Origin of the sequence: Mesorhizobium sp. WSM4935, from assembly GCF_029625735.1 — a bacterium.
Lineage (GTDB): Bacteria > Pseudomonadota > Alphaproteobacteria > Rhizobiales > Rhizobiaceae > Mesorhizobium.
In genome coordinates this window covers 170983-226750 of record NZ_JARTVR010000004.1, presented here as the reverse complement: position 1 = coordinate 226750, position 55768 = coordinate 170983, and the positions used below count along the sequence as shown (strand labels likewise).

General features: G+C 64.6%; 61 protein-coding genes and 1 pseudogene (2 of these 62 running past the window's edge). 42 read left to right on the top strand and 20 right to left on the bottom strand.

The features are described from left to right. From P9273_RS12735 to P9273_RS12725, 3 genes are all read right to left on the bottom strand, one after another. Positions 1 to 470, bottom strand: the beginning of a protein-coding gene (locus P9273_RS12735; RefSeq protein ID WP_278049219.1) for an ABC transporter permease. Its footprint begins 478 nt before the window's first position; the window shows 470 of its 948 coding nt (coding positions 1-470); its start codon is at positions 468 to 470; the stop codon falls past the left edge of the window. Further along, positions 470 to 1573: an ABC transporter ATP-binding protein gene (locus P9273_RS12730; protein WP_041004660.1), complete on the bottom strand. Its 1104-nt coding sequence runs from the start codon at positions 1571 to 1573 to the stop codon at positions 470 to 472. Before P9273_RS12730 ends, P9273_RS12735 begins: the two co-directional genes overlap by 1 nt. Positions 1574 to 1713: 140 nt before the next feature. Then, entirely contained in the window at positions 1714 to 3381 is a 1668-nt protein-coding gene (locus P9273_RS12725) for an amidohydrolase (RefSeq protein WP_278049217.1), read from the bottom strand. A 253-nt stretch (positions 3382 to 3634) separates the two neighbouring features. On the opposite strand from P9273_RS12725, the gene P9273_RS12720 reads away from it, so the two are divergent. From P9273_RS12720 to P9273_RS12705, 4 genes are all read left to right on the top strand, one after another. After that, a complete protein-coding gene (locus tag P9273_RS12720; RefSeq protein ID WP_040997079.1) occupies positions 3635 to 4288 on the top strand; it encodes a TetR/AcrR family transcriptional regulator in 654 nt (217 codons plus the stop codon). A 42-nt stretch (positions 4289 to 4330) separates the two neighbouring features. Beyond that, a complete protein-coding gene (locus P9273_RS12715; RefSeq protein WP_278049216.1) occupies positions 4331 to 5362 on the top strand; it encodes a histone deacetylase family protein in 1032 nt (343 codons plus the stop codon). A 431-nt stretch (positions 5363 to 5793) separates the two neighbouring features. Further along, positions 5794 to 6504 carry a helix-turn-helix transcriptional regulator gene (locus tag P9273_RS12710; protein WP_278049215.1) on the top strand — a complete coding sequence of 237 codons (711 nt, stop codon included), beginning with the start codon at positions 5794 to 5796 and terminating at the stop codon, positions 6502 to 6504. Next, positions 6501 to 7271 (top strand): helix-turn-helix transcriptional regulator, encoded by a 771-nt coding sequence (locus P9273_RS12705; RefSeq protein ID WP_278049214.1) that lies wholly within the window; start codon positions 6501 to 6503, stop codon positions 7269 to 7271. Before P9273_RS12710 ends, P9273_RS12705 begins: the two co-directional genes overlap by 4 nt. Before the next feature lie 41 nt (positions 7272 to 7312). Here P9273_RS12705 and P9273_RS12700 read toward each other — a convergent pair whose 3' ends face one another. From P9273_RS12700 to motA, 6 genes are read right to left on the bottom strand one after another with little or no spacing between them, the layout of a single operon-like run. Next, positions 7313 to 7750 carry a hypothetical protein gene (locus P9273_RS12700; RefSeq protein ID WP_040997087.1) on the bottom strand — a complete coding sequence of 146 codons (438 nt, stop codon included), beginning with the start codon at positions 7748 to 7750 and terminating at the stop codon, positions 7313 to 7315. 17 nt (positions 7751 to 7767) lie between these two features. Further along, the gene (flhB, locus tag P9273_RS12695; protein WP_278049213.1) at positions 7768 to 8850 is read right to left on the bottom strand and encodes a flagellar biosynthesis protein FlhB; all 1083 of its coding nucleotides are present in this window, start codon (positions 8848 to 8850) and stop codon (positions 7768 to 7770) included. 24 nt (positions 8851 to 8874) lie between these two features. Then, on the bottom strand, positions 8875 to 9897 hold the full coding sequence (locus P9273_RS12690) for a flagellar motor switch protein FliG (RefSeq protein WP_278049212.1): 1023 nt from the start codon (positions 9895 to 9897) through the stop codon (positions 8875 to 8877). 34 nt (positions 9898 to 9931) lie between these two features. Further along, a complete protein-coding gene (fliN, locus tag P9273_RS12685) occupies positions 9932 to 10324 on the bottom strand; it encodes a flagellar motor switch protein FliN (protein WP_278049211.1) in 393 nt (130 codons plus the stop codon). A 33-nt stretch (positions 10325 to 10357) separates the two neighbouring features. Next, positions 10358 to 11296 (bottom strand): FliM/FliN family flagellar motor switch protein, encoded by a 939-nt coding sequence (locus tag P9273_RS12680; protein ID WP_336619387.1) that lies wholly within the window; start codon positions 11294 to 11296, stop codon positions 10358 to 10360. A gap of 34 nt (positions 11297 to 11330) precedes the next feature. Beyond that, on the bottom strand, positions 11331 to 12206 hold the full coding sequence (motA, locus tag P9273_RS12675; protein ID WP_040989940.1) for a flagellar motor stator protein MotA: 876 nt from the start codon (positions 12204 to 12206) through the stop codon (positions 11331 to 11333). Between the two features lie 148 nt (positions 12207 to 12354). Here motA and P9273_RS12670 point away from each other — a divergent pair, with 148 nt between their 5' ends. From P9273_RS12670 to P9273_RS12520, 31 genes are all read left to right on the top strand, one after another. Further along, on the top strand, positions 12355 to 13476 hold the full coding sequence (locus tag P9273_RS12670) for a DUF1217 domain-containing protein (RefSeq protein ID WP_278049209.1): 1122 nt from the start codon (positions 12355 to 12357) through the stop codon (positions 13474 to 13476). A 7-nt stretch (positions 13477 to 13483) separates the two neighbouring features. Then, entirely contained in the window at positions 13484 to 14206 is a 723-nt protein-coding gene (gene flgF, locus P9273_RS12665; protein WP_140707025.1) for a flagellar basal-body rod protein FlgF, read from the top strand. A gap of 4 nt (positions 14207 to 14210) precedes the next feature. Continuing rightward, positions 14211 to 15632 (top strand): flagellar protein export ATPase FliI, encoded by a 1422-nt coding sequence (fliI, locus tag P9273_RS12660; protein ID WP_278049208.1) that lies wholly within the window; start codon positions 14211 to 14213, stop codon positions 15630 to 15632. After that, positions 15613 to 16398, top strand: coding sequence for a hypothetical protein (locus P9273_RS12655; RefSeq protein WP_278049207.1), 786 nt, complete (start codon positions 15613 to 15615; stop codon positions 16396 to 16398). The genes fliI and P9273_RS12655 overlap by 20 nt, the downstream gene beginning before the upstream one ends. 86 nt (positions 16399 to 16484) lie before the next feature. Further along, the gene (gene flgB, locus P9273_RS12650) at positions 16485 to 16865 is read left to right on the top strand and encodes a flagellar basal body rod protein FlgB (RefSeq protein WP_040997106.1); all 381 of its coding nucleotides are present in this window, start codon (positions 16485 to 16487) and stop codon (positions 16863 to 16865) included. A 2-nt stretch (positions 16866 to 16867) separates the two neighbouring features. Then, a complete protein-coding gene (gene flgC / locus P9273_RS12645; protein WP_040997108.1) occupies positions 16868 to 17284 on the top strand; it encodes a flagellar basal body rod protein FlgC in 417 nt (138 codons plus the stop codon). Next, positions 17284 to 17613, top strand: coding sequence for a flagellar hook-basal body complex protein FliE (locus P9273_RS12640; RefSeq protein WP_040997110.1), 330 nt, complete (start codon positions 17284 to 17286; stop codon positions 17611 to 17613). Before flgC ends, P9273_RS12640 begins: the two co-directional genes overlap by 1 nt. Positions 17614 to 17622: 9 nt before the next feature. Next, positions 17623 to 18411 (top strand): flagellar basal-body rod protein FlgG, encoded by a 789-nt coding sequence (flgG, locus tag P9273_RS12635; RefSeq protein WP_040997112.1) that lies wholly within the window; start codon positions 17623 to 17625, stop codon positions 18409 to 18411. A 6-nt stretch (positions 18412 to 18417) separates the two neighbouring features. After that, the gene (gene flgA, locus P9273_RS12630; protein ID WP_278049205.1) at positions 18418 to 18939 is read left to right on the top strand and encodes a flagellar basal body P-ring formation chaperone FlgA; all 522 of its coding nucleotides are present in this window, start codon (positions 18418 to 18420) and stop codon (positions 18937 to 18939) included. A 149-nt stretch (positions 18940 to 19088) separates the two neighbouring features. Then, a complete protein-coding gene (locus tag P9273_RS12625; RefSeq protein ID WP_278049519.1) occupies positions 19089 to 20177 on the top strand; it encodes a flagellar basal body P-ring protein FlgI in 1089 nt (362 codons plus the stop codon). Between the two features lie 8 nt (positions 20178 to 20185). After that, a complete protein-coding gene (locus P9273_RS12620) occupies positions 20186 to 20791 on the top strand; it encodes a MotE family protein (protein ID WP_278049204.1) in 606 nt (201 codons plus the stop codon). Then, entirely contained in the window at positions 20788 to 21492 is a 705-nt protein-coding gene (flgH, locus tag P9273_RS12615) for a flagellar basal body L-ring protein FlgH (RefSeq protein WP_278049203.1), read from the top strand. The genes P9273_RS12620 and flgH overlap by 4 nt, the downstream gene beginning before the upstream one ends. An 18-nt stretch (positions 21493 to 21510) precedes the next feature. Then, entirely contained in the window at positions 21511 to 22005 is a 495-nt protein-coding gene (locus P9273_RS12610) for a flagellar basal body-associated FliL family protein (RefSeq protein WP_278049202.1), read from the top strand. Continuing rightward, entirely contained in the window at positions 22002 to 22733 is a 732-nt protein-coding gene (gene fliP / locus P9273_RS12605; protein WP_278049201.1) for a flagellar type III secretion system pore protein FliP, read from the top strand. Before P9273_RS12610 ends, fliP begins: the two co-directional genes overlap by 4 nt. Positions 22734 to 22956: 223 nt before the next feature. Continuing rightward, complete coding sequence (locus P9273_RS12600) at positions 22957 to 23943, top strand: flagellin N-terminal helical domain-containing protein (protein ID WP_040997124.1); 987 nt, start codon at positions 22957 to 22959, stop codon at positions 23941 to 23943. Between the two features lie 264 nt (positions 23944 to 24207). After that, positions 24208 to 25278, top strand: coding sequence for a flagellin N-terminal helical domain-containing protein (locus tag P9273_RS12595; protein WP_040997125.1), 1071 nt, complete (start codon positions 24208 to 24210; stop codon positions 25276 to 25278). A 177-nt stretch (positions 25279 to 25455) separates the two neighbouring features. Next, on the top strand, positions 25456 to 27114 hold the full coding sequence (gene fliF / locus P9273_RS12590; RefSeq protein ID WP_278049200.1) for a flagellar basal-body MS-ring/collar protein FliF: 1659 nt from the start codon (positions 25456 to 25458) through the stop codon (positions 27112 to 27114). 3 nt (positions 27115 to 27117) lie between these two features. Further along, positions 27118 to 27747 (top strand): hypothetical protein, encoded by a 630-nt coding sequence (locus tag P9273_RS12585; protein WP_278049199.1) that lies wholly within the window; start codon positions 27118 to 27120, stop codon positions 27745 to 27747. Then, on the top strand, positions 27744 to 29156 hold the full coding sequence (locus P9273_RS12580) for a MotB family protein (protein ID WP_278049198.1): 1413 nt from the start codon (positions 27744 to 27746) through the stop codon (positions 29154 to 29156). Before P9273_RS12585 ends, P9273_RS12580 begins: the two co-directional genes overlap by 4 nt. Continuing rightward, positions 29153 to 30550 (top strand): chemotaxis protein MotC, encoded by a 1398-nt coding sequence (locus P9273_RS12575; protein WP_278049197.1) that lies wholly within the window; start codon positions 29153 to 29155, stop codon positions 30548 to 30550. The genes P9273_RS12580 and P9273_RS12575 overlap by 4 nt, the downstream gene beginning before the upstream one ends. Continuing rightward, a complete protein-coding gene (gene fliK, locus P9273_RS12570) occupies positions 30547 to 31911 on the top strand; it encodes a flagellar hook-length control protein FliK (RefSeq protein WP_278049196.1) in 1365 nt (454 codons plus the stop codon). Before P9273_RS12575 ends, fliK begins: the two co-directional genes overlap by 4 nt. After that, a complete protein-coding gene (locus P9273_RS12565; RefSeq protein WP_278049195.1) occupies positions 31841 to 32431 on the top strand; it encodes a transglycosylase SLT domain-containing protein in 591 nt (196 codons plus the stop codon). The genes fliK and P9273_RS12565 overlap by 71 nt, the downstream gene beginning before the upstream one ends. Positions 32432 to 32652: 221 nt before the next feature. Further along, a complete protein-coding gene (locus P9273_RS12560) occupies positions 32653 to 33321 on the top strand; it encodes a response regulator transcription factor (protein WP_040997130.1) in 669 nt (222 codons plus the stop codon). Positions 33322 to 33412: 91 nt separating this feature from the next. Next, the gene (locus P9273_RS12555) at positions 33413 to 34666 is read left to right on the top strand and encodes a flagellar hook protein FlgE (RefSeq protein WP_278049194.1); all 1254 of its coding nucleotides are present in this window, start codon (positions 33413 to 33415) and stop codon (positions 34664 to 34666) included. Between the two features lie 29 nt (positions 34667 to 34695). Next, the gene (flgK, locus tag P9273_RS12550; RefSeq protein ID WP_278049193.1) at positions 34696 to 36150 is read left to right on the top strand and encodes a flagellar hook-associated protein FlgK; all 1455 of its coding nucleotides are present in this window, start codon (positions 34696 to 34698) and stop codon (positions 36148 to 36150) included. Positions 36151 to 36153: 3 nt separating this feature from the next. Beyond that, positions 36154 to 37203, top strand: a complete 1050-nt coding sequence (locus tag P9273_RS12545; protein WP_278049192.1) for a flagellar hook-associated family protein — start codon at positions 36154 to 36156, stop codon at positions 37201 to 37203. A gap of 31 nt (positions 37204 to 37234) precedes the next feature. Then, on the top strand, positions 37235 to 37582 hold the full coding sequence (flaF, locus tag P9273_RS12540; RefSeq protein ID WP_040997134.1) for a flagellar biosynthesis regulator FlaF: 348 nt from the start codon (positions 37235 to 37237) through the stop codon (positions 37580 to 37582). Continuing rightward, positions 37579 to 38016, top strand: coding sequence for a flagellar biosynthesis repressor FlbT (gene flbT, locus P9273_RS12535; RefSeq protein WP_278049191.1), 438 nt, complete (start codon positions 37579 to 37581; stop codon positions 38014 to 38016). Before flaF ends, flbT begins: the two co-directional genes overlap by 4 nt. 1 nt (position 38017) lies before the next feature. Further along, positions 38018 to 38425: a flagellar hook assembly protein FlgD gene (gene flgD, locus P9273_RS12530; RefSeq protein WP_027165132.1), complete on the top strand. Its 408-nt coding sequence runs from the start codon at positions 38018 to 38020 to the stop codon at positions 38423 to 38425. A gap of 23 nt (positions 38426 to 38448) precedes the next feature. Beyond that, positions 38449 to 38715, top strand: coding sequence for a flagellar biosynthesis protein FliQ (gene fliQ, locus P9273_RS12525; protein ID WP_040989996.1), 267 nt, complete (start codon positions 38449 to 38451; stop codon positions 38713 to 38715). 228 nt (positions 38716 to 38943) lie between these two features. After that, the gene (locus P9273_RS12520; RefSeq protein WP_278049187.1) at positions 38944 to 40587 is read left to right on the top strand and encodes an MFS transporter; all 1644 of its coding nucleotides are present in this window, start codon (positions 38944 to 38946) and stop codon (positions 40585 to 40587) included. Between the two features lie 13 nt (positions 40588 to 40600). Here P9273_RS12520 and P9273_RS12515 read toward each other — a convergent pair whose 3' ends face one another. From P9273_RS12515 to P9273_RS12470, 10 genes are all read right to left on the bottom strand, one after another. Further along, positions 40601 to 40969 carry a cupin domain-containing protein gene (locus P9273_RS12515; protein ID WP_278049186.1) on the bottom strand — a complete coding sequence of 123 codons (369 nt, stop codon included), beginning with the start codon at positions 40967 to 40969 and terminating at the stop codon, positions 40601 to 40603. Between the two features lie 2 nt (positions 40970 to 40971). After that, on the bottom strand, positions 40972 to 42357 hold the full coding sequence (locus P9273_RS12510) for an NAD(P)/FAD-dependent oxidoreductase (RefSeq protein WP_278049185.1): 1386 nt from the start codon (positions 42355 to 42357) through the stop codon (positions 40972 to 40974). A 79-nt stretch (positions 42358 to 42436) separates the two neighbouring features. Further along, the gene (locus P9273_RS12505) at positions 42437 to 43549 is read right to left on the bottom strand and encodes an ABC transporter ATP-binding protein (RefSeq protein WP_278049184.1); all 1113 of its coding nucleotides are present in this window, start codon (positions 43547 to 43549) and stop codon (positions 42437 to 42439) included. After that, positions 43546 to 44343: an ABC transporter permease gene (locus tag P9273_RS12500; protein WP_278049183.1), complete on the bottom strand. Its 798-nt coding sequence runs from the start codon at positions 44341 to 44343 to the stop codon at positions 43546 to 43548. The genes P9273_RS12505 and P9273_RS12500 overlap by 4 nt, the downstream gene beginning before the upstream one ends. Further along, positions 44343 to 45212 carry an ABC transporter permease gene (locus P9273_RS12495; protein ID WP_278049182.1) on the bottom strand — a complete coding sequence of 290 codons (870 nt, stop codon included), beginning with the start codon at positions 45210 to 45212 and terminating at the stop codon, positions 44343 to 44345. Before P9273_RS12495 ends, P9273_RS12500 begins: the two co-directional genes overlap by 1 nt. 22 nt (positions 45213 to 45234) lie before the next feature. Beyond that, positions 45235 to 46308 carry a PotD/PotF family extracellular solute-binding protein gene (locus P9273_RS12490; RefSeq protein ID WP_278049181.1) on the bottom strand — a complete coding sequence of 358 codons (1074 nt, stop codon included), beginning with the start codon at positions 46306 to 46308 and terminating at the stop codon, positions 45235 to 45237. Positions 46309 to 46345: 37 nt separating this feature from the next. After that, positions 46346 to 47014 (bottom strand): helix-turn-helix domain-containing protein, encoded by a 669-nt coding sequence (locus tag P9273_RS12485; protein ID WP_278049180.1) that lies wholly within the window; start codon positions 47012 to 47014, stop codon positions 46346 to 46348. Between the two features lie 144 nt (positions 47015 to 47158). After that, entirely contained in the window at positions 47159 to 48940 is a 1782-nt protein-coding gene (locus P9273_RS12480; protein WP_278049179.1) for a chloride channel protein, read from the bottom strand. Between the two features lie 158 nt (positions 48941 to 49098). Next, positions 49099 to 49608 carry a cupin domain-containing protein gene (locus tag P9273_RS12475; RefSeq protein ID WP_278049178.1) on the bottom strand — a complete coding sequence of 170 codons (510 nt, stop codon included), beginning with the start codon at positions 49606 to 49608 and terminating at the stop codon, positions 49099 to 49101. A gap of 14 nt (positions 49609 to 49622) precedes the next feature. After that, positions 49623 to 50351 carry an NAD-dependent epimerase/dehydratase family protein gene (locus tag P9273_RS12470; protein ID WP_278049177.1) on the bottom strand — a complete coding sequence of 243 codons (729 nt, stop codon included), beginning with the start codon at positions 50349 to 50351 and terminating at the stop codon, positions 49623 to 49625. 62 nt (positions 50352 to 50413) lie between these two features. Between P9273_RS12470 and P9273_RS12465 the strand changes: the two genes are divergently transcribed. Next, positions 50414 to 50887: a MarR family winged helix-turn-helix transcriptional regulator gene (locus P9273_RS12465; protein ID WP_278049176.1), complete on the top strand. Its 474-nt coding sequence runs from the start codon at positions 50414 to 50416 to the stop codon at positions 50885 to 50887. A 157-nt stretch (positions 50888 to 51044) separates the two neighbouring features. Here the strand turns inward: P9273_RS12465 and P9273_RS32345 are convergent. Next, a pseudogene (locus P9273_RS32345) lies at positions 51045 to 51128 on the bottom strand (putative quinol monooxygenase); the annotation flags it as partial. Between the two features lie 196 nt (positions 51129 to 51324). Between P9273_RS32345 and flhA the strand changes: the two are divergent. From flhA to P9273_RS12430, 6 genes are all read left to right on the top strand, one after another. Beyond that, positions 51325 to 53412: a flagellar biosynthesis protein FlhA gene (flhA, locus tag P9273_RS12455; RefSeq protein WP_278049175.1), complete on the top strand. Its 2088-nt coding sequence runs from the start codon at positions 51325 to 51327 to the stop codon at positions 53410 to 53412. Next, the gene (gene fliR / locus P9273_RS12450) at positions 53409 to 54161 is read left to right on the top strand and encodes a flagellar biosynthetic protein FliR (protein ID WP_040990013.1); all 753 of its coding nucleotides are present in this window, start codon (positions 53409 to 53411) and stop codon (positions 54159 to 54161) included. Before flhA ends, fliR begins: the two co-directional genes overlap by 4 nt. Before the next feature lie 2 nt (positions 54162 to 54163). Continuing rightward, positions 54164 to 54550 (top strand): hypothetical protein, encoded by a 387-nt coding sequence (locus P9273_RS12445; RefSeq protein WP_278049174.1) that lies wholly within the window; start codon positions 54164 to 54166, stop codon positions 54548 to 54550. A 71-nt stretch (positions 54551 to 54621) separates the two neighbouring features. Then, the gene (locus P9273_RS12440; protein ID WP_278049173.1) at positions 54622 to 55191 is read left to right on the top strand and encodes a rod-binding protein; all 570 of its coding nucleotides are present in this window, start codon (positions 54622 to 54624) and stop codon (positions 55189 to 55191) included. An 8-nt stretch (positions 55192 to 55199) separates the two neighbouring features. Beyond that, positions 55200 to 55619: a hypothetical protein gene (locus tag P9273_RS12435; protein WP_278049172.1), complete on the top strand. Its 420-nt coding sequence runs from the start codon at positions 55200 to 55202 to the stop codon at positions 55617 to 55619. A 55-nt stretch (positions 55620 to 55674) separates the two neighbouring features. Further along, on the top strand, positions 55675 to 55768 hold the beginning of the coding sequence (locus tag P9273_RS12430; protein WP_278049171.1) for a hypothetical protein. The gene runs 431 nt beyond the window's last position; the window shows 94 of its 525 coding nt (coding positions 1-94); its start codon is at positions 55675 to 55677; its stop codon lies beyond the right edge, outside the window.

Below are 55768 nucleotides of genomic sequence, written 5' to 3'. Positions count from 1 at the left end.
ATGATGAACATGATCGCCAGCGTGCGGACCAAAAGGTTCGACCAGAATGGGATGGTGATCAGAAGCACCCACCAGTTGCGCTGCGCCGGCGGCCGCGTGGCCATGAAATAGGCGGTCGGGAAACCGAGCAGCAGGCAGATGATCGTCGTCACGACCGCGAACAGGAAGGAGCGCAGGTAGATGATCAGGAAATCCGGCGTGAACTGCAGCGTGTCGTCGAAGATGTCGCGCTGGAACAGGAAGTTGAGATAGGCGTCGGTCGAGAACTGCCACTGCACGCCGCCATAGGGCGCGGCGACGAGAAACGAGTAGATGCAGATGATGATCAGCGGCAGCACGCCGAAAGTGCCGATGATGATCAGTGCCGGCAGCGACAGCAGCCGGTTGCGCCGCGCACTTGTCTTCACCGCCTGGGCTTCGAACAACGCGGCCTTGGAAAGCGTGGTCGGGGAGAGCGTGGCTGTCGTCATCAGTCTTTCAGGACGCGGGCGGCGTCCTCCTCGAACTGGATTCCGACCTTGGCGCCGGTCTCGTAGGTCACTGCGCTGGAACGGCTGTTCTGATGGCGCACGATGAAATTCTCGCCGCCGCCGTCGAGCTTGACGTGATAATGCGTGTCGGTGCCGAAATAGACGATGTTGGAGAGCGTGCCGGTGATCGTACCCTTGGCCGGATCGGGAACCAGATCGGCATGCTCGGGACGCACCACCAGCGTCACCTCGCCGGTCGGATTGAAGCCTTCCGGATAGCCGGCGCTGATCGTGGCGCTGCTGGCGAATTTGACCGTCGCCACGCCGGCCTGTTTCGACACCACTGTGCCGGGCAGGAAATTCGTTTCGCCGATGAAGTCGGCGACGAAGCGTTCGGCCGGCCGGTCGTAGATGTCGCGCGGCGTGCCGACCTGCAGGATCTTGCCGGCCGACATCACCGCGATGCGATCAGACATGGTCAGCGCTTCTTCCTGGTCGTGAGTGACGAAGATGAAGGTGATGCCGGTCTCGTTCTGCAGCCGCTTCAGCTCGATCTGCATTTCCTTGCGCAGCTTGTAGTCCAGCGCCGAAAGCGGCTCGTCGAGCAAGAGCACCTTCGGCTGCGGCGCGAGCGCGCGGGCCAGCGCCACGCGCTGCTGCTGGCCGCCCGAAATCTGGCTGGTGCGGCGCGCCTTGAGCGCCTCCATCTTGACCAGCTTCAGCATCTGCGCGACGCGCGCCTCGATCTCCGCTTTCGGCTTGCCAAGCATCTCCAGCCCGAAGCCGATATTCTGCGCCACCGTCATGTGCGGGAAAAGCGCATAGCTCTGGAAGACGGTGTTGACCGGGCGTTTGTAGGGTGGGAGCGGCGCGATGTCCTGGCCGTGCAGCAGGATTTCGCCGGCGGTTGGGAAATCGAAGCCGGCAATCAATCTCAGCAGGGTCGTCTTTCCGCATCCGGAGGGGCCGAGCAGCGTGAAAAACTCATTCTCGCGGATCGACACCGACACCGTGTCGAGGGCGGCTACCTGGTTTTCGCCGGTACCAAAGACCTTGCGAACACCGCGAACTTCGATCGCGTTCTTACCCGGCTGTTCCGGCACGATTACCCCATTGAGAGAGCCTGCTCTTGTCGGCAGGTGTGTTCCTGTTTTGATTGTCACCACAAGCCGGTCGGCTTGGCAACTGCTGAGCGGTGACTCGATCCGAGCCTCTGTTCAATTAAGCAATTCCTATGCCATCGTTAGGCCTGGTAGGTGATCCTCCCCCCGCAGATGGTGGTCATCGGACGCACGGTGTGCAACGCTTCCGGCGCGGTCGCCTCGATATCCGCCGACAGGACGACGATATCGGCGAGATATCCGGTTTTCAGGCGCCCCTTGCGATGTTCGTTGAACTCCGCATAGGCGCCTTCGACCGTGTAGCCCTCTATTGCTTCCCGCAACGAGAAGCTCTGGTCCGGCATCCCTTCTGCCCAAGGCTTACGCATCACCGCCGCCTGAATGGACAGGATCGGATCGACCGGCGAGACCGGCCAGTCGGATGCGAACACCACGCGCGCGCCGGCGTTCTTCAGCGTGCGCCAGGCATAGCTTAACGGCCACTTGTCGCGGCCGATGCGCGAGATTGTCGGCTCCAGCGGGAAGTTCAGCGCGCCCGGCGGATGCGCCGGCTGCATCGAGGCAAGCACGCCGAGCTCCGCGAAGCGCGGCACGTCGGAGGCCGTGATCACCTCGATATGCTCGATGCGGTGCCGGCTGTCGCGCCGGCCGTTCTTCTTCAGCGCCGCCTGATAGCCGTCGAGCACCGCCCGCACGGCGCCGTCCCCGATCGAATGCACGGCGATCTGCAGGCCGCGTCTGTCGGCCTCGACCGCCACCTCGGCGAAATGTTCCGGCGAAAACAGCGGCTCGCCGCGCCATCCAGGCCGGTCGGCATAGTCGTCGACCATCACCGCCGTCCAGGAATCCAGCACGCCGTCATAGAAGACCTTGACCAGGCCGGAAGACAGCCATTCGGAATTGTAGGTCGCGGCCATCCGCGAGGCCTTTTCCAGCATGTCCAGCTTCATGAAATTCTTGAAGTGGAACGGGATCTTGGTGCGGCAAAGCAGCCGTCCCTCTTCTTCCAGCCCGGCCAGCAGCTCAAGCTGGTAGAGATTGCCGTCCATGTTCTGGATCGAGGTGATGCCATGCTTGGCGCACCATTGCAGCCCGCGATGCATCAGGTCGCGATCGGCTGCCAGTTCCTTCGCCGAAGGATAGGGATCCGGCTCGGCGCCCTCGAGCCCAAGCCGCGTCCGGTTTGCTCCGTAATGGTCGAGGAGCGGTCCGAAGGCCTCGCCTTCCCGCAGTTCGCCAGCGGCAAGCCCGTCGGCGCCCATGACAACCTCATTGCCCTGTCCGACCTGCTTGCCATGCAGCAGCCCGGCCTCTTCCAGCGCCTTGGTGTTCGCCCACATCGTGTGGTGGTCGGACGCCGACATGGCGAAGGGCCGGTCGGGAATGATGCGGTCGAGATCGTGGCGCGTCACGGGCTCCGGCAGGATGGCGTAGTCGACACCGGCGCCGATCAGCAGTCTGGCGTCCGGGCGCTTGGCCGCGAAATCCTGGATCGCGTCGCGCAGCGCGTCGAAGCCATGCACGCCGGCCAGATGCAGATTGTCGAGCTCGGCCGCGCCGCCGAACAGATGCATATGCGCTTCGATGAAGCCCGGCAGGACGGAGCCGCCTTGAGCGTCGACAACCTTTGTCGCCGGTCCTTTGAGCTCTTCGATGGAAGCGCGGCTGCCAATGGCGATGATGGCGCCGTCCTTGACGGCAACAGCCTCGGCGGCGGGATTGTCGTCGTCCATGGTCAGCAGACGGCCGTTGACGATCACCAGATCCGCACCACCACCCGCAACCGACATCGCGACTCCACATTTTGCTGAGGGACCGACAGCGCCCGGAGCCCAACGAGCTACCGCTCCACCGGGGCGGCGCCATGGGGCAAGAGCGATGCCGATGCGCCGTCTTCGAAATTCCCCTTGTTATCGTGGAAGACAGCGTGGATAAAGAATGCGACTGTTTATTCGCGTTTGTCAACAGCCGGAATTTGCAATGTATAGTGGACTGCACCGCGCGCCGACGGTGGGGCCGAGCGGGGAACGGGGGCAACGAGCAGTGAAGCGCAGTCTCGACCGCAAGACCAGGATAGCGCTCGAACCGCGCAAGCAGCCGCGGCAGCAGCGGTCAAGCAAGGTGGTCGACAGGATTCTCGATGCGGCCCTGATCCTGACGCGCGAGCAAGGAACCAGAGCGCCGACGACGCTCGCCATCGCGCAGCGCGCGGGCCTGTCGGTCGGTTCGGTTTATCAGTACTTTCCCAACAAGGAAGCCATTCTTCTGGACCTGGCCCGGCGCTGGCTGTCGTCTTTTCCCCAGGTGATCCAGAAGCGTATCAACGCCCCCCGGCCAACCAACCGTGATGAGTTTCGGCGCGAAGTGCGCAAGCTCTTCATCGACACATCCAGGCTCTATCTCGAAAACGCCACGCTGATGCCGGTGATCGAGGCCATATCCGGCAACGCCGACCTGAGGCCGATCCAGGACGAGTACGACAAGGACATCATCGCCCTTTACGCCGCGTGGCTGCAGCATGTGAATCCGGCTCTTGAAGACAAGATCGCCAGCCGGCTCGGCGTGCTGATGATGGAAGTCGGCCATGTCTGCCGTCTTGTCGGGTTGAAGAGGGATCGCAGGACATACGACCTCATCGAGGACGATGTGGAGGCCATGTGGCTCGCTCTGGTGAGCCCCCATCTCAATCTCGAGTGATTTGGCACTTCCAACCGATTTCGCACTTCCAGGGGAGATTTCATGAAAACTGTCTATTCGCCACTTCATGCCGGTCATGCCGACCAGATGGAGCTGGTCACATCCGCGATCGTGCCGGGTTTCGAGAAGCCGTCGCGGGCTGAATTCATCAGGGCACGCGTGGAGAGCGAGAAGCTCGGGCCGATCATCGGGCCGGCCGAGCACGACCTTGCCGCGGCCAAGCGTGTCCATGAAGCCCATTACATCGACTTCCTGCCGACGGTGTGGCCGGAATGGGTCGCCGCGGGCTTCACGGGGTCTGCCATGGGCTTCACCTGGCCGACGCGCGGCCTGCGCGGCGACGTGCCGCCGAAGCGCATCGATGCCTTGCTCGGCTACTATTCCTTCGATGCCGGCGCCACCTTCGTCGAAGGCACCTGGGCGGCGATCAAGTCCTCCTATGACGTCGCGCTGACCGCAGCCGCCTTGGTCAAGGCCGGCGAACGCAGCGCCTTCGCGCTTTGCCGCCCGCCGGGCCATCATGCGGGCGCGGCCTTCATGGGCGGCTACTGCTTCGTCAACAACGCCGCCGTCGTCGCTCAATGGTTCCGCGACCAGGGCGCAAGCCGTGTCTCCATCCTCGATGTCGACTACCATCACGGCAACGGCACGCAGGAGATCTTCTATCGCCGCGGCGACGTCCAGGTGCTCAACCTGCATGGCGATCCGATGGTCGAGTATCCCTTCTTCCTCGGCCACGCCGACGAGCGCGGCGAGGGCGAGGGCGAAGGCTTCAACATCAATTACCCGATGCCTTTCGGCACCAATTGGGACGGCTGGAACGCGTCGCTGGAGGACGCCTGCGCCAGGCTCGCCGCCTACGCTCCCGATGTCGTCGTCGTCTCGCTCGGCGTCGACACCTTCGAGAAGGACCCGATCAGCCAGTTCAAGCTGAAGAGCGTCGACTATCCCAAGATCGGCCGCCGCATCGCCAAGCTCGGTCTGCCCACGCTGTTCGTCATGGAAGGCGGCTACGCCGTGGAAGAGATTGGCATCAATGCCGTCGGCGTGCTGACGGGTTTCGAGGATCGCTGAGCCGCACCCGAACGGACATACGCCCTCGGATGCAACCGGGGGCGTATTTTTGCGCCCGCCGCGAAATCATTGGCTCAATTCAGCTTTGAATCACCGCCAAGTAACGCGAAGACCGGCTGCTGAGTCGCAATGCGAGTCCATCGGATTCGATTTTGTCAAATCGCATTTGATGTCGGATTCATCTGCGGGTAGATTAGACCCGAATCAGCCGGTCCACGGGGGGCGCGGCGACCAACCCAAAGTCTCAAGTTCCGGCGCCAGGCCGGTACCAGACGCGGACGGTTTCGCGTTCCCCTAGAGGGATTCGGCGCGATTGGGCGCCGTTCGCGCCCGTGAGTGTGTCTTCGTAAACGTGACGCGTTTCGGTCCGGCCGTTGGCTTCGCCAGCACCGGGCACAAGGATCGATTCCGGCAAGAATCCAAGAATCAAAATGAGCAGTTCCGCCGCGCTTCTTCAAACCGACGCTTCAGGCTCGCGCCTGACGTCGCGCGGCGACCTCACCACTTTCTTCATGCAGCTTGCCGCCGATATCGGCGCCGACAACTATATGCTGGTCGCCATCGTTCATGACCAAGACCGCAACGATGCGCGCATCGTTTCCTCAAACTGGATCTTCGACGGGATAGAGCTGATCGGAAAAAGGCTAATTGCCAATTTGGCGCTGGGACCCTTGACCGTGGCGCCGGGCGTACGCCCGAAGCGGTTGGTGGCCGCGCACGCGCCCGACGCCGGCGCATTGCTGACCGGCGAGGAAGCTCGCCTGCTAGACGTGCTTGGCCACGCCGAAATCTATTCGCTGCGGCTCAATGTCGGCCGGCAGCGCCTGTTCGTGCTGTTCTCGGCCGCCGAGGCGGGCAAGATCGACGTGGCCGCCCTGATGAAGGCACAGATCAAATGCTGCTATGCGCTTTCCGGCATTCCGCAGCTGATCGCGGCGGCGTCCATGCAGGATCCGCTGTCGGACCGCGAGCGCGAATGCCTGTTCTGGGTCTCGGAAGGCAAGACCACTGACGAGGTCGCCGTCATCCTCGGTGTCTCGTCGAACACCGTCAACAGCTACATCACGCACGCCATCCAGAAGTTCGCGGCCTCGAACCGCGCGATGGCGATCGCGACGGCGATCAGGAGCGGCATCATTTGAAGCACGCACAGGTCAGAGAGGCGGCAGCCGCTCTTTTCAACGATCAGCGCAGTCCCTTCGGCGCCTTCTCGCTCGGCTCCGAGACCCATCACGCCGCCACCATCCCCGATGCCGTGCGCCGTTGCCGCTGGATCGCCGTTGATATCAACGCCTCGGCCTTCGGCCTCTATTTCGTCAGCCCCTCGCCCGAGCGCGCGCGTCTCGTGGCGTGTTTCGATTCCGACTATCCCGGCACGGCGGTCGCGACCAAATTCATCTCCGGCGCCAATGGCGAGGATATGGTGCGTCACAGCCGCCTCTCGACCGCGCCGCGCTGGTGGGTCGACGACGCCCTCGCCGGATCGCGGCAGGTGTTCCAGTCGCTCGCCTGGGCCGAGTCGACCGCGCCGCTGGCGCCCGGCACTAACGGCATCGCCTTTCCGGTGCATGCCGATCGCGGGCAATGCGGGCTGGTCGTCTTCCTAGGCTCGGAGATCGCGCTGTCCGACGACACACTTTGCGAGATCCACGCCCGCTCCTTTGCGCTTTTCGCGGCTGTCGCCCGCATCCGACCCGGCGATACCGGCCGGATGCGCTCGATCTCCAAGCGCGAGCTCGAATGCCTGAAGCTGACCGCCAACGGCAATACCAGCGAGGAGATCGCCAAGCTCCTCAAGCTGTCGGTTCACACCGCCAACCAGTATCTCACCCAGTCGACGCAGAAGCTCAACGCGGTCAATCGCAACCAGGCGGTCGCCAAGGCCCTGCGGCTCGGCCTGATCGAATAATCGATCGAGCCTAGCCTCGACATGTCCAGGAGATCAGACACTCAGGGGAATGCCAGCGGCTCGGTCCTGCGGATACGAGCCTCTTCGATCGCGTCCTCGAGCAAGGCCGTGTTGTGCTCCGGCGTTTCGCCAGGCTTCTCGAACGACACGTAGTTGACCACCACGGATGCCTGGTGCTCGGTCAACGTCAGCTGGAAATAGACCGTCACGCCGCGCGGCCGCAGCTCCAGGTCGAGCACGATGCGCGGGCTGCCACTCCAGTCGACATGCGCCTCCGCACCATGGCCGAGCCGCAGCGTTCCCGGCCGGAAGTAAAGCTCGACCGCCGAATCCACGAGGTCCGACAGGCAGGCGAGATGTTCGAGCCGGATGAAGGCAATATAGTCGGCAACGTCGATGAGCCTCAATTCGCCCACCACGGGCTCGATGGCGCTGGCGACGATCAGCTCGCGGGAGTTGGCGTGTGGTTGCCGGTCCATGGATTAGCGGCGTCCGTTCATTGGGTTGCCTTGCGCGGTGCCTTCTTCGAGTAGACGATCCGCACCAACTCGGCGACCGCCTGGTAGAATTGCGACGGGATCACGCTATCAACCGAAACTTGCTTGTACATGGAGCGCGCGAGCGCCACGTCCTCGAAGATCGGAATGTTGTTCTCCCTGGCGATCTGGCGGATCTTGAGCGCTACCAGATCCTGTCCCTTGGCCAGCACGATCGGCGCGGAATCTTCCTCGCGCACATATTTCAGCGCGATCGAGTAGTGCGTCGGGTTGGCGATCACCAGCGTCGCGCGCGGCACGGCCGTCATCATGCGTCTGCGCGCCCGGTCGCGCGCCAGCGAGCGCAGTCGCGACTTGACGATCGGATCGCCTTCCGACTGCTTCAACTCGTCCTTGACTTCCTGCTTGGTCATGCGCAGGTCGCGCCGCCAGTGAAAGCGCGACCAGACGATGTCGGTCACCGCGATCAGCCCCATCACGAAGACGATCGCCACAAGGATGTCGACGAAGATGCCGCGGATGACGAGGCCGAACGAGACCGGGTTGGTGATCATGCCAGCGAGCAGCTTGCGATGATCTTCCGAGAGCGTGAAGCTCAGCACCGCGATGGCGAAGCCGAGCTTGGCCAGCGACTTCAGGAACTCGACCCAGCCCTGCATGCCGAACATCCGGCTCCAGCCCTTGGCGATCGAGATGCGCGAGAGCTGCGGCCTGATCCGCTCGCCGACGATTTGCGGCATGTTCTGGAAGACCGAGGCGCCGACGCCGGCAACCGTCAAGAGCACCAGCAGGCTGACGACGGCGCGGCCGATCTCGGTCATTACCTGCTTGTAGAGCGAGATGACGTCGGTCTCGGTGTCCATCGGCCAGGCCTCCGGCTTTTCCAGGAAGGTCGATAGGAACATGCCGAGATCGACGATCGCATCCTTGGCGTAGAAGACGGCGAAAACCAATATGGCGAGGAAGGAGGCAAAGATCGCGGTCTCGCGCGAATGGGGCAACTTGCCCTGTTCGATCGTGTCGCGGATCTTCTTTTCTGTGGCTTCCTCGGTTTTGGAATCCTTGTCGACCGCTTCAGCCATGGCGCTCTGACCGGGTCGCTATCGTCAGGCGGCTTCGGCGGCGGCGGTCTGCATCGAAGGCAGCTCGAAAGCTCCTTCGCGCGACAGCCGGATGGCGGCGACCGATATGCTCTTGCGCGCCGCCATGATGTCGGCAACCGCAATGCCTTCCGATCCTTGTCCGAGTTCGGATTCGATCATGCGGCGGGAGCGCGCGCCGATCGCCGACAGCGCCGATTCGGCGAGTTCCGGCGCGGCCCCGCGCAGCGCCAGCGTGACGAGCTCGGTCGACAACCCGTCGAACAGCAGGACCCGGGCTTTCTGCGGCAACAGCGGCAGGTCGTCGAAGGCGAACAACCGCGACCTGACGCCGGCGAGATCGGGCGTGCCGGCTTCCTCCAGGTCCTGCATAAGTTCGTCCAGTTCGGGCTTCGCCATTTCGTTGAGCATGCCGGCGACGCGTTCCTGGCCGGCGGTGGTGTCCCGGCTGGCCTTCTGCGACAGCACGCTCACGCGCAGCTGATTCTCGACGATCCGGGATGCCGCATCCGGGACGTTGGCCATCGTCACCATGCGCTTGACGATCTGGCTGCGCATCGGCTTTTCCATCGTGAGCAGCACGTTGGCGGCAGTCTGCGGCGCGAGCTTCGAAAGCACCATGGCCGATGTCTGCGGATGCTCGCCGGCAAGGAAGGAGCCGAGCCGCGACGGCTCGAGCTTTTCGAGATCCGGCCATATCGGCGGCGGTCCTTCCGGGACCGGCTCGAACCTCCTCTCGCCCATGATGGCGCTCATTTCCTCGGGCGACAGCGATTCGTTCAAGATCGTATCCATCCGGTCGGCTGAATCGAGCAGGCCGGCGCCCTCGGTGAATTCGGCTTCGAACTCGGCAACGATGCGCTCCAGATCAGCCTGCGGAATGGTACGTAAGAGACGCGCGCCCTCGATCAGCGCCTTCAGCTCGTCCTGCTTGAAGAATTTGAGCAGGCGGCTGGCCGCGGGCTTGCCCATGGCCACCAGTATGGCTGCCGCTTTTTGCGGACGTGTCAGCGCCAATGCCGTCGTCATGCGTGTTGCCCTCGCTGCCGATTGGTTCGCCCTGTCAGGCGCTCTTCGCCGCCGCGATGATCTCTGTGAGCCTGATGCCGAAGCGCGTCGGATCGCTCTCCAGCACCGTGATCTCGCCGCGCGCGATCTTGCGGCCGTTGACCACGACGTCGACCGGCTCGCCGATACGCCGGTTGAGCGCGACCGTGGAACCCTTCTGCAGCGCCATCAAATCCGACACGGGCATTTCCGTGCTGCCCAGGATGATCTGCACGTCGACCGGAATGGTCATGATGATCGAGGAATTGGACCCCGACCGAAGCGCAGCGTCCGGACGGCCCTCCTCTTCACGAAGCACGCCGCGCAGTTCTTCGATAGCGCGGTCCAACTGCTCGTCAGGTTGGCCGGTTTCCATTTCGGCCTCGGCTTCCACATTTGTCGCTGGCATGCTTCTTCGTCTCCATGGATCCCGGGCCTGGCATCAGCCCGGCATCAGTCCGTCGATGAAATCCTGTCCGGCATCATGAGGGCGGCTGATGCGGACGGTGTAATTCTGCCCAAGCTTGCCGAACTCGCAGACGAACAACGTTTTGTCGCGAGCGCTGAGCCTGGCGTTGAGCTGGGCGTTCTCCTCCAGTTCGATCACCTGGCCTGGCTTGAACGCTGCGAGGTCGCCGAGCGTCAGCCGCGCTAGCGGCATCGTCGCCTCGAGCCGGACGGTCGAGCGCATAACCTCTTCGGAGAAGCGGGCTCGCCAGTCGAATTCGGTGGTCTCGCCATGCTCGCCCGTGGTGGCACCGCCGCTGCGCGAGGTAAGCAGCAGGCGTTGCGGGATCATCACCGTGACTGTGCCGCTGTCGGACGGCGTCGACAGGCCATAGACGATGCGCACGGCGGCGCCGTCGCGCAACACGCGCCGCCTCGCCTCGTTGCCCGATATTGCTTTCGGCACCGGCAGGCGCAAGTCGAGCGAACGTTTGCCGGATCCGTTGAGCGCTGCCGCCACCTCCTGGAACACGGTGGTCGCCACATCGGCCTCGATCTGCGACAGGTCGCGCTCGATCGGCGCCACCGGCTGGTCGGGATCGCCGCCGAACAGGGCGCTCACCATGACGGCGACCGCATGCGCATCCATCACCAGCGTCATGGCGTCGGCCGAGATCGGCGAGGACACGATGGTCAGCGCAAAAGCATCGCCGGCGCGTGAACGCGCCTCGGGAACGCGGCCGACCTCCACCGCTTGCAGGTCCACGGTCACCGGCGCGCCGAGTTCCGCGGCAAGCGCCTTCTGCAGCGACGGCAGCGCCCGCTCGGCCATGCCGCGGCCGACGCCGATCACCTGCGCCGCCTCGCCGCTATCGCCGACGAGTCGCTCGATGATCAAGGCCCGCGTTTCTGACGGACTGGCCGGACTGGTCATGACGGCAGGCGGCCCTGTCTCGGATGCTGCATGCTCAGGCCGCCTTCTTCTCGGCGGTGCCGGCGCTCATGGTGCTTTGCTCCACCGCATCGATCGTCGGACGTTCGTAGGAGGATATGGTCTTGCGGCCGAATTCGATCGCCACCTGCGGCAGGGCGCCGTTCATATACGCAAGCAGCGTCTGCTTGACGATGATGTAGAGACGGTTCCTCTTCTCGCGCACCGTCTTGATCTTGGTGGCGACCGGACCGACCACCGCATAGGACAGGAAGATGCCGAGGAAGGTTCCGACGAGTGCCGCGCCGATCAGGCCACCGAGGATTTCCGGCGACTGGTCCAGCGCGCCCATCGCCTTCACCACGCCGAGCACGGCCGCCACGATGCCCAGCGCCGGCAGGCCGTCGCCGACCGCCACCATCGCGTGGTAGGCCTTCAGCTTGTCGGTGCGGATCGTCTGGATCTCTTCGTCCATCAGCGCCTCGATCTCATGCGAGCGGGCATTGCCGATGATGATGATGCGGCAGTAGTCGCAGATGAAATTCGTCAGGTCATGGTTCTTGAGCACGGTCGGGAAGGCCTGGAAGATCGCCGACTCTTCCGGATTGTCGATATGCGCCTCGACCTCGCTGCGCGACTTCGAGCGCAGTTCGCGCATCAGGCTGTGCAACACGCCCAGTGTCTCGAGGTAGTCGCGTTCCTTCGGCACCGCCTGCTTGAAGGCTTCCAGAATGCCCTTGCCGGTGTCCTTGACCGTCTTCATCGGATTGGCGACGAGGAAGGTGCCGAGCGCCGCGCCGCAGATCACCACCGCTTCCCACGGCTGCAGCAATACATGCAGATGCCCGCCCATTGCCATGAAGCCGCCGAGAACGCAGCCGAGCGTCACCACAAGTCCGATCAGAATGCCCACGACAGGTCCTTCCGCATGTCACGTCGTGGAGCAGGGATAGTCCCCTTGCCTTGTGTGAGGCTTGAATCGAAGGCAGCGGACGCGATTCAGCTTCGCGCAAGGAAGTGACGCTATCGTGCAGGGATAGCTTCGGCCGGAGGCATGCCCTTTGCTTAGTACCTATATCAGCTATCAGTTGATCGCCAAAGACATCCCTAAGTCTATCGCCCGCATCGAGCAGCAGCCGACGGTCGATCGCGACACCCAATACTATCTGGCCAACATCACCAAGGTGAAATCGATCGACGATTTCGTCAACAACGACCGCCTGTTCAAATATGCCATGAAGGCCTACGGGCTGGAGGACATGGACTATGCCAAGGCCTTCATGGTCAAGGCGCTGAAGGAAGGCGTCTCCGACCCCAACAGCTTCGCCAACAAGCTGACGGACAAGCGCTACGCCCAGTTCGTCAGCGCCTTCAACTTCGCGGCGGACGGCGCCGATGCGACGGTCTACAACCCGGCGCAGCAGCTGGTCACGAAGAACTACGCCATGCAGGCTGAGATCGCCGGTCTCGATCCGGATTCGGATTATGTGAAGGGCGAGACGACATACTATCTCGCCAACATCACCAAGGTGAAATCGGTCGACGATTTGATGTCGAACAATCGGCTGTACACCTACGCACTGGCCGCGTTCGGTCTCGACTCCGCCACCGAAGACAAAGACCTGATCAGGCAGGTCCTCGAGGGCGGCGTGCGCGACCCCGATAGCGTCGCCAACAAGCAGACCAACAAAGCCTATGCCGGACTGGCCGCGGCCCTCAATTTCGAGCAGTACGGCGAAAACGCCACCACCTACGTGCCAGCGCAGCAGCCGACCGTCGACAAATACCTGCGCCAGACATTGGAAGAGGATGCCGGCCAGACCAACGAGGGTGTTCGGCTGGCGCTCTATTTCCAGCGCAAGGCACCCGACATCACCAGCTGGTACGACGTGCTGGCCGACACGGCACTTGCCAGCGTGGTGCGTACCGCGCTCGGCCTGCCGGATTCCTTCGCAACCGCCGACATCGACAAGCAGGCGCAGTTGTTCGAGCAGAAGCTCGACATCAAGGACTTCACCGACCCGGACAAGCTCAGCAAATTCCTGACCCGCTTCACCAGCATGTATGAGATTGCCCATCCGACCTCGACGGCGGTGACCTCGGTCAGCGTGCTCTTCGCGCAACCGACCACTGTCGGCATCTCCACCGATCTGATGATGGCCATGCAGCAGTTGAAGTTCTGAGAAGATCATGCAGGACAGTCTTTACGTCGCCCTCTCCTCTCAGATCGCCCTCGAGCGTCGTCTCGACACCATCGCCGACAATGTCGCCAACGCCTCGACGATCGGCTTTCGCGCCACCGGCGTAAAATTCGAGGACGTGGTCTCGGGCACCGGGCCGAGATCGGTTTCCTTTGCCTCGTCCGGCAAGACCTATCTCTCCGGCGCGCATGGCGCGCTGACCGAAACCGGCAACCCGTTCGACTTCGCCATCCAGGGCGACGCCTGGTTCGCCATCGAGACGCCCGCCGGCACGGTGATGACGCGCGACGGCCGCTTCTCCATGAACGAGAACGGCGAACTGATGTCGATCGAAGGCTACCCGGTGCTGGACAGCGGCGGCGCCCCCATCCAGCTCGATCCGCGCAACGGCCCGCCCAAGGCAGGCGCCGACGGCTCTCTCAGGCAGAACGACCAGTTGGTCGGCGCCATCGGCCTCTATAATTTCGACCCCGGCGAGAATTTCGTCCGCTATGGGAATTCGGGCATCGTTCCGGCGCGCACGCCCGAGCCCGTCACCGATCGCTCGGACGTCGGTGTCGCTCAAGGGTTTCTGGAAGAATCGAACGTCAACCCGGTGCTGGAAATGACCCGGCTGATCCAGGTGCAACGCGCTTTCGAGAACACGGCGGCGCTGATGCGGCAGACCGATTCCTCCACCGACGACGCGATCAAGACGCTCGGCTCGAAGTGACAGCATGACGTCCGGATCGTCCCTGTTGCGCGCTGCCGAGAGCCCGGCGGAAACCGGACGGACCGACAGGCTGGCCGCTCTCGAACGCGTCTGGCAGCGGTTCGACGATCCGCAGGCGCTGCTGGCGCGCGGCGGCCGCATCGCCGAGATATCGCCGACGCATTACAAGGTCCGCGGCCTGTCCGGAATTGCCAGGCTGGGCGACATCGTCGAGCAGCGCGGCAAGGTCGGCGCGCGACGCGGCGAGATCGTCAAGATCTCCAGCGACGAGGTGGTGGTCGCGCCCTTCGAACGCAGCGCCGATGCCGGCATTGGCGACGCCGTCTTCCGCCGCGGCCCGCTCGCGGTCACCCCGCATGCCTCCTGGCGCGGGCGCGCCATCGACGCCCTGACCCGTGTCATTGACGGCGGCCCGCCGCTGATCAGGCCGAATGCGGCCGAGGTCGCGCATGGCGCGACGCCGGGCGCCCTGGCGCGCCAGCGCGTCGGCACCGGCTTCCTCACCGGCGTCAGGGTGATCGACATCTTCACCCCGCTTTGCTTCGGCCAGCGGCTCGGCATCTTCGCCGGTTCCGGCGTCGGCAAGTCGACGCTGCTGGCCATGCTCGCCGGCGCCGAGGCTTTTGATACGGTGGTCGTGGCGCTGATCGGCGAGCGTGGCCGCGAGGTGCGCGAGTTCCTCGAGGATACGATCGGCGCCGAGAGCATGGCCAAGACCGTCGCCGTCGTCGCCACCAGCGACGAAAGCGCCATGATGCGTCGCCGCGCGCCCGACACCGCCATGTGCGTGGCCGAGCACTTCCGCGACCAGGGCCATCGCGTGCTCCTGGTGCTGGATTCCATCACCCGTTTTGCGCATGCGCTGCGCGAGGTGGCGACCGGAACCGGCGAGCCGCCGGTCGCGCGTGGCTATCCGGCCTCGGTCTTCACCGACCTCCCGAAGCTGCTCGAACGCGCCGGGCCTGGAGCTGAGGGCCCCGGGGTTAAAGGTAGGGGTTCGATCACCGCCATCATTTCCGTGCTGGTAGACGGCGACGACCACAATGATCCGGTCGCCGATTCGGTGCGCGGCATCCTCGACGGCCATGTCGTGCTCGACCGAGCGCTCGCCGAGCAGGGCCGCTATCCGCCGGTCAATCCGCTGTCGTCGATCTCGCGTCTTGCCGACAAGGCCTGGAGCGCCGAGCAGCGCATGCTGGTGACGAAGCTGAAATCGATGATCGCGCGCTTCGAGGACACGCGCGACATCCGCCTGCTGGGCGCTTACCAGAGCGGCGCCGACGCCGAGCTCGACAATGCGGTGCGCCAGGTGCCGCTGATCTACGAGGCGCTCACGCAGTCGCCGAGGGACCGCGCATCGGCCGATCCGTTCGCCGACCTCGCCCGCCATCTCAAGGAGAAGCTGAATGGCGATCAAGGAGACTGAGCTACAATATACCGAGCGCATGTTGCGCGACAGGCTTGCCGAGGCCGAGGCGGCGGAGAGGGCCGAAGCCGACGCGGCAAGGACTGCCAAGGACAAGGCCGCGCATGCCAAGACCCAAAAGACAGCGGCTCTCCTGACCAGAGCCGACAGGCCGCATCCGCGGACATCCACCGCTGGGACTGCCGATGTCGCGCAGGCCAGCCGCGATTCCTTGCTCGACGGGCTCTTTCCCCGCACCGAATGGCCGGAGCCGCCGAAAGCCCAGTTCCCGCGCCTGGCCGACAGGAGCGCCGACCGCCGCAGCGATTTCGTCATCGCTGCCCTCGGCATCACGCTCGGCCTGATCTGCGCGTTGTTTCCCTGGTACATTTTCTTCAACCAGGAGCAGTTCGGCGTTCAGGCCATCAAATTCGGCGGCAGCGGCAGCAATGCCGGGCGCGAGGGCGGCGGCGTCGTGGCCGAACGCAGCGGGCCGCTGACGGCCAAGGATGTTCCCAATGCCGATATCGACCTCTTTGCCACCGGAACGGTTGAGGACGACCCCGCGCCGCCGCCGGGCGACCAGCCGTTTCCCGCCGCCGCTTCGGAATTCAAGATGGTGCATGTCGCCAACGGCCGCGCCATGATCGAGGACGATACCGGTCTGTGGCTCGTCCAGCGCGGCTCGGTCCTGCCCGATTCCAGCCGCGTCGCCTCGATCGAGCAGCGCGGCGGCAAGTGGGTGATCGTCACCAGCAACGACAAGGTAATCCAGCTCTCCAAGTAATGGCGCCGGGCCATGCGGCCCGCCCCGCGCAAGGTCCGCGCAAGACTGGCCGCCTAGTCTTGTGCGTACTCGCCCGGGAGATTCCCATGGAACCCGTAAATCTTTTCGATCTCGCCACGCGGCAGTCGCAATGGCTGGCCGTGCGCCAGTCGGCGATTGCCTCCAACATCGCCAATGCCAACACGCCGGGCTACACCGCTAACGACGTCGAGCCCTTCGAAAAGGTTCTCGACCGGACCGCGGTGACGCTTGCCGCCACGCAGGCCGGCCATCTCGGCGCCGAAACGGCCAATGCCGGCTTCAATGTCAAGCCCGAGGATCCTGAGGGCGCGATCATGCCGTCGAAGAACACCGTGGTTCTCGAACAGGAGCTGATGAAGGCGGGCGAGGTCCGCCGCTCCTTCGAGCTCAACACGGCGATCGTCAAGGCCTTCCATTCGATGATGACGATGGTGGTGAAGAGCTGACCATGGACGCCCTCACCGCAGCCCTCAAAGTCGCGGCCTCCGGCCTTGGCGCCCAGTCGGAGCGCCTGCGCGTGGTCTCGGAAAACCTCGCCAACGCCCAGTCGACCGGCAGCACGCCGGGCGCAGATCCCTACCGCCGCAAGACGATCACCTTCCAGTCCGAGGTCGACCGCGCGACCGGCGGTTCGCTGGTGGAAGTCAGCGCGATCTCCCGCGATCCTTCGGACTTCCCGATCGAATTCCAGCCCGGCAACGAAGCCGCCGACGACAAAGGGTACGTCAAGATGCCCAACGTCAACACGTTGGTCGAAATGGCCGACATGAGCGAGGCGAACCGCTCCTATGAAGCCAACCTGCAGGTCATCAAGCAGGCTCGCGATCTGATTTCCATGACCATCGACCTGATGAGGAACCAGTAATGATCGGCGGTATCGGGGCAATACAATTCAAGACGGCAGTCGATGGAGCGGAGCAGGCTTCACCGGGTCTGCTGCAGGGCGGCATCGGAACGCAGGCAAGCGAAAGCGTCGGCAGCAGCTTCGCCGAAGTCCTCAGCCACGCCGCGACGAAAACGGTCAACACGCTGCAGAACGCCGAGCAGATGTCGATCCAGGCGCTGAAGGGCGATGCAGACACGCGCCAGGTGGTCGATGCGGTGCTGAGCGCCCAGCAGGCGCTGCAGACCACCATCGCCATCCGCGACAAGGTCGTCTCGGCCTATCTCGAAATCAGTCGCATGAGTATCTAGGACCGCGTCATGAAAGCCCTTGCCATCGCCGCCACCGGCATGAACGCCCAGCAGACCAACCTGGAAGTCATCGCCAACAACATCGCCAACATCAACACCACCGGCTACAAGCGGGCGCGGGCCGAATTCTCCGACCTGCTCTACCAGGTCGACCGCACGCAGGGCGTGCCCAACCGCTCCAACACCTCGCTGGTGCCGGAAGGCGTCTCGATCGGCCTTGGCGTCAAGACGACGGCGGTGCGCAACGTTCACACGCAGGGCGAGCTGGCCAGCACCGGCAACAGTTTCGACCTGGCCTTGACCGGCAGGGGCTGGTTCCAGATCCAGGGAGCCGACGGCGGCACGCTCTACTCGCGCGCCGGCGCCTTCAACACCAACGCCACCGGGCAGCTGGTGACCGTCGACGGCGCCGAAGTCATTCCGGCCATCACCGTGCCGACCGACGCGGTCGAAGTCATCGTCAACAAGACCGGCCAGGTCTTTGCTCGCCTGGACGGTCAGACGAACTTGCAGTTGCTCGGCCAGCTTCAGATCGCCAACTTCGCCAACGAGGCGGGCCTGGCCCCGCTCGGCGACAACCTCTTCCAGGAGACGGCTGCCTCAGGCCCGGCCAATGTCGGCGTACCTGGCGACCCCGGCTTCGCCACGATCCAGCAGGGTTACCTCGAATCCTCCAACGTCGATCCGGTCAAGGAAATCACCGAGCTGATCTCGGCGCAGCGTGCCTACGAAATGAATTCCAAAGTCATCCAGGCCGCCGACGACATGGCCTCGGTGGTCTCCAAGAACATCAGGTAACGGACGATGGCCGCGCCGATCTCCTCCGCACTTCGTCGCGCCGCGCTGGCCACCGTCCTGGTGGCCGCCGGCATGCCGGCTTTCGCGCAGGACACGACCGGCCAGTCGGCAAACCAGATCGCAGCCGGCCAGCCCGCCGGCGAGGCCGTGCTGATCCCGAACCGGGTCATCTATCCCGGCGAGACCATCGAGTTTGCCTCGCTCAAGCAGGTGACGCTCATCCCCGGCAAGCACAAGCCCGACGGCATGGCGACGCGCTCCGAGGAGCTTCAGGGCAAGGTCGCCAAGCGCACGCTTCTGCCCGGCCGCTACATCCCGGTCACCGCGATCCGCGACGCCTGGCTCGTCGAGCAGGGCGCTTCGGTGCAGGTCTATTTCACCGTCGGCGCGCTGACCATTTCAGCGGCCGGCGTCACGCTGCAACCCGGTGCTGCCGGCGACCAGATCAAGATCCGCAACATCGACAGCGGCAAGATCATCTCGGGCACGGTGATGGCCGACGGCACCATCAAGGTCGGCGCTTCGTGATGCGCGCCTTTGTCCTTCTGCTGAGCGCCGCCATCGGCCTTCAGCCGGCATTGGCGGATGGGCTGACGCCCAACGCCAAGCGCGAGCTCGCGCAGAAGAACGGCGGCGTCTACGACGATCCGGAATATGATCCGGCCACGACCCAGCGCATGTTCCGCGTCTCGACCGGCCCAAGCACGCTGCCGCCCGGCCAGGTCGCCGCGCGCATCAAGGATATCGCGCAGTTGCAGAGCGCGCGCGACAACCAGCTCGTCGGCTACGGCCTGGTCATCGGCCTCGCCGGGACCGGCGACAGCCTGCGCAACTCGCCCTTCACCGAACAGTCGATCCGAGCGATGCTGGAGAACCTCGGCATCGCCACCGAAGGCGGCAGCGCGCGCGCCAAGAACGTGGCCGCAGTGATCGTCACCGCCAACATGCCGCCCTTCGTCCAGTCGGGCGCCCGCATCGATATCGATGTCTCCTCGATGGGCGACGCCACCTCGCTCGCCGGCGGCACGCTGGTGATGACGCCGCTGAAGGCAGCCGATGGCGAGATCTATGCCGTCGGGCAGGGCTCGGTGATTGTCGGCGGCTTCGCCGCCCAGGGCCAGGCCGAGCAGTTGACGCAAGGCGTGCCGACCGCCGGCCGCGTGCCCAACGGCGCCATCGTCGAGCGCGCCGTACCGGCCGAGTTCGACGACCAGGGCGTGTTGACGCTGCAGTTGCGCAACCCGGATTTCTCGACCGCCATTCGCATCGCCGACGCCGTCAATGACTATACCTCGCAGCGTTTCGGCATGCGCGTCGCCGCCGAACGCGATGCCCGAACCGTGCAGATCAGGCGGCCGAAGAATGTGTCGGCCGCGCGTTTCTATGCCGAGATCGAGAATCTCGTCGTCGAATCGGACGCCCCTGCCCGCGTCGTCATCGACGAGCGCACCGGCACGATCGTCATCGGCAACAATGTCCGGATCTCGCGCGTGGCAATCAGCCACGGCACGCTCACAGTGCGCATTACCGAAGCGCCGAAAGTGGTCCAGCCGGAACCTTTCTCCAGGGGCCGGACGGCGGTCGAGCCTTTCACCGCCATCGAAGCGAGCCGGCCCGACGCGCGCGTCGCCGTGCTCGACGGTCCCGATCTCGAAACGCTTGTCTCCGGCCTCAATCGTCTGGGTGTGAAGCCCGACGGCATCATCGCCATCCTGCAAGGCATCAAATCGGCCGGCGCCTTGCAGGCCGATCTGGTTCTCCAATAGGCACGCCGATGATCGCGCTTCTTTGCTCGAAAACACGCCGCCCCCTCGTAATGATCGCCGCCACGGCAGCGGCCGCGCTTCTCGGCGGCGCTTCCGTCCGCGCCGAGGACGTTCGGCAGGTCCTGCCCGGCGGGCAGGCCCCGGTCCAGCCGGCCGAACTTACGCGCGAAAAGGAGCCGGTCCAGCCGGCTGCGCTCGCAGGCGGCAAGGCGCCGGACGAAAGCGAGATCCAGCGCTTCTGCTCCAACATTGCGGACGCCGCGCGCGATCGTCGCTACGCTCTTCAGGCCGAGGAATTGAAGCAACTGCAAGCCGGCATCGACGAGCGCATGAAAGCGCTGGAGGCAAAGCGGGCCGAGTACGAGGAATGGCTGAAGCGCCGCGAAGTGTTCCTGGCGCGCGCCGAGGACGGCGTCGTCAAGATCTATGCCGGCATGAAGCCCGACGCCGCCGCCGAACGATTGGCGATGGTGAATGCCGAACTCGCGGCGGCCATCCTGATGAAGCTCGATTCGCGCAAGGCCGGCGTCATCCTGAACGAAATGGACCAGAAGGCGGCGGCGACGCTCACCGGCATCATGGCCAGCGCGGCGCGAAGGGTTGATCCGTCATGAAATCGAAATTGCTCGCCCTGATCGCTCTCGCTACCCTGGCTGGCTGCGGCACCGACCTCAGGGAGGTCGGCAGGGAGCCCGCTTTGTCGCCGGTAGGTTCCGGCATCGATGAAGGCGGTTCCGGTCCCTACAGCTATCCCGAGCCGCCTGCCTCGCGGCCGAAGAAGTTCTCGCTGTGGGACGATCGCCAGAGCCGGCTATTTACCGACCCGCGTGCGCTGCGCCCCGGCGACATCCTGACCGTCAACATCAGGCTCAACGACAGGGCCAATTTCAAGAACCAGAACGACCGCAGCCGCACCGCCGCGCGCAAGCTCGGCTACGACGTCACGCTCGGATGGGACGGCAGGAGCACCAGCGGCAAGGGCGACGCCGGCTTGAGCTCCAGCACCGAGACCAATGCCGACGGCGAGATCAAGCGTTCGGAGGACATCGCCCTCAACGTCGCCGCCGTTGTCACCGAGGTGCTGCCCAACGGCAATCTGATGATCAGAGGCTCGCAGGAGGTCCGTGTCAACTATGAGCTTCGTGTGCTGACCATCGCCGGCATGGTTCGTCCGTCCGACATCGGCGCGGAGAACACCATCCCTTATGAGCGCATCGCCGAGGCGCGCATCTCCTATGGCGGCCGAGGCCGTGTGAGCGAGGTCCAGCAGCCGGCCTATGGCCAGCAGGTCCTCGACCAGGTTCTTCCTTTCTAGGGCCGGGAGAGCGCTGCCGTGGCCAATGTCGAGCAGGTCCAGCCCAAGAAGGGACCTTCCCTGGTGATCCAGCTCGCCATGCTCTTGGTCGTGACGGGCGCGGCCGTCGGCATGGGCTGGCTTGCCGGCGGCTATCTCAAGCAAGGCGAAACACCGGCGCCGGTGCCGGCGGCGCCGGAAAACGCTGGCACCGCGGAAAAACCGTCCGAGAGCGGCAAGGCGGCCACCGGGCCGGCGCTGGTGCAGCTGGCGCCGATCACCACCAATCTCGCCTCGCCGTCGGACGTCTGGATCCGGTTGGAGGCATCGGTATTTTACGATGCTCCGCAGCCGCCGGAAATGACCGAGCAGATTCATCAGGATCTGCTCGCATTCGTGCGAACGCTGAAGCTGCACCAGATCGAAGGCGCCAGCGGCTACCAGCATCTCAAGGCCGATCTCGATGAGCGCGCGGCGCTGCGCAGCGGTGGCCACGTCAAACAGGTTCTCGTCAGGACGATGCTGCTCGAATGAGAAAATTCCTCATAACCACGGCGCTCATCGTCGTTACCACGTCCGTCGCCGCGGCCCAGCAGCTCGATCTCGGCGGCATCGGCAAGGCCGACGGCACGACCGTCGGTTACCTGATCCAGATGTTCGGCCTGCTCACCGTGCTTTCAGTGGCGCCGGGCCTCTTGATCATGGTGACGAGCTTCACCCGCTTCGTCATCGCCTTCTCGATCCTGCGCGCTGGCATCGGCTTGCAATCGACTCCGGCAAACCTGATCCTGATCTCGCTGTCGCTGTTCATGACCTTCTACGTCATGGCGCCGACCTTCGACCAGGCGTGGAACACCGGCGTGAAACCGCTGATGGACAACCAGATTACGCAGGCCGAGGCGTTCGAGAAGATATCCGGCCCGTTCCGCGACTTCATGCTGCACAATGTCCGGGACAAGGATTTCGATCTCTTCGCCGACCTGGCCCGTGAGCGCGGCCAGACCGTGTCGCGCGAGACCGTCGACCTGCGGATCCTGGTACCGGCTTTCATGATCTCCGAGATCCGGCGCGGCTTCGAGATCGGCTTTCTCGTCGTGCTGCCCTTCCTCGTCATCGACCTCATCGTCGCCACCGTCACCATGGCCATGGGCATGATGATGCTGCCGCCGACCGTGGTATCGCTGCCGTTCAAGATCCTGTTCTTCGTTTTGATCGACGGCTGGAACCTTTTGGTCGGCAGCCTGGTGCGATCCTTCACCTGACGCGCCCGGGACAGGTGTCGAAACGCCGTCCCCGTTCCGTTCGAATTTTACGCAGAATATTTTCGATTAACCGTCCGATTTAGCTCTTTGGTAGGGACTTGCCGCCATAGTCGCTCGCAGATGGCGGGTGACCCAGCTGAGCGGTCATTGGCATGATGCCGCACCGTCATACCGGACAAGCCGGTATGTAAAAAAATCCGTGTAAAAATAGGTACGAGTAGCCATGGCCAGTATCATGACCAACAGCGCTGCGTTGACTGCGCTGCAGAGCCTCAACAACACCCAGAACCAGCTCCAGACCACCCAGACCCGCATCTCCACCGGTTACCGCGTCTCGCAGGCTTCGGACAACGCCGCCTATTGGTCGATCGCCACCACGATGCGTTCCGACAACCAGGCCATGTCCACCGTTTCGGACGCCCTCGGCCTCGGCGCCTCGAAGGTCGACACCGCCTATACCGGCATGGATAGCGCGATCACGACGATCAACCAGATCCAGCAGAAGCTGACCGCTTCCTACGGCCAAACGGATGCTTCCAAGGAAAAGACCCAGGTCGAAATCAAGGCCCTTCAGGACCAGCTGAAGGCCTATGCCGACGGCGCCACCTTCTCCGGCACCAACATGCTGTCGGTGTCGACGGCTTCGGGCACGGCGGCGGACGTCAAGATCGTTTCGGCCTTCAACCGCAGCGCCACCGGCGCGGTTTCGATCTCGACGATCGACGTCAACGTGGAAAGCATCAAGCTCTATGATTCGGGCGCCGCCCCGACCTCGAAGGGCATCCTCGATGCGGCTCGCCTCGGCACCACCGGCGCCACGACCGCCACGGCTCAGAACCCGACCCTGGGTGCAGCTCCGGCAGCCGGCGATACCTACTCGGTCGCCAGCATGGCTATCTTCTCGGGCGGCACCGCTGCCAGCGACGCTCAGATCCAGCAGATGATGAACGTCGTCGATGCCGCGCTGAAGGACATGACGAACGCCGCCACCAAGCTCGGCGCCGCCAAGAGCTCGATCGACCTGCAGAAGACCTTCACCTCGAGCCTGATGGACTCCATCGATCGCGGCGTCGGCCAGCTCGTCGATGCCGACATGAACAAGGAATCGACTCGCCTCCAGGCACTGCAGGTTCAGCAGCAGCTCGGCGTCCAGGCGCTGTCGATCGCCAACGGCTCGTCGCAGTCGATCCTGTCGCTCTTCCGCGGCTGATCGCTCTATACTGACCAGGCCAAAGCATCGGGCCGCGCCAAAAGCGCGGCCCGATTTGCGTTTGCTCAAGGCCCGCGCAATCTTCGTTTCCTAACTTCTCGAAAGCCTACTTTTAACAGGCCATTAACCATATCGCGCTAGGTATGGTTAACCAATGACTTACGACAGGTTGCCGACTCGGCCCCGACCGGCGCGATCGCAACCGATGGGCAGGTCGAGACCCGGCCTGTGTGGCATGCCGGCTTTTGAGAAGGAGCGAGTTTCTTGGCGAGCATCATGACAAACGCTGCGGCGTTGACTGCACTTCAAAGCCTCAACGCCACCAACAAATCGCTCGAGCAGACGCAGGCCCGGATCTCGACTGGCTATCGGGTCTCCGAGGCCTCGGACAACGCCGCCTACTGGTCGATCGCCACCACCATGCGCTCCGACAACTCGGCGCTGTCGACGGTGCAGGACGCGCTCGGCCTCGGCGCCTCGAAGGTCGACACCGCCTATACCGGCATGAACAACGTCCTTTCGACGATCGGCCAGATCAAGACCAAGCTTCTGTCGGCCGTTGGCCAGTCGGATGCCAACAAGGCCAAGACGCAGACCGAAATCACCGCGCTTCAGGCGCAGATGAAATCCTTCGCCGACGCCGCCACCTTCTCGGGCTCGAATTATCTTTCGGTAACGTCCAAGCAGGTCGCGACCGCCAATGACGGCGTCCAGCCCGACGCCCAGATCGTCTCTTCCTTCAATCGCTCCTCGTCCGGCGCCATCTCGCTCGGCACCATCGACATCAATGTCGAAAGCACCAAGCTGTTCGATTCCGGCCTCTCCACGGCCGTCAAGAACCAGGGCATCCTCGACCGCAAGACGTCGATCTATTCCACCGCTGCGGACCAGGCGGCATACGATGCCGCCTATGCGGCCTCAATCGCCGCCGGCAACACCGACATCGCCGCCAACACCGCAGGCCAGGGCGCGGTGACGGGCACGCCCGTCAAGATCGACAACGTCTCCGCCTTCAATCTCGACATCACGGCGGCGGGCGTGACCGACGATATCATCACGCAGATGGTCACCAAGATCGACAACGTCATGAGTCAGCTTACCGACGCCGCCACCGTGCTCGGCGCCGCCAAGAGTTCGATCGACCTGCAGAAGACCTTCACCCAGAGCCTGATGGACTCGATCGACCGCGGCGTCGGCCAGCTCGTCGATGCCGACATGAACAAGGAATCGACGCGCCTGCAGGCCCTCCAGGTCCAGCAGCAACTCGGCATTCAGTCCCTGTCGATCGCCAACAGCTCCTCGCAGTCGATCCTGCAGCTGTTCAAGAACGGCTAAGCCGCCTGATCACCATCGACCGATGAAAGGCCGCGCCTGAAGCGCGGCCTTTTGCGATGGCGGGAAGAAGATAAGCGTTCAACACTTAGCAGGCCCCTCGGCCGCACGTCTATCATCCTCGCACAAGCTTCGCGGTCTAATCTTCCGGCGGACAGTCATGCTGGGAGCGGTTGAATCGTGCCGGAACAGATCCAGAGCATCATCGCGAATTTGAAGAGCTTCGGCGTGAGGCGTCTGGCGCTCATGGGCGGCATCGCGGCTCTGGTCATGGCCGTCATCGGCATCGCGTCCGTCTACCTCAACCGTCCGGCCTATGAGACGCTCTATGTCGGTCTCGAGCGTTCCGACGTCAACCAGATCGGCCTGGTGCTGGCCGATGCCGGCATCGGCTTCGATGTCGGCTCCGACGGAACCTCGGTGCTGGTGCCGGCCGGCACCACCGCGCAGGCGCGCATGCTGCTTGCCGAGAAAGGCCTGCCGACCAGCGCCAATGCCGGCTACGAGCTGTTCGACAATGTCGGCTCGCTCGGCCTCACCTCCTTCATGCAGCAGATCACCCGCGTGCGCGCGCTGGAGGGCGAGATCGCGCGCACCATCCGGTCGATTTCCGGCGTCAAGGCGGCGCGTGTCCACATCGTCATGTCCGAGCGCGCCAATTTCCGCCGCGACGAGCAGCAGCCCTCCGCCTCTGTGGTCATCCGCTATGCCGGCAACGATGCCGAGAAAAGCGCCATGTCGATCCGCCACCTCGTCGCCGCGGCCGTTCCGGGCCTCGCGGCCGACAAGGTCACGGTGCTCGATTCCAACGGCAACCTTTTGGCCGCCGGCGACGACCCGTCCAACACGAGCGCCGCGCGCACGCTCGGCATCGAGCAGACGGTCGAGGCCCAGATCGGCGACAACATCCGCCGCGCGCTCACCCCTTATCTCGGCCCGGACAACTTCCGCGCCAGCGTCAAGGCGGACGTCAACACCGACAGTCGCCAGACCGAGGAGACGATCTTCGATCCGAACTCGCGCGTCGAGCGTTCGGTGCAATCGGTGAAGACCAACGAGGCGAGCAACCAGAAGCAGGCCTCGACCCCGACCAGCGTCGAGCAGAACCTGCCCGAGACGCAGACGACGACCACCGAGGGACCACAATCCTCCTCGCAGAACGATCGCAAGGAAGAGATCACCAACTACGAGATCAACTCGAAGAAGATCGCGACCGTTTCGAACGGTTACACGGTCAACAAGATGTCGATCGCGGTCGTCGTGAACCAGGATCGCCTGAAGACCATCCTCGGCAAGGACGCTACCCCGGAGCAGATTGCCAAGCGCGTCGCCGACATCCAGAAGATGGTCGCCTCGGCGACCGGCTTCGACGACAAGCGCGGCGACATCATCGACGTGTCTGCGGTCGAGTTCATCAACGGCCTCGACGGCGAGCCGATCGACCAGCCGGGCATCCTCGCCGCGATCGGCACCTATACCGGCACGCTGATCAATGCCGGCGCCTTCATCGTCGTCGTTTTCCTGGTGGCCTTCTTCGGCCTGAAGCCGATGGCTGCCGCGCTGACGGCGTCGTCGAAGCCCGCGGCCATTGCCGGCCCGAGCTTCGACGATGTGCAGCGTTCCTTGCCGATGCCCGACGCGCCTGTCGCCGCGATCGCCGCCGAAACTCCGGCCGGCCCGCTCCCCGGCGCACGCGCCGGCGCCACCCCGCTCGACGACCTGCGCCAGAAAATCCGGCCGGCGCCGCAGGAGCGGCTTGCCCGCATGGTCGACCTCAACGAGGAGCGCACCGCGCAGATCCTGCGCAAATGGGCGGCTGCCCCGGAAGCCGTGGGTTAGGCCATGGCTTCCGCAGCCCTTTTCGATCTCCTGCCCGACTTCGGACCGCGGACTCCGCATGCCGGCCAGCCGCCGAAGGATCGCAGCGACGTCCAGCATATGCCGGCGACGCCGGCGCCGCAGGCCGATATCGGCGCGCTGATCGCCGAAGCGGTGGCCGACGCGGAGGCGGCGCTCGAGGCACGCCTTGCGCTCTCCCACCAGGCGGCGCTCGATGCCGAGCGCCAGGCCAATGACGAAGCGGCGAAAGCTTTCCTTGAAAGCTTCGGCGGCGATCTCGGCGCGGCCGTCGCCACGCGCATCGAAGCCATGGAGCAGCGTGTTGCCGAGCTTGCCGGCGCGACCGTTGCCCGCATCGTCGGCGGCTTTCTCAGCGACGACCTGCAGCAACGTTCGCTGCAGGCCCTTTCGCAGGCCATCAGCGCCGCGGTCGCCGACAGCGAGGCCGTGCGTATCGGTGTCCGGGGGCCGCTCTCGCTGTTCGAGCCGCTGAAGGTGGCGCTCGGGTCCCGCGCCGCCAATCTCGACTTCACCGAGGCGCCGGGCTTCGACCTGACCGTCACCATCAACGAAACGGTGTTCGAGACGCGTATCGCCGAGTGGTCGGCGTGCTTGTCGGAGGTCCTGTCATGAGCGTCGTCGACCATGCCGACCCCCGCCACGAGATCATCATCGTCAAGCGCAATCACGACGGTCATGACGACGGTCACCATGGTGGCGTGTGGAAGATCGCCTTCGCCGACTTCATGACGGCGATGATGTGCTTCTTCCTCGTCATGTGGCTGATCAACGCCGCCAATGAGCAGACCAAGGCAGCCGTCGCCAGCTATTTCAATCCGGTCGAGCTGATCGATCGCAACTCCAGCCGCAAGGGCCTGGAAGACCTGGGCGACGGCCCGAGCAAGGTCGGGCTGACCGCGGACAACCCACAGGAGGGCGCGACCAAGGCCGGCGATGACGGCAAAGGCGGCGCCGGCTCGTCCGAACGCCGCCAGACGAAGGACGGGGCGCAGGATGCCCAGCTCTCCGATGAGAAGCTGTTTGCCGATCCCTACGCTGTGCTGGCGGAGATCGCCGCCGATACAGGGGTGATGCAGAACGTCAGCGCCAAGGGCGAAGGCGGCGCCCAGACGGCCGGTCCGGCGACCGGCGCCTCCGGCGGCGAATCCTACCGCGATCCGTTCGCGCCGGATTTCTGGTCGCAGCAGGTGGCGGCGCCCGATGCCGAGGCAACCGCCGAGCGCGCCAAGATCGACGGTGATCCGGTCAAGCCCGGCGAGAAAGTCGCCATCGCCGCGGCGCCGAAGGTAAAGGCCGTTCCGGCGACACCTCCGCTGACGGCCGCGCCGCTCGAACCGCTGGCAGCCGCGGAAAAGGCGGACGCCAAGAGTGAGCAAAAAGCCGCGCTAGGAGAGCCCGAGAAGCCATCCAGTGAAGGCAACAAGACCGACAAGGGCGGGAAAGCCGAAACCGACAAGCGCGAGGCCGCGGCCGGCGTCGTTAAGGCCGAGGCGGCGAAGGCGGAAAAGATCGAAGAAGAGCAGACCGCCGACAAGGGCGACAAGATGCCGAGCAAAGCCGCCCTCCAGGAGGCCGCGGACATCAAGAAGGAACTCGCCAAGGCATTCCTGCCCGGCGAGAAGCTCGCCGATGGCGTCTCGGTCGAGGCCACCGAGAAGGGTGTCGTCATTTCGATCACCGACCAGCTCGACTTCGGCATGTTCGAGATCGGCTCGGCCATGCCGCGCCGCGAGCTGGTGCTGGCGATGGAAAAGATCGGCCACATCATCAACCAGAAGAAGGGCACCATCACGATCAGCGGCCACACCGACGCGCGGCCGTTCCGCAGCGACACTTACGACAACTGGCGGCTATCCACCGCGCGCGCCCATTCGGCCTACTACATGCTAGTGCGCGGCGGCGTCGACGAAAGCCGCATCACCGAGGTTGCCGGCTTCGCCGACCGGCAGCCCAAGATCGCTTCCGACCCGATGGCGGCCGCGAACCGGCGCATCGAAATCCTGATGACGGCCGGCGGATGAAGGGCAGGAGCGTCATCGGCGGTATGATAGCGCTGCTATTGCTCGCGGCAGGGTCGCCCTCGGTCGCCTCCGCACAGGAGGCGCTGCAGCCCTATCAGCTGGTGCGTTCGCTGCAGCTGATCCAGGACCGAATTGCCGGCGGCGATCATGCCGCGCTGCCGATGCAGGCGAAGCTGCTCGAAATGATCGACGCCCGGATGCGCGATGCCAATGCCGAGGACTTCAAGGAACCGAAGAACTTTCGCGCCTTGCTGGTCTATGGTATGAGCGGCGGCAATCCGGTGACGGTCGCGGCGGCGGCTTCGCGCGCGATGACCGACCCGCAAAGCCTGGCCATCGCCAAGGGCGTGGTCGCCTATCTGAACGGCCGGCCCGCCGAGGCCATCGAAACGCTGAAGCCGATCGATCCGATGAGCGTGCCCGCCGACATCGGCGCCTTCCTGGCGCTGGTCAAGGGCTCGCTGCTTGCAAGCGATGATCCTGTCCAGGCGCTCACCCTGCTCGACGAAGCGCGCCTGCTCAGCCCCGGCACCCTGGTCGAAGAGGCTGCACTCCGCCGCTCCGTCGGCATCGCGGCCGCGCAGGGCGACGCCATCCGTTTCGTGCTGGCCTCGACCCAGTATGTCGCGTCCTACCTCTATTCGCCCTACGCCAGCCAGTTCGCCGATGCCTTTGTGTCCGGCGTCATCACGCTGCACATGGCGATCAGCCAGGACAAGATCGCCGACATCACCTCGATGATGGATCCCGAGCGCGAGAAGGTGATCTACCTGCGCATCGCGCGCTACGCCGCGATCGACGGCATGACGGAGCTCTCGGCTTTCGCCTCGGCCAAGGCGGAGCTGGGCCGCGACGGCAACGGCAACCAGGACGACCCGCGTACCCAGCTCTATTCGAGCCTCTCGACCATGACGTCGGCCAATGTCGATGAGGTGCTTGCCAAGCTCGGCAAAATCGATCGCCGAAAGCTTTCGCAAGGCGACCGCGACCTGCTCGACGCCGCACAGGCTGTCGCAGGCGAAGTGATGGCGCCGGTGAAAGCGGCCGCCAATGCTGAAGCCGCACCGAAAACGCCTGCAAAGGATGACGAGGCGAAATCCGCGGCTGAGGCCTCTGCCAATCCGGCCAATGCGGACTTGCCTCCGGTGGAAGGAGCGATGCCCGACCCGGTCGCGGCGGCGCCCGCGGCTTCGCCGTCCCCCGCCCCGCAGCCGGCGCAAGCATCGGCTGAAACGCCGGCGTCCGCTCCGGCAAAGGCTGACGCCGCGCCGGTGGTGCAGGCATCCGCGCCGGCGAGAACGGCTGATGCGCAAGACCCGATCGATGCGGCGGTGACCAGCACGCGCCATCAACTCGACCAGATCGACCAACTGCTCGGAGCAGCTCCCAAATGACCAGCGTCAGCCAGACCTTGCCGGGCCTTGCTTCGACCCAGTCCCAGCCCCGGCAGCAAGCCGCGGGCGGTAAGGACAACGACCAGAATTTCGGCGAAATGGTTCAAGGAACGGAAAAGCCCGATCGGCTGCGGGACAAGCCTGCGACCGGGCCGGTATTGCCGGACACGCATCCGGCAAGGCGTTTATCGGTCAACAAGCACGATCAGGAGCCGGACCACGACCCGCGGGATAAAACCGGCTCGCAGAAAGCAATGGCGGGAAAGTCCGCGAAGACCACCGCCCGGACCGATGAGGCGAAGTCGACGGCGGACAAAGGTCCCACGGCGCAAGCCGACGATTCCGGACCGCTGCAGGATCGCCTGCCATTGCTGATGGCGCTGAGCGACATGAAGCATTTCGCGCAGTCGGGTGCCGGCGGCAAGGATTCCTCCGGCGGTGAAGATGGCGCCGGCGAGCACGGATCGCTTGAATTGCCGCTGCGCCCGGGCAAACGAGCGGCGGTCGACGGTTCCGGCGGGCCGCAGTCGCGATCCGGCCGTTCGGGGGCTGAAGATCACGGGCCTGACTTCGGGCAGAACCCGGTGAAGGCGGACGTGGCTCTCGGCATGCCGGGCCGCGGCGATTCCACGATCCTATCGGCGCAAGGGAACGAACCGCAGGCCGACGGCCCGGTACCGCCGCAAGGCTGGCGGCCGGCTTCCGTCTCCAAGGCTTCGCTGCAATCGCAGTCGGCCACACAGCAGACGCCGGGCAAGCCGTCTTCTTCCGCCGCACGCTTGGAAGTCATCAGCCAGCAGAGCTTCCCGGCGCCGCCGCAAAACCCGATCGGCCAGACGGCATCGGCGCTGGTTGAGGCCCTTGCCTCCGACAAGGGCGTTCAGCAGGCCTACGCAAGCGCCTCGGCAGGCTCGCAGACGACCAATTCTGTTGCCGTTCCGACACACGTGCTGAAGATCGAACTCCACCCTTCGGAGCTCGGATCGGTCACCGCCAGCCTGCGGCTCTCGGGCGAGCAACTTTCGATTGAGATGAAGCCCCAGACACACGAGGCGTACCGCCGTCTCACCGCCGACAGCGATGCCATCGTCAAATCCATGCGCAGCCTCGGCTTCGACGTCGACAAGGTTACGATCCTGCAACCCTCGATAGCAGCCCATGCAGCCAGCCGCGCCGACGCGACGAGCGCCATGCCGATGTCGGCAGGCCGCGACCAGCCTTCGTTCCAGCCCGGGAACTCGGGCGGCAACGGCGCGGGCGGCGACCGGCAACCGGGAAGGAACGAAGGCAATGGCGCACAGGAATTCGCTCGTGCCGCTTCGCCTCATCGCGAGCGCGCTGGCGACGATATGTATATCTAGTTTCGCCGCCGGCGCGGCCAGCGCCGCCGCCAATCCCTGCGAGCCGGAGATCCTGCGCGCCGCCGACCGCTACGGCGTGCCGGCCGGCATCCTTTACGCGGTCGGCCTGACCGAGACCGGGAAGAAGGGCAGCCTTCAGCCTAATGCTTTGAACATAGAAGGAAAAGCCCTCTTTCCGCGCAGCCGCGGCGAGGCGCTTGCCACGTTCGAGAATGCCCGTCGCGAGGGCAAGACGCTGATCGATCTCGGCTGCATGCAGATCAACCATCGCTATCACGGCGCCCAGTTCCGCAGCGTCGAGGACATGCTCGACCCGCACCAGAATGTCGACTACGCCGCCCGCTTCCTGGCCAGCCTGCATGCCAGGCACATGACGTGGTCGATGGCCGTCGCCCGCTATCATGCCGGCCCCGACAACGACCCGGCGCAGAAGGTCTATGTCTGCCGCGTCATCGCCAACATGGTCGCCACCGGCTTTGGCAAATGGACCCCGAATGCCAGCGCCTTCTGCAACCAATAGTTGCTTAGATTCAAACACGCTCGACGCCGCCGGCATACGCTCCGGGGCCAATATCGCCAGCTGGCAGTCCGGCGCGAATACACCTGCACGGCCGCCTTTATTACGACCTCCAAAAAAACTCCCAAGAAAATAGCTACAAGAAATGATGGTTTTTCAGGATTCGCCGAGCCGGGTACCCCTTTCCGCACGGGGCAAGTGAATTTGATTCGGAGGGCGGGCCGATGATCGTGATCGTTGACGAGCGAGAGCTCGTGACAGAGGGCTACTCTTCACTTTTCGATCGCGAGGGAGTGGCCACGGCCGGCTTCGCGCCAGGCGAATTCGGCGAATGGGTGAGTTCCGCCGCCGACACCGATCTCAGATCCGTCAGGGCCTTTCTCATCGGCGACTGCCGCGAGGGCGCGATATCGCCGCGCCAGATCCGCGACCGCACCGGCGCACCGGTGATCGCGCTCAGCGAACAGCACTCGCTCGAACATACGTTGCGGCTGTTCGAAAGCGGCGTCGACGATGTCGTCCGCAAGCCTGTCCACATCCGCGAGATTCTCGCCCGCATCACCGCCATCCGCCGCCGCGGCTCCGAAGAAGCCGCCTACACCGAAGTCGGCTCGATGCGCATCTTCATGGACGGCCGCGATCCGGAGATCGACGGCGAGCCGCTGCCGCTGCCGCGGCGCGAGCGGCGCATCCTAGAATATCTGGCCAGCAACCGCGGCCGGCGCGTGACCAAGACGCAGGTCTTCAACGCCATCTACGGCATCTTTGACGAAGAGGTCGAGGAGAACGTGGTGGAGAGCCACATCTCGAAGCTGCGCAAGAAGCTGCGTGAAAAGCTCGGCCACGACCCGATCGATTCCAAGAGATTCCTCGGCTACCGGCTGGTGTTTTGATGGCGTCCCGAGGCACGTCCCGCGCCAGCCTCGCGCAAGACACGAGGCATAGTTTCATGGCCTCCTATCCAGGCACTGCGGAGATCCATCGATGAGCCTCTACGGAATGATGCGGACCGGCGTTTCCGGTATGAACGCGCAGGCCAACCGCCTCTCCGCGGTGGCCGACAACATCGCCAACTCCGACACCACCGGCTACAAGCGCTCTTCGGCCGAGTTCTCGTCCCTGATCATGCCCGGCACCGGGGGCGCCTATAATTCCGGCGGCGTGACCACCACGATCCGTTCGGCCATCAGCACGCAAGGCGTCATGACCTACACCACTTCGGTGTCCGACCTTGCCGTCAACGGCGACGGCTTCTTCGTCGTCCAGGACGCCAGCGGCACGCCCTATCTCACCCGCGCCGGTTCCTTCGTGCCCGACGCGCAAGGCCGGCTGGTCAATGCCGCGGGCTATCAGCTCATGGCCTACGATTACGCCAACGGAGAGCCGTCGGCGACCGCCAACGGCTTCGAAGGCCTCGTGCCGGTGCAGATCTCCGACCAGGAGATGACGGCGACACCCAGCACGGAAGGCACCTTCAGCGGCAACCTGCCCGCAGGCGCCACCCCGCCCGCCGGCCCGCTGCCTTCCTCCAACAGCGCGACCGCCGAATACACCTCGAAAACCTCGCTGGTCGCCTATGACAATCTCGGCAACAAGAAGCTGCTCGACGTCTATTTCACCAACACCGGCGCCGGCACCTGGGAAGTCTCGGTCTTCGATCAGTCGAAGGCGACGCCCGGCACCTCCTTTCCCTACACCGGCGGCGCACTGGCATCGGCGAACCTCACCTTCGACACCACCACGGGCAAGCTCACCGGCGCAACCGACAGCATCTCCTTTACCGTTCCGGGCGGCCAGACCCTCAACCTCGATCTCTCCAAGGTGACTCAGCTCGGCACCGGCTTCACCGTCGCCGACGCCAAGGTCAACGGCAACGCGCCGAGCTCCATCCAGAAGGTCCAGATCGGTCAGGACGGCGTCATCTACGCGCAGTTCGCGGACGGCTCGACCAAGGCGCTTTACAAGATCCCGCTGGCCGACGTTCAGAGCCCCGACAACCTCACCGCCATGCCCGGCAACGTCTATGTGGAGAGCACCGACTCCGGCGCCGTCCATATCGGCTTCGCCAATGAGGGCAAGCTCGGCTCCATCGTCTCCGGCGCGCTTGAAAACTCCAATGTCGATATCGCCGAGGAACTGACCAACATGATTGCGGCGCAGCGCAGCTACACCGCCAATTCCAAGGTCTTCCAGACCGGTTCGGACCTGATGGACGTCCTCGTCAACCTGAAGAGATAAACGACGGGCGCCGCCCGTGAAAGATCAGCATGTCGCTTTCCTCCGCACTAAGCATTGCCCAGTCGGCGCTTCTGGCCACGTCCAAGCAAACCAGCGTCGTGTCGCGCAATGTCGCCGATGCGTCGAACCCGGACTACACCCGCCGCATCGCCGTGGTGACCAGCACGGCGCCCGGCGCCCGGGCGGTGGAAATCCAGCGCGCCGCCAATGATCTCCTGTTCCGGCAGAACCTCTCGGCGCTGTCGGCATGGAGCGGCCAGAGCGCGCTTTACGACGGCATGGACCAGCTCGATCTGTCGGTCAACGGGGTCGACAACGCGTCGTCCCCCTCCACCGCGATCGCCAACCTGCAGAAAGCCCTGCAGCTCTACGCCACCACGCCGTCGAACCAGAACCTCGGCACCAGCGTCGTCGACGCCGCCAAGCAAGTGGTGAATTCGCTGAACAGCGGCACCCAGGCGATCCAGGATTTCCGCACTCAGGCGGACAGCCAGATCGCCACCGCCGTCGACGATCTCAACTCGCTCCTCAGCCAGTTCCAGGATGCCAACAAGGCGGTCATCTTGGGCACCCGTTCCGGCACCGACGTTTCTGACGCGCTCGACCAGCGCGACGCTCTCCTGAAGAAGATATCGGAATACGTCCCGGTCTCGACCTTCACGCGCGGCGACAACGACATGGTCATCACCACCAAGGACGGCACGACGCTGTTCGAGACCGTGCCGCGCTCGGTGACCTTCACGCCGTCGTCCGGTTATTCGGCCGGCACGCCCGGCAACACCATCTATATCGACAACGTGCCGGTCTCGGCCGGCACCGGCGACAACACCACCGCCGACGGCAAGCTAGCGGGCCTTCTGAAGCTGCGCGACGGTGTCGCCTCGAGCATGCAGAGCCAGCTCGACGAAATCGCGCGCGGCCTTGTCACGGCATTTGCCGAAACCTCGTCGTCGCAGCCCAATGCGACCGGCCTGTTCACATGGCCGGGCGCGCCGGCGATTCCGGCCGCTGCCACGCTGGTCGACGGCCTCGCCGGCACGATCAGCGTCAACGCCGCCTTCGATCCGAGCGCCGGCGGCAACCCCGCGCTGTTGCGCGACGGCGGCGCCAACGGCGCGGCCTATGTCGCCAACAGCGGCGGCGGCGCATCCTATGCGGACCTTCTGATCGGTTACTCCAACAAGCTCGATCAGCCGATGGCCTTCGACAGCTCTGCCGGCATCACCGTCAGCTCCGGCGTCTCGGACTATGCGGCCAACGCCATCGGCTGGTTCGAAGGTGTGCGCCAGCAGGCCTCGACCAATGCCGACAGCAAGCAGGCGCTGGCAGCGCGCACGGCCGAGGCGCTGTCCAACGACACCGGGGTCAATGTCGACCAGGAGATGTCCCTGCTCCTCGACCTCGAGCACACCTATCAAGCCTCGGCGCATATGATGAAGACGGTAAGCGACATGCTGGACGCCCTGATGAGCGCGGTGGGATAATTCATGAAAGCGACAGGCGTTTCCTCTGCGGCCATTTCCAACGCGCTGCGTTACCAGCAGGCGAAGATGCAGGCGGACCTCGTCAAGGCGACGAAGGAATCGCAGACCGGCACGGTCGCCGATGTCGGCCTGGCGCTTGGCAGCCGCACGACCCAGGCCGTCACCTTCCAGCGCGATCTTGACCGGCTGAACGGCATCGTCGATTCCAACGCGCTCGTCTCGGCGCGCCTGACATCGACCCAGGATTCGCTCGGTCAGATCGCCGATACCGCCCAGAGCTTCCTGTCGGCACTGACCAGCGGCGTCTCGGGCGACTCCTCGACCAGCATCCTGCAAACCGCCGGCGCCTCGGCGCTGCAGCAGATGACAGGCATCCTCAACACCAGCGTCAACGGCGAATATCTGTTTGCCGGCACCAACACCGACGTCAAGCCGATCGACGATTTCAATGCCGCCGGCTCGCCGGCTAAGGCTGCCTTCGATGCCGCTTTTTCGAGCTATTTCGGCTTTGCCCAGACAGCCCCGGCGGCAGCCAACATCACCGCCGCGCAGATGGACGACTTCATCACCACCCAGGTCGAGCCGCAATTCCTGGGCGCCGGCTGGCAGGCCAACTGGTCGAGCGCTACCGACGACCAGATCACCAGCCGCATTTCGCTCAACGAGACCACCCAGACCTCGGTCAGCGCCAACGAGCAAGGCATCCGCAAGCTCGCCATGGCGGCTGCCATGGTCAGCAGCCTGGTCAACGGCAACATCAGCGAAGCCGCCCAGAACGCCGTCGTCAGCCGCGCCCAGACGCTGGTCGGCGAAGCCATCGGCGGCATCACCCAGATACGGGCCCAGACAGGCATTGCCCAGCAGCGCGTGTCCGATGCCAGCGACCGCATGAAGACCCAGGTCGATCTCTTCGAGAAGCACATCGTCGACCTCGAGGGTGTCGATCCCTCGGAGGCCGCGACCCGCGTCGCCGACCTGACGCAGCATATCGAGACGTCCTTCGCCTTGACCGCGCGTCTGCAGCAGCTCAGCCTGCTCAACTATCTGACTTGAACACGTAAACCGGAACGCCAGAGCGCCGACCATGTATCAATTCTCCTACGCCGACATCCAGACCGACTCCGTCGCCGATGCCAAGGACCGGGAGCGGCAGCTCCTCACCCGCTCGATCGACATGCTGGCAGCGGCAGCGGCCGTCGGCGCCGATTCGATGGAGGCGGTCGAGGCGCTGCATTTCACCAACCGCGTCTGGACCACCTTCGTCGAGGATCTCGGCTCCAGCGACAACGCTTTGCCCAAGGAGCTGCGCGCCAACCTGATCTCCATCGGATTGTGGCTGCTGCGCGAAACGGAGGACATCCGCCAGGGCCGCACCAACAATTTCGAAGGATTGATCGAGGTCTCCCAGATCATCCGAGACGGCATCCAATGACCAACACGCTGAAGATCTCGCTGAAGCCCAACGAGAAGATCTACATCAACGGCGCGGTCATCCGCGTCGACCGCAAGGTCACCATCGAGCTGATGAACGATGTGCAGTTCCTGCTCGAAAGCCACGTCATCCAGGCCGACCAGGCCTCGACGCCGCTCAGGCAGCTTTACTTCATAGTGCAGATCATGCTGATCAACCCGGCGGGCGCCGCCGAGGCGCGCGACATGTTCCGCCGCTCGCTGCCGATGCTGATCGCAAGCTTCGACAACCAGGACATCTGCAACAGCCTGAAGCAGATCGACCGCATGGTCGGCGAGGACGAGATCTATGAGGCGCTGAAGGCGATCCGCGCGCTCTATCCGCTCGAGCGCAGGGCGCTCGACGGCAATGACGACATTCCCGAAACGCCGCGCGCACTGGCTGTAGGAGCATAAGATGGCTGTCGACATGACGACAACGATCCCGGTTGGCGCCAACCAGGCCAGCCAGCAGACGTCGAAGACGGCGGTGGACTACCAGTCGTTCCTGAAGCTGCTCATCGCCGAGATGAAGAACCAGGATCCGACCAAGCCGATGGATTCCACGCAATATGTCGCCCAGCTCGCGACCTTCTCCCAGGTCGAGCAGTCGGTGCAGACCAACACCAAGCTCGACCAGATCATGCAGTCCTCGGCCTTGTCGCAGGCCGACGCGCTGATCGGCCGCTCGATTACCTCGGCCGACGGCAAGACCACTGGCACGGTGGCTTCGGTGACGCTCTCCAGCAGCGGCCTGATCGCCGTGCTGCAGGACGGAACCCAGGTCCCGGTCGGCGCTGGCGTGTCGATCAAGCCGGCCGCTTAACCGGTTCTCGTACGGAGCCGCCAATGAACGAGGCCGATGCCCTCGATATCGTCCAATATGCCGTGTGGACGGTTCTCACCGCGTCCGCCCCCGTGGTGCTCGTGGCGATGGTGGTCGGCATCGGCATCGCGCTCATCCAGGCGCTGACCCAGATCCAGGAAATCACGCTGACCTTCGTGCCGAAGATCGTCGCCATCATGCTGGTGGTGGCGCTGACCGGCCCATTCATCGGCAGCCAGATCTCCGCCTTCACCAACGTCATCTTCGAGCGCATCGAACACGGCTTCTGACGCCTCCTCGGCGTGGCGCTCCGGCTTTACATGAGCAGCAAGACGACAGGCCTGGCCGGGGTTGAAGGCGCGAAAAAGCGAAATTTTGGTCCAGACCGGCAAGATGCTTGGTTTAAAGCTTCGCCGACGCATTTTCGCCTTTGCCATCCTGTTGTTGGGTCGCACTCTTTGGCGAGTCGCCCGCCCCTCCGGGTGCGGCGAGCCTCTATAGCGGACGAAAGCGCAATCATGATCGACGACGAGCCGGAAAGCGAACGCGTCTCCGCGCTGGCGCCGTTCCGGCATGGCATCTTCCGCGCCGTCTGGTCGGCCAGCCTGGTGTCGAATTTCGGCGGCCTGATCCAGGGCGTCGGCGCCGCCTGGATGATGACCACGATCGCCACCTCGCCCTACCAGGTGGCGCTGGTCCAATCCTCGACGACCTTGCCAATCATGCTGTTCGCGCTCGTCGCCGGCGCCATCGCCGACAGCTTCAACCGCCGCAAGGTGATGCTGGTGGCGCAGACCTTCATGCTGGTCGTCTCGGCGCTGCTGACCTTGTTCACCTGGCAAGGCTGGATGACGCCCTGGACGCTGCTTGCCTTCACCTTCCTGATCGACAGCGGCACGGCGCTGAACAGCCCGTCATGGCAGGCCTCGGTCGGCGACATGGTGCCGCGCGCCAAGGTGCCGGCGGCGGTCGCGCTCAATTCGCTGGGCTTCAACATCACCCGCAGCGTCGGCCCGGCCATCGGCGGCGTCATCGTTGCCGCGGCGGGTGCCGCCGCCGCCTTCGCCGCCAATGCGGTCAGCTATATTGGCCTGATCGTCGTGCTCGCCCGCTGGAAGCCGGCGCTGCCCGAGCAAACCCTACCGCGCGAGTCGCTGGGTGCGGCGATGGGCGCCGGCCTGCGCTATGTCGCCATGTCGCCCAACATCGCCAAGGTGCTGGTCCGCGGTTCCGCCTTCGGCTTTAGCGCCGGCGCGGTGCTGGCGCTTCTTCCCCTGGTGGCGCGGGACGTCGTCAAGGGCGATGCGCTGACCTATGGCATCATGCTCGGCGCCTTCGGCATCGGCGCCGTCGGCGGCGCACTGATCAGCGTGCGGCTCAGGCAGCTGCTGTCGAGCGAGGTAATGGTCCGCATGGCCTTTTGCGGCTTCGCGCTCTGCGCCCTCAATGCCGCCGTCAGCCACAATGGCTGGCAGACGTCCGCGGGCCTGCTCATCGGCGGCGCCTGCTGGGTGATCGCGCTCTCGCATTTCAACGTGACGGTGCAGATGTCGACGCCGCGCTGGGTGGTCGGCCGTGTGCTGTCGATCTACCAGACGGCGACCTTCGGCGGCATCGCGCTGGGCAGTTGGATCTGGGGCGTCGTCGCCGACGCGCATGGCGCCGAGATTGCGCTGATCGCGGCGGCCATCGCCATGCTTGCCGGCGCGGCCATCGGTTTCGTCCTGCCATTGCCGAAGCAGACAGTCCTCAATCTCGATCCGCTCAACCGCTTCAAGGAGCCGATGCTGGCGCTCGACCTCAAGCCGCGCAGCGGCCCGATCGCCATTATGATCGAGTACATCATCCGCGAGGAGGACGTGCCGGAATTCCTGGCGACCATGGCAGAGCGCGGCCGCATTCGCCGCCGGGACGGCGCCCGCAACTGGACTTTGGCCCGCGACCTCGAAAATCCGTCGGTGTGGATCGAGCACTATCACACGCCGACCTGGGTCGAGTATATCCGCCACAACCGGCGCGCCACCCACGCCGACGCCGTGGTCGGCGAACGCATCCGGGCGCTGCACAGCGGCGAGAACCCGCCGCGCGTGCGCCGTATGATCGAGCGCCCGACCACCGCGGGCACGACGCTTGTCTCGCCGAAGGGCCCGATCGAGCATTAAGGACTCTCCGGGATCAGCCGGCGCTCTGGATCATGTAGAGCTTGCGCGTGGTCTCGTGGATGCGCCACTCGCCCTTCCATCCCTGCGGCAGGACGAGCAGGTCGCCCGGTCCCAGCGCGCGCATCTCGCCATCGGCGCGGCTGACCTCGACGCGGCCGGAGATGATGTGACAGATCTCCCATGAGTTCGTGCGGTCGGCGGTGAAGCGGCCGGGCGTGCATTCCCAGATGCCAATGTCGACGCTCCCGTCCGGCGACTGGAAGAAGGATCGCACGGCCTCCAGCTGATCCCCTTCGATCGAGGTCGGCTTCGGTGAAAAGGCGCCGATATCGGCTTTGGCGAGGTCGTGGAAAGTCGAAAGATCGATCAAGCTGGTCTCCATGATCAATGACCGGTTAGGCTGTCGGCCAGGGCGGCAAGCTTCGAGGTTTGCGCGAGCCCGGCGGCTTCGCGGTTATCGGCGATGCGATAGAGCTGGTACATCGAATGGACGCCCAGCCAGCGGAACGGCTCCGGCTCCCAGCGCCGCACCTTGCGGTTGACCCAGGGCAGCCGCGTCAGCTCAGTATCCTGGCCGAGCACGAGATCGGTCAGCGTGCGTCCGGAGAGATTGGAACTCGACACGCCGAGCCCGACATAGCCGCCGGCCCAACCGATGCGCGTCGCGGGATCAAGGCCGACGGTCGTGCACCAGTCGCGCGGCACGCCGAGCACGCCGCACCAGGCGTGGTCGATCCGGCACCCCGCCGTCTGCGGCAACAGCGTGGTCAGGATCGTGTGGAGCTGGTCGATCGTCGCCTGCTGCGTCTGCCCGTTGACATCTGTGCGCGACCCGTAGCGGTAAGGCACGCCGCGACCGCCCATGGTGATGCGTCCCTCACGCGTGCGCTGGGCATAGCAATAGGCATGCGCGGCATTGCCGAGCAGCTCGTGCCCCTCCCAGCCGATCTTGCGCCAGAGCTCTTCCGACAGCGGTTCGGTGACGATCTGCGCGCTGTTGAGCGCCAGCCATGTCCGCTCCTCGCCAGGAATGCCGGCGGTGAACCCTTCGGTCGCCCGGATAATGGTTTCGGCCCGCACCGTGCCACGGTCGGTGGTCACAACGCCCTTGGCAATGGCAGTGACCGTTGTTTTCTCATAGATCGAAACGCCGAGACGCTCGACCGCGGCCGCGAGCCCCCGCACGAGCTTGGCCGGCTGCACGCGCGCCTGGCCGTGGATGACGAAGCCACCCATGACATTCCGGATGTTGATGCGCGCCCGGGTCGCCTCGGCGTCGAGCAGCTCGATGCGTTCGGGATCGGCATCCCAGGAGCGGATCGTCTCGCATTCCTCGCGCACGCGCTCCAGCTGCGCCGGATTGGTGGCGACCGTCAGATTGTCGACGCGGCGGATGTCGGCATCGATGCCTTCTTCCGTCGCCACCCGGATCACCTCGTCGACGCAGCCGGCCATCGCCTTCTGCATGGCGGTGACGCCTTGCCGCGTCGACGTCTTCAGATATTTCTCGCGCGACCAGCCGAAGCCGCCGGACAGCCAGCCGCCATTGCGCCCCGATGCGCCGAAGCCCGCGAACTCGCGTTCGATGAGCACGATGCGCAGCGAGGGCTTGGCCTTCTTCAGGTAGTAAGCGGTCCACAGCCCGGTATAGCCGGCGCCGACGATCGCGACATCCGCCTCGATATCGCCCGGCAAAGGCGGGCGCGGCGTGGGGATATGACCCAGATCCGCGTACCAGAACGAGATGTCGCCGTTGCGCTTGACTTGCATGGGATGGCTTCCGGTAGAGCAATTCCAGGAAAAGTGTGAAACGGTTTTCCGTGAGGAACTGCGTTAAACAAAGGGATTGTCAGGTGAGCGTGGTATCGGCCGCGCTGTCGTCGGGCAGGAGTTTCGCATCGGCGCCGTCGAAGCAAAGCTCGACCTTCTCGCCGAGGCCAAAATTTTCGCCGGCCAGCGGCGAACGCACGATCGCGGTCGAACCGTCCGCGAGCTTCACTTCATATTTCGAGCCTGAACCGAGATAGATCGCCTCAGCGATCGTTCCCGACAGCCGGTTCGTGCCGGCGGCGTCCTGCCCCGGCCGGCGGATGACGAGTTTCTCCGGCCGCAGCAGCATCACCGGATTGGCTTCGCCGGCGAGACGGCGCGGCGCACTGACGGTTTCGCCGGCGATGGTCAGCGCCGTGCCGGTGCCGTCGCTCTTCACCTCGCCGCGCAGCACGGTGGAATCGCCGATGAAGCGGCCGACGAACAACGTCGCCGGCTCGTCGTAGAGCTGCCGGCCGGTGCCGACCTGCTCGATACGCCCGCGGTTGAACACGGCGATCCGGTCCGAAAGCACCAATGCCTCTTCCTGGTCATGCGTGACATAGACGAAGGTGGTGCCGAGCTCGCGGTGGATGCGCTTGATCTCGAGCTGCAGCCATTCGCGCAGCTTCTTGTCGAGCGCGCCGAGCGGCTCGTCCATCAGGAGCAGCGGCGGATCGAAGACGATGGCGCGCGCCAGCGCGACGCGCTGCTGCTGGCCGCCAGACAATTCGCTCGGATAACGATGCGCGAAGTCGCCCATCTTGACCATGTCGAGCGCTTTCGCGACGCGCTTCTTCCGCTCGTCCTGTGCGATGCCGCGCAACGTCAGCGGATAGGCGACGTTGCGGCCCACCGTCATATGCGGGAACAGCGCGTAATGCTGGAAGACGACGCCGATATTGCGCTTGTGCGCTGGCACGCCGACGACGCTCTTCCCGCCGACCAACAGGCTGCCGCTGGTCACGTCGGTGAAGCCGGCAATGACGTTGAGTGTCGTCGTCTTGCCCGAGCCACTCGGTCCGAGCAGCGTCATGAACTCGCCGGGCTCGATCCTGAGCGAGACGCCGTCCAGCGCCTTGAACGAGCCATAGGCCTTGCTGACCGTGTCGAGATCGATCGCGGCGCCGCGATTTTCCGCTCTCGGGTTCATAGGCGTCCCTTCCGCTCGCGGCCAAGGAGAAGCATGCCGCCGCCGATCAGGATTGTGGTGGCGCACAACAGGATGGTGCCGACGGCCGCGACCGTCGGATCGGCATCGCGCGTGATCGAGGAAAATATCTGGACCGGCAATGTCTTGAGATAGGGGTTGGTGATGAAGAGCGACACCACGATCTCGTCGAAGGAGGTGGCGAAGGCGAACAACAGGCCCGACAGGATGCCGGGCAGGATCAGCGGCAGCGTCACCGTGCGGAAGGTGGTCAGCGCGCCGGCGCCGAGGCTTGCCGCCGCCGTCTCCAGCCGCTTGTCGAACACTTCGAGATTGGCCGAGACCGCGATCAGCACGAAGGGCAGTGCGAGGATGGTGTGCGCCAGCACGAAGCCCGTCAGCGTGCCGACGAGCTGCGCGTCGAGATAGACGGCATAGATGCCGATGGCCAGAACCACGCCCGGCACCACCATCGGCGTCAGCATCAGCATGCGCAAGAGATTGGCTGGCCGCGCCTTCATGCGGTCGAGACCGAAGGCAGCCAGCGTGCCGAGCACCGTCGCGAGCACCGCCACCAGCGAGGCGACCTTGAGCGAGTTGAGAAAGCTGGTCGACCATTCCGGATTGGTGGCGAAGTTCTGGTACCATTGCCAGGAAAAGCCTTGCGGCGGGAAGGCGAGCGACTTGTTCTCGTTGAACGACATCGGCACGACGACCAGCGTCGGCGCGACCAGCCAGATCGCCACCAGCAGGCAGACGAGGCCAAGGATGAGGCGGGTGAGCGGCTTCATCTCCATCAGCGTCGCCCCGCCTCGCGATGTCTGGACCGCATCACCGGCGCCGCCAGCGCCAGGAGCACAAAGGTCGTGACCAGCAGCACCACGCCCATGGCGCCGCCGCGCCCCCACTGCAGAAGGCTCAGCACCTGCGTCTGCACCAGCGTCGACAGCATGGTCGAACGAGGTCCGCCGAGCAGCGCCGGCGTGATGTAGAAACCCAGCGCCAGGATGAAGACGATGATCGCGCCGGCATAGACGCCCGGCAGCGACAGCGGCAGATAGACCGTGAAGAAAGCGCGGGACGGCCGCGCGCCCAGGCTTCGCGCCGCCTGCACCAGCCGGAGGTCGATGCCCTTCATCACCGAATAGAGCGGCAGGATCATGAAGGGCAGCAGCACCTGCGCCATGCCGATCACCACGCCCGTCTGGGTGCGGATCAGCCGGACGCCGTCGAAACCGGCCGCCTTCAGCAGCGAATTGATGACGCCCGAATCCTGCAGCAGGATCACCCAGGAGAGCGTGCGGACCACGCCGCTCACCCAGAATGGGATCAAGACGCAAAGCACGAGGACGAGCCGTGCGCGCGGCCCGACCGCGGTCATCAGATAGGCGTAAGGATAAGCGCAGAGCACGCAGACCACAGTCACCCAGGCCGAGATGGTGAAGGTGCGCTGGAGCACCGTCAGGTTGACCGGGGCGCCGAAGAACCAGACATAGTTCTGCGGGCCCCATTGCGGCTCCGACAGGCTGCGCAGCACGATGGTGAGCAGCGGGTAGCCGATCACGGCTACCAGCAGGAGGAGCGCCGGCAGCGTGAGCGCGTAAGGCCGCCATGCCCAGCCCGCCCGTTGCGGGACGGAAGGCGTCGTCGGGTCGAGCGCGCTCACTGGCTTTGCCTCTTTCAGCCGGTCAGTTGCCGGCCATCAGCGCTGACCACTTCTCCTGCGCCACGGCGAAGTTCGGCACCCAGAACTTGAAGTTCTGCTTGTAGCCCTGCTTTTGGCGCTCCGGCGTGTTGGTCAGGAAGGCGGCGACGGAAGCGTCGACCTTGGGCTGCGCTTCGCTGTTGATCGGCGTGTAGGACGTCTTCTCGGTAAGGATTTCCTGGGCATTCTTGCCGAGATAGGCGTTGAGCAGCGCATAAGCGGCATCCGTGTCCTTGACACCGACCGGGATCGTCATCTGGTCCATCACCACCAGCCAGTCCTGCCATGCCGGCGCGTATTTTGCGCCGTTCTTGACAGCGGTCATGGCGCGGCCGGTCCACATCATCAGCATGTCGGCCTCGCCGGATTCGGCGAGCTGCTGCGATTCAGCGCCTGTCTTCCAGAAGATGGTGTCGGGACCGAGCTTGCGGATCACGTCGATGGCCTTGTCGATATCGGCCACCGTCATCGCCTTCGGATCACCGCCTGCATATTTGAAGGCCTGTTCGAGCAATCCGCCGGCCGGGCTGCCCGAACCGTCGATGCCGCGCACGCCTGGGAACTTTGCGGTGTCGAAGAAGTCGGCCCAGCTCTTGGGCGGATTATCCTTGTACTTCTCCTTGTTGTACATCAGCACGACGCCGTAGTTCATCGCCGGCACCGAGCACTCGCCGACCTGGCCTTCCGGGATTTTCGAGACGTCGAGCTTCGTCAGATCCAGCTTCTGGAACAGCTTGCCGCAATAGACGTAAGGCGGCAGGTCGTCGGTATCGACGACGTCCCAGGTGACATTGCCGGATTCGACCTGCGCCTGCAGCTTGGCGATCTCGGTCGGACCGTCATTAAGCAGCTTGACGCCGGACTTGTCGACGAACTCCTTCAGCGCCGCAACCTGGCCGTCCTGATAGATGCCGCCATAGGAGACGAAGGTCAGGGTCTTGCCCTTGAGCGATCCCTCCTTCACCTCGCCCGCCACGGGCTTGTCCTGCGCGAAGGCCGCGCCGGTCAGAACGCCAAGCGCCAGGACGGCGCCGATACCATATGTCGATTTCAGCATGACGATAACTCTCCCATTCATGCCCGCGTTTGATTGTTTACCTGGCGGCGGGCGGTTTCCAGGTCGTGTATTGATCGAGCTCGGCGCGCGCCGAGGTCGGCGGCGCGATGATCCACATCACTTCGGCCCGGCCGCTGCCGATGTTCTCCGCGCGATGCGGGGTGGATGTTGTGTATTCGACGCTGTCGCCCTCTTCGAGGACATGGCGCGCCTCGCCAAGCGAGATCTCGACGATGCCGCGCAGCACGATCAGCATCTCGTGCGCGTCGCCATGCGTGTATTGGTCGGGGCCGGTCGAGCCGCCGATTTCGAACTCGCCGACATAGACTTCCATGTCGCTGAGCGGCGGCCGCGACAAGAGCATCTTGCGGCAGCCGTCGCTGGGCGGCAGGCTTGGCCGCTCGCTGCGCCTGAGCACGCCATGGTGATTTGGAGCCGTGCTCTCCGCAAATAGCAGCGCGACGCTGACGCCCAGCGCAGAAGCCATCTGATTGAGCGATGCCGTGCTGGCACCAGTCAGGCCGCGCTCGAGCTGGCTGATGAAGCTGGCACTGGTGCCGGTCGCCTCTGCCAGATCGCGCAAGGAAAGGCGGCGGGCAAGGCGAAGGCTCTTGAGCCGTATGCCCAGCACTTCCTGGGCGGCCGTCGCGACCGAACCGTTCTTGTTCCCGATCGGAGCCTGGCCTTTATCGGAAACCTTCGGCATCTCGTTTGTTCTCCACTGCACATTTTGTACAGTACTACTGTACACATGGCAAGCGGCGAGAATCCGGCCAAGACCAGCCTTCAGGTAGGCCAGTCGGCCGGACCGATGGATCAATGGTTCTTCGTCCAGGAGTAAAAGCGCGGGTCAGCCCTCGCCCGACAGATCGCGGCGCGCCTTGTCGAGCTCTTCGGCATAGCGGCGCATCAGATGGCTTTCGGTAAGCAGGCCAAGCACGATGCGCTCGTCGAAGTCCTCGACCACCGCCAGTTCTTCGGCCCCGGTTCGCTGGAAGGTCTCGGCCGCGGTCTGGACGTTCATCGAAGGCACCAGCACGGCGTCCTTGAATTGGGCCAGCGCGCTCACCGGCGTATCGTCGTCGGAGCGATCGCTATGCAGTTCCGCTACCAGAAGCATGCCGACATATTGGTCGGCCTGCTCGACGGCGATGACGCGCTGTCTCGAGCCGAGCGGGACCTCCTTGCGGAATTCGGCGAGCGTGGTCGAGGCAGGGATGGTGCGAACGTCCTTGCGCATCATCGAACCGACGGTGAGGCTGCGCATCCAGCCGACGTCATGCGCGCTGCGGATCGTTTCGCCGCGCAGATGGAAGCGCCAGGTCGAGAAGGAGTAGCCGAAGGTCTCGCGCACCAGGATCGCCGACATGATCGAGGCCGCGAGTACCACGCCGGTGAGCGTCAGGTCGCGGGTCGATTCCAGCGCCAGGAACGTCATGGTGAGCGGGCCGCCGACGACGCCGACCGCAAGCGAGGTCATGCCGACGACGGCGGCGACCGCCGGGTCGATGCCGGTCGACGGCGTGGTCAGCGCCATGACCCCGGCAAAGACCTTGCCGAGCAAAGCCCCAAGGAAAAGCGAGGCGAAGAACAGGCCGCCGCGGAAGCCGGAGCCGAGCGAGATGGCGGAGGCCGCCAGCTTCAGCACGAAGACGCTCGCCACCACCGGCAGCGCGTAGTTCATGGCGAATTCGCGATGCAGCGCGCCGTGCCCGCTGGAGAGCACTTGCGGCGTGACCAATCCGAGCAGGCCGACGAAGATGCCGCCGATGAAGGGCCTGACCGAGGAGTCGATCGACAACCGCACGAAGACGCGCTCGACGATGCTCACCAGATGCATGATGGCGATCGAGGCCGCTCCGCCGAGCAGCCCCAGAAGCAGGAACGGCACATACTCGCTGGCGGTCAAGTTCGGCAAGCCCGACAGTTCCAGCGGAAATGGCACGCCGCCGAACACTTCCGCCGTCAGGGAGGCCGAGATTGCCGCGGTCATCACCGGCGCCACGTTGGCGACGGAGTAGATGCCGATGACCAGCTCGAAACCGTAGAAGGCGCCGGTCAGCGGCGCGTCGAAGGCGGCCGCGATCGCACCGGCGGCACCGCAGCCGACCAGAACGCGCACGTCGTTGCGGCGCAGATGGAAGGCACGGGCAAGCCGAGAAGCAATGCCGGAGCCGATCTGCGTGTAGCCGGCTTCCAAGCCGACCGAGGCGCCGAAGCCGCTGGAGATCATCGTCTGCGCCACGATGATGAACGTGTCGGTGAGCGACATGCGCCCGCCATAGAGCGCGTTGGCCTCGATCGGGTCGACCGGCGTGCGGAACTTGCGCTTTCTGAGCCAGATCACAGAAAGGCCGAGCAATAAGCCGCCGATCGCCGGATACATCGCCTGCGTAGGATCGGCGAGCGAGAACATCGCGGAAAGCCGGCCGCCCGGCTGCACGTCGAACAGCAGCCAATGCATGCCTTGCACCAGTGCGCTCATGCCGGTGACTAGGCCACCAGCGATCACGCCGACCACGCCTGCCATCAGCACGATTACGATGCCGCGCGCCTCGAGCACGGGAATCGAACTGATCAGCACCGCGCGAAGCCGGCGGGCGTAGACTTGTGGGTCGTTTCTGGCAGGCAACGGAACGGCTCGCCGGTATGCGAAGGAAAAACAGTTGCCGTGCCTGATACGCGCGGCGGCTATGCGTGGCAACCGCAATGCCGACCGCTTGTGGCGCGATTTTGGCGTTGCGCGAATTAGGCTTAAGCAAGACTTGTCGCGCGACCAAGGAGATAGATTTAATCAGCTAAGGGGATGGTCAGTGGGCCGCAATCATCTTCCGCGACGAAGATCGCCAGCAGCTCCGCCGGCTCCGTGGCGCTCGCGTTCTCGGCGAAGGCGTGGATCGCGCCCGGCGCTTCGAACCAGGTCTGGCCCTGAGTGTAGGTCACCGCCGGGCTGCCTTCCATCTGCGAGCGCAACGCTCCCTTGACGACGAAGGCCGTGACGGAGCCCGGATGACGGTGGCGCGGCGTGTAGGCATTGGGCGGGAATTCGACCAGCGCCGTGGTGACCGAATGCCCAGGCACATTCGGCAGCTTTTCGCAGGAAAGCGGCTTCACCGTGGTGGTCGGACGCGCCGCCGCCCCTTCCCCGGCATCGGCCCCCATCATGTGGATATGCACGTCCGTTCCACCTGCGGCGGTGAATGCCCGGTGGTGCTGGACTACAGCCATGCCAAGCAGCCCGGCAGTGATGGCGGCAACGCCGAGCAGCGTCAGGCCCCGGGAAGAAACATCTTCGACCATGACAGCACCCCCTCTCATGCGTTCAGCCGGAAATCGGCCCGCCAGCCAAGCGCGCTGACAGCTTTGTCGGTCGTGATGTGACCGTTCGGCTCCGCGACATTGAAGGCGCCTTGTGCGCCCCGCTCGACGGCAAGTAGCGCAGCGTAAGCGGCGGCGTCGACATGGACAGCGGGCTCCACGGCGCTTTCCGCGCCGGTGCCCGGTCCGTAGAGGTGGCCGTAGCGGAGCACGATGCCGGTGATCGGCGGGGCGCCGAGCACATGTTTCTCCAGCGCAATGACGCCGCCGACGCTGACGGCGCGGCCGCCTTCCGCACCGCTGTCCAGCGGATCGGTCTCGGCATGCGGTTCAGCACCCGGCGCATAGACCCAGGCGATGCTCTGCGCGATCAGCCGCGTGGCGTTGGCCGCCTTGGCTGCCTCGACGAGATTGCGCGTTCCCTCATCGCGAATGCGGGCGTTGCGTATGGCTGCCTCAGCCATTTTCGATGGATCGAGCCCAGCCGGCAGATCCGTAAGCTGGTGGATGACGATCTCCGGCCTAGCCGCTGCGACCGCGGCGCGCAGTGCATTTGCATCGAACACGTCGACCACCACGGGATCGGCGCCAATTGCTTGAAGATCTTCGGCTTTTGCCGCCCGGCGAGTCGTCGCCGTCACCTGATGACCGGCCGCCGCCAGCTGCGGCACCAACCGGCGGCCGATCGCGCCCGAGCCGCCCGCAAGAAAAATACGATGGCCCATCGTCTTTCGTTCCTCGTTGCGATAATGTCAGAGTACGAACAACATATAAGAGCTCTGATATTATGCGCAAGAGGAATCTCTCCATTCCGTCCGCCGGTGAGGGCAAGCGCGGCGAGCAAGGCTATCTCGGCTATCTGTTACGCCAGGCGGCCGGTGCCTACCGGTTGAAGGTGGAACGGGCGCTGGATGAATTCGGCGTCACGCAGGCGCAGTTCGCGGCCCTCACCATGATCTCGGCCTATCCCGGCCTGTCCAATGCCGACCTGGCCCGGCTGGCCGTGCTGACGCCGCAGACGGTGAGCGTGATCGTCGGCAATCTGGAAAGGGCCGGCTCGCTTATCCGTCGGCCACATGCCGTCCACGGCCGCATCCAGCATCTCGACCTTTCGGACAGCGGCCGCGCTTTGCTGAAGAAATGCCGGGAACGCGTCTACAGGCTCGAAGGCGAACTGGCCGCCGGCCTTTCCGCCGAGGAGGAACGCGCCGTGCGGCGCTGGCTGGTCGCCGTCGCGACAGCGGACGCGGCACAGGCGTAAATGCGTTCCGACGTTCAGGTCGGCGTGCCGCCATCCGTTTCGTAACGCGTGAGCTTGCGGTCGCCGATGCCGAGTTCCGCCCAGCTCGCGCGCCATTGAGGGATTGTTCCGACTTGAAATGCGCTTCGAGAGCGGCGCTGTCGCTCCAGGCCTCCGAAACATGGATGAGCCCGGCATCCAGCACGTCCTGCGCGTAGGAATAGCCGAGGCAGCCCGGCTCGGCGCGGCTCGCCAGAATCATGCGTTGCATAGCCGGCTTTGGCCTGTTCGAGCCTGTCGGCTGGCACGCGAACGGTGCCGGTGATCAGGAGCATCTGCCTTCCTTTTCGCAAGACGGTGGCCAGGTCCCGTAGCCGCTCTCCCACCTTCGCGCAAGCTTGGAGGGATACGGTCGAGGGCCTGCCCCTGTGGGTGGCAGATCTTGATTTGGGGGCGACATGGCGATCAGCGAAACACTCCCGTCCGGCCTGGTGGCGAAGAACGGCCGCGACGTCTTCTTCGCCCTCGGCATCGTCGTCATCCTGGCGGTGCTGTTCCTGCCGATCCCCGCCTTCCTCATCGATATTGGTCTCGCCTTCTCGATCGCGCTTTCGGTGCTGATCCTGATGGTGGCGCTGTGGATCCAGCGGCCGCTCGACTTCTCGTCCTTCCCGACCGTGCTGCTGATCGCCACGATGCTGCGCCTCTCGCTCAACATCGCCACCACGCGCATGATCCTGTCGCATGGCAATGAGGGCACGCATGCCGCCGGCTATGTCATCTCCGGCTTCTCCAAGCTGGTGATGTCGAGCGATTTCGTCATCGGTCTCATCGTCTTCATGATCCTGATCGTGGTGAACTTCATCGTCATCACCAAAGGCGCGACCCGCATCGCCGAGGTCGGCGCACGCTTCACCCTCGACGCTATCCCCGGCAAGCAGATGTCGATCGACGCAGACCTCTCCGCCGGCATGATCGACGAGAAGACGGCGCAGCTGCGCCGCCGCGAGCTGGAGGAAGAATCGTCCTTCTTCGGCTCCATGGACGGCGCCTCGAAATTCGTGCGCGGCGATGCCATCGCCGGCCTCATCATCACCGCCATCAACATCGTCGGCGGCATCGCCATCGGCTATCTGCGCCATGGCATGGGCCTTGGCCAGGCGGCCGACGTCTTCATCAAGCTGTCGGTCGGCGACGGTCTGGTCACCCAGATCCCGGCGCTCATCGTCTCCCTCGCCGCCGGCATGCTGGTGTCCAAGGGCGGCACGCGCGGCTCGGCCAACCAGGCAGTGTTCGGGCAGCTCGGCGCGCATCCGCGCGCACTCTATGTCGCGGCCTCGCTGCTCATCATCCTCGGCCTGATGCCCGGCCTGCCGCTGTTCCCCTTCTTCGCGCTCGCCGGCGGCATGGCCGGCCTGGGCTATATCATTCCGCTGCGCCAAAGCCGCGAGCGCGCCGCCGCGGAAGCCTTGAAGACGCAGGAGAAGGCGAGCAAGGTCGAGGAGGAGAAGAACTCGGTCAAGGCCTCGCTGGTCACCGCCGAGATCGAGCTTCTGATCGGCAAGCAGCTTTCGACCAGGCTGATGGTGGCGCATCAGGAGCTGGTGTTCCGCATGTCGAAGATGCGCAAGAAATTCGCCCAGCAATACGGTTTCGTGGTGCCGGAAGTGCGCGTCGTCGACGACTTCGCTATCCCGCCGAAGAGCTATCAGATCAAGGTGCACGGCACGGTCGTCGCCGAATACCAGATGCGCGTCGGCGAGATCATGGTGCTGCTCGGTACGCGCGGCGTGCCGGAAATTCCCGGCGAGGAGATCCGCGAGCCGGCCTTCGGCATGCGCGCCTATTCGGTGCTCGAAACTTTCGCCGAGGACCTGAAACGCGAGAACTTCACCTTCGCCGACAATATGTCGGTCCTGCTCACGCATCTTTCCGAGGTCATCCGCAACAACCTGCCGCAGCTTCTCTCCTACAAGGACATGAAGGCGCTGCTCGAACGGCTCGATCCCGAATACCGCAAGCTTGCCGACGAGATCTGCACCTCGCACATCTCCTATCCCGGCCTGCAGGCCGTGCTGAAGCTGCTGCTCGCCGAGCGCGTCTCGATCCGCAACCTGCATCTGATCATCGAGGCGATCGCCGAGATCGCGCCGCATGTGCGCCGCACCGAGCAGATCGTCGAGCATGTGCGCATCCGCATGGCGCAACAGATCTGCGGCGACCTCTCCGAAGGCGGCATGCTCAAGGTGCTGCGCCTCGGCAACCGCTGGGACCTCGCCTTCCACCAGAGCCTCAAGCGCGACGCCAAGGGCGAGGTGCGCGAGTTCGACATCGATCCGCGCCAGCTCGAGGAATTCGGCCAGGACGCCACCAAGGCGATCCGCAAGCATCTCGAGGCCGGCGAGCGCTTCGTGCTCGTCACCGCGCCCGACGCACGGCCCTATGTGCGCATGATCATCGAGCGGCTGTTCACGACGCTGCCGGTGCTGAGCCATGTCGAAATCGCCAAGGGTGTCGAGATCAAGGTGCTCGGGACGATCTCGTGAACGCGCTCTCGCAAGGCGTCGTCATCGCCGCCTTCCTCGCCTTCTGCCGCATCGGCGCCTGCTTCATGCTGATGCCGGGCCTGTCCAGCGCCCGCGTGCCGATCCAGATCCGGCTGTTCGTCTCGGTGGCGGCGACCGGCGGCCTGCTCGCCTTCCTGTGGGACCGCATCTACCCCTTCGTCGATCCGCGACCGCAGGTGCTCGCGCCGATGATCGTCTCGGAGCTGCTGGTCGGCGGCCTGATCGGCGCCATGACCAGGCTCTATATGGAAGCGCTCCGCTTCATGGGCTCGGCCATCGCCATGCTGATCGGCTATGGCGGCTCGGGCGGGCCGGCGATCGAGGAGCCGGAACCGCAGGCAGCCCTTGCCGCCATCATCTCGTTTTCGGCGCTGCTTCTGCTCTTCGTCTTCGACTTCGACCACGAGATCGTCAAGGCGCTCGTCGCCTCCTACCAGGTCGCTCCGGTCAATGTGTTCTTCAACCCGCAGGCCGCCCTCGTCGACGTCACCGACACGGTCTCGGACGCCTTCTTCCTGGTCATTCGGCTGGGCAGCCCTTTCGTCGCCTATGCCATCCTGGTCAATCTGACGATCGGCTTCGTCAACAAGCTGACGCCGCAGATCCCGGTCTATTTCATCTCGCTGCCCTTCGTCATCGCCGGAGGCATGATCATCTTCTATTTCGCCGTCGGCACGCTGCTGTCGCTGTTCGTCGACGGCTTCGTCGATCTCACGCTGGCGAGATAGCCATGACCACGCGCAAGGACCGCCTGAAGAAACTGGTCAAGGTGCAGGAGCAGTTGAAGGCGCTGCACGAGACCCGCCATGCAGCCTTCCTCGCCGCCGCCGTCAAGGCGGAAGCGGAGGCCAGGGACCTTGTCGAGCGCTTCGAGGACGACAGTTCGCTGGCCGGCCTCTTCCCCGCGCTCTACCATCGCCGCATCACCGACGCGCTCGGCCGGCAGAAACAGAACCTGGAGAACGCGCGCCAGGAAGCGTCTCTGATCGCCACCGCCACGGCCCGCACCAACATGGTCGAGCGCGCCTACAAGGATGTGCGCCGCCGCGACGAGCGCGAGCGTTCCGACCGCGAGCGGCTCGACCTGATCATGCAAAAGCGAATTTCCGACGGCTAACCTTCGCAAGCCTGCCACAAGCTTGTTCAGTCATTGTGCGGCTGTCAAAAACCGGCAAAGGGCAGACTTTCTTGGCCATTTCCCCACCCAGCGACATCGTCATGGACGTTGCCCGCGCAGCGGAGCCGGGCGATGTCGAGGCTGCGCGCGCGGCGCTCGCCAGACGGGCGAATGGCGCCCCGGCACCGTTCGCTCTCGATCCATCCGCGACGGTCGATGCCGGTTCCGTGCTCTCGCGCGCCGCGGCCGACAAGGCGGAAGCCGCCAATCCGGCGAAGAAGTTCCAGCGCTTCGAGGCGATGGTGCTGACGACCTTCATCCAGAACATGATGCCCAAGGACACCGAGGGCGTTTACGGCAAGGGCCTGGCCGGCGACATGTGGAAGTCGCAGCTCGCCGAAAAGGTGGCCGATGTCATGGCAGCGCATGGCGGCATCGGCATCGCCCGATCGATGCTTGCCGACCACTATCTCGACGGCAAGCACAAGGTGCCTGTCGGCCCGGTTGCCGGCGGACCGCAGAAGGCAGAGATCGACCAGCAGACCAGGCTTTCGACCTCGATGATCGAGGAGCTTGAGCGCAAAGCCGCACGGTCGATGACCGGTGACGAAACGACCATAAAAACGGACATCAAGATCTAGGGACCTACATGGCCGACCAAACGGACCTTTCCAACCTTCCCGCGCGCACCAACGCAATGGAGACGCCCGCCGCCGCTCGACCCGGCAACCTCGCCGCCATCATCGGCCGCATCGAGGAAGTCGTGGACGAGGAGACCGCTGGTATCCGCAGCGGAACGGCCTACGACCTCAAGGCCTCGAACGCGCGCAAGAGCCGGTATCTGTACGAGCTCAACCGCGCCTTGAAGGGCGCTAACGAGATCGAATTCCTTGAACAGCATAAAGAAGGTCTGCTGCGGCTGCGTCAGAAGCTGGCGAAGAACGAGGCGGCGATCCTTGCCCATCTCAACGCCGTCAACGAGGTCGCCACGCTTCTGAGGAACGCCATCCAGCGCGCCGATACCGACGGCACCTATTCGGCCGGCGAGTTCGGCATGGCCCGAGCATGATCCCGAAAAGTGGAAGCCGGTTTTCGGACAAGATCATGCTCGAAGCCAATAAAACATGATAAAATTCATCGCCGCCGCGCTGTGGATCTGCGCCGTGACGCTCGGCGCGGTCTTCTATTCCTTCCAGGCGGCTGGCCAGCGCGGCGCGG

What these genes read in the sequence shown, in the direction of transcription:
- P9273_RS12725 (WP_278049217.1), bottom strand. Translation starts at nt 3,381, where the DNA reads ATGTCGGTTGCGGGTGGTGGTGCGGATCTGGTGATCGTCAACGGCCGT.
- P9273_RS12715 (WP_278049216.1), top strand. Translation starts at nt 4,331, where the DNA reads ATGAAAACTGTCTATTCGCCACTTCATGCCGGTCATGCCGACCAGATG.
- P9273_RS12710 (WP_278049215.1), top strand. Translation starts at nt 5,794, where the DNA reads ATGAGCAGTTCCGCCGCGCTTCTTCAAACCGACGCTTCAGGCTCGCGC.
- P9273_RS12700 (WP_040997087.1), bottom strand. Translation starts at nt 7,750, where the DNA reads ATGGACCGGCAACCACACGCCAACTCCCGCGAGCTGATCGTCGCCAGC.
- flhB (WP_278049213.1), bottom strand. Translation starts at nt 8,850, where the DNA reads ATGGCTGAAGCGGTCGACAAGGATTCCAAAACCGAGGAAGCCACAGAA.
- P9273_RS12690 (WP_278049212.1), bottom strand. Translation starts at nt 9,897, where the DNA reads ATGACGACGGCATTGGCGCTGACACGTCCGCAAAAAGCGGCAGCCATA.
- fliN (WP_278049211.1), bottom strand. Translation starts at nt 10,324, where the DNA reads ATGCCAGCGACAAATGTGGAAGCCGAGGCCGAAATGGAAACCGGCCAA.
- P9273_RS12680 (WP_336619387.1), bottom strand. Translation starts at nt 11,296, where the DNA reads ATGACCAGTCCGGCCAGTCCGTCAGAAACGCGGGCCTTGATCATCGAG.
- flgF (WP_140707025.1), top strand. Translation starts at nt 13,484, where the DNA reads ATGCAGGACAGTCTTTACGTCGCCCTCTCCTCTCAGATCGCCCTCGAG.
- fliI (WP_278049208.1), top strand. Translation starts at nt 14,211, where the DNA reads ATGACGTCCGGATCGTCCCTGTTGCGCGCTGCCGAGAGCCCGGCGGAA.
- P9273_RS12655 (WP_278049207.1), top strand. Translation starts at nt 15,613, where the DNA reads ATGGCGATCAAGGAGACTGAGCTACAATATACCGAGCGCATGTTGCGC.
- flgB (WP_040997106.1), top strand. Translation starts at nt 16,485, where the DNA reads ATGGAACCCGTAAATCTTTTCGATCTCGCCACGCGGCAGTCGCAATGG.
- flgC (WP_040997108.1), top strand. Translation starts at nt 16,868, where the DNA reads ATGGACGCCCTCACCGCAGCCCTCAAAGTCGCGGCCTCCGGCCTTGGC.
- P9273_RS12640 (WP_040997110.1), top strand. Translation starts at nt 17,284, where the DNA reads ATGATCGGCGGTATCGGGGCAATACAATTCAAGACGGCAGTCGATGGA.
- flgG (WP_040997112.1), top strand. Translation starts at nt 17,623, where the DNA reads ATGAAAGCCCTTGCCATCGCCGCCACCGGCATGAACGCCCAGCAGACC.
- flgA (WP_278049205.1), top strand. Translation starts at nt 18,418, where the DNA reads ATGGCCGCGCCGATCTCCTCCGCACTTCGTCGCGCCGCGCTGGCCACC.
- P9273_RS12625 (WP_278049519.1), top strand. Translation starts at nt 19,089, where the DNA reads ATGTTCCGCGTCTCGACCGGCCCAAGCACGCTGCCGCCCGGCCAGGTC.
- P9273_RS12620 (WP_278049204.1), top strand. Translation starts at nt 20,186, where the DNA reads ATGATCGCGCTTCTTTGCTCGAAAACACGCCGCCCCCTCGTAATGATC.
- flgH (WP_278049203.1), top strand. Translation starts at nt 20,788, where the DNA reads ATGAAATCGAAATTGCTCGCCCTGATCGCTCTCGCTACCCTGGCTGGC.
- fliP (WP_278049201.1), top strand. Translation starts at nt 22,002, where the DNA reads ATGAGAAAATTCCTCATAACCACGGCGCTCATCGTCGTTACCACGTCC.
- P9273_RS12600 (WP_040997124.1), top strand. Translation starts at nt 22,957, where the DNA reads ATGGCCAGTATCATGACCAACAGCGCTGCGTTGACTGCGCTGCAGAGC.
- P9273_RS12585 (WP_278049199.1), top strand. Translation starts at nt 27,118, where the DNA reads ATGGCTTCCGCAGCCCTTTTCGATCTCCTGCCCGACTTCGGACCGCGG.
- P9273_RS12580 (WP_278049198.1), top strand. Translation starts at nt 27,744, where the DNA reads ATGAGCGTCGTCGACCATGCCGACCCCCGCCACGAGATCATCATCGTC.
- P9273_RS12575 (WP_278049197.1), top strand. Translation starts at nt 29,153, where the DNA reads ATGAAGGGCAGGAGCGTCATCGGCGGTATGATAGCGCTGCTATTGCTC.
- fliK (WP_278049196.1), top strand. Translation starts at nt 30,547, where the DNA reads ATGACCAGCGTCAGCCAGACCTTGCCGGGCCTTGCTTCGACCCAGTCC.
- P9273_RS12565 (WP_278049195.1), top strand. Translation starts at nt 31,841, where the DNA reads ATGGCGCACAGGAATTCGCTCGTGCCGCTTCGCCTCATCGCGAGCGCG.
- P9273_RS12560 (WP_040997130.1), top strand. Translation starts at nt 32,653, where the DNA reads ATGATCGTGATCGTTGACGAGCGAGAGCTCGTGACAGAGGGCTACTCT.
- P9273_RS12555 (WP_278049194.1), top strand. Translation starts at nt 33,413, where the DNA reads ATGAGCCTCTACGGAATGATGCGGACCGGCGTTTCCGGTATGAACGCG.
- flgK (WP_278049193.1), top strand. Translation starts at nt 34,696, where the DNA reads ATGTCGCTTTCCTCCGCACTAAGCATTGCCCAGTCGGCGCTTCTGGCC.
- P9273_RS12545 (WP_278049192.1), top strand. Translation starts at nt 36,154, where the DNA reads ATGAAAGCGACAGGCGTTTCCTCTGCGGCCATTTCCAACGCGCTGCGT.
- flaF (WP_040997134.1), top strand. Translation starts at nt 37,235, where the DNA reads ATGTATCAATTCTCCTACGCCGACATCCAGACCGACTCCGTCGCCGAT.
- flbT (WP_278049191.1), top strand. Translation starts at nt 37,579, where the DNA reads ATGACCAACACGCTGAAGATCTCGCTGAAGCCCAACGAGAAGATCTAC.
- flgD (WP_027165132.1), top strand. Translation starts at nt 38,018, where the DNA reads ATGGCTGTCGACATGACGACAACGATCCCGGTTGGCGCCAACCAGGCC.
- fliQ (WP_040989996.1), top strand. Translation starts at nt 38,449, where the DNA reads ATGAACGAGGCCGATGCCCTCGATATCGTCCAATATGCCGTGTGGACG.
- P9273_RS12520 (WP_278049187.1), top strand. Translation starts at nt 38,944, where the DNA reads ATGATCGACGACGAGCCGGAAAGCGAACGCGTCTCCGCGCTGGCGCCG.
- P9273_RS12515 (WP_278049186.1), bottom strand. Translation starts at nt 40,969, where the DNA reads ATGGAGACCAGCTTGATCGATCTTTCGACTTTCCACGACCTCGCCAAA.
- P9273_RS12510 (WP_278049185.1), bottom strand. Translation starts at nt 42,357, where the DNA reads ATGCAAGTCAAGCGCAACGGCGACATCTCGTTCTGGTACGCGGATCTG.
- P9273_RS12505 (WP_278049184.1), bottom strand. Translation starts at nt 43,549, where the DNA reads ATGAACCCGAGAGCGGAAAATCGCGGCGCCGCGATCGATCTCGACACG.
- P9273_RS12500 (WP_278049183.1), bottom strand. Translation starts at nt 44,343, where the DNA reads ATGGAGATGAAGCCGCTCACCCGCCTCATCCTTGGCCTCGTCTGCCTG.
- P9273_RS12490 (WP_278049181.1), bottom strand. Translation starts at nt 46,308, where the DNA reads ATGCTGAAATCGACATATGGTATCGGCGCCGTCCTGGCGCTTGGCGTT.
- P9273_RS12485 (WP_278049180.1), bottom strand. Translation starts at nt 47,014, where the DNA reads ATGCCGAAGGTTTCCGATAAAGGCCAGGCTCCGATCGGGAACAAGAAC.
- P9273_RS12475 (WP_278049178.1), bottom strand. Translation starts at nt 49,608, where the DNA reads ATGGTCGAAGATGTTTCTTCCCGGGGCCTGACGCTGCTCGGCGTTGCC.
- P9273_RS12470 (WP_278049177.1), bottom strand. Translation starts at nt 50,351, where the DNA reads ATGGGCCATCGTATTTTTCTTGCGGGCGGCTCGGGCGCGATCGGCCGC.
- P9273_RS12465 (WP_278049176.1), top strand. Translation starts at nt 50,414, where the DNA reads ATGCGCAAGAGGAATCTCTCCATTCCGTCCGCCGGTGAGGGCAAGCGC.
- flhA (WP_278049175.1), top strand. Translation starts at nt 51,325, where the DNA reads ATGGCGATCAGCGAAACACTCCCGTCCGGCCTGGTGGCGAAGAACGGC.
- P9273_RS12445 (WP_278049174.1), top strand. Translation starts at nt 54,164, where the DNA reads ATGACCACGCGCAAGGACCGCCTGAAGAAACTGGTCAAGGTGCAGGAG.
- P9273_RS12435 (WP_278049172.1), top strand. Translation starts at nt 55,200, where the DNA reads ATGGCCGACCAAACGGACCTTTCCAACCTTCCCGCGCGCACCAACGCA.